Source organism: Terrabacter sp. 01T434 (assembly GCF_056398545.1).
Window position 1 is genome coordinate 1 of the sequence record NZ_JBFTPP010000007.1, and the last position, 57671, is coordinate 57671.

The following is a 57671-nucleotide window of genomic DNA, read 5'->3' on the forward strand; positions in this document are numbered from 1 at the left end:
CCACCCACTTGATTTGATATCTCCATAGAGTTTCGGCTGTCATAGCGAAGGGGAAACGCCCGGCTCCATTCCGAACCCGGAAGCTAAGCCCTTCAGCGCCGATGGTACTGCACTGGTGACGGTGTGGGAGAGTAGGACGCAGCCGGACACACTTTGTCAGAGCGCCCCGGACGGAACTTCATTGATCCGTCTGGGGCGCTCTTTCTTTTTTGTGCTCGATGACGCCAGAGGTGGCGCCGACCGTGGTCGGCGCGGAAGGATGCAGAACATGAGTGACCAGGACGGCAACGACAGCCGAGGCGACCGCCGCGACCGCGACGGCGGTCACCGAGGTCCCGCACGCAGCGGCGGGGCCGGACAGAGCTCGGGAGCGCCCAGGTCGGGTGCTCCCCGATCGTCGGCGCCGCGGCGAGATGACCGCGGGGGCTACCGCTCTGACGACCGACGCTCCAGCGGCGGCCGTGATGACCGCGGCGGTTACCGCTCTGATGACCGTCGCTCTGGTGGTGGCCGTGATGACCGGGGCGGCTACCGCCCGTCCAGCTCTGGCCGTGATGACCGCGGCGGTTACCGCTCTGATGACCGTCGCTCTGGTGGTGGCCGTGATGACCGGGGCGGCTACCGCCCGTCCAGCTCTGGCCGTGATGACCGGGGCGGTTACCGCTCTGATGACCGTCGCTCCAGCGGAGACCGTGACGACCGCGGCGGCTACCGCTCTGATGACCGTCGCTCTGGTGGCGGCCGTGATGACCGCGGTGGCTACCGCCCGTCCAGCTCTGGCCGTGACGACCGGGGCGGCTACCGCTCTGATGACCGTCGCTCTGGTGGTGGCCGTGATGACCGGGGCGGCTACCGCCCGTCCAGCTCTGGCCGTGATGACCGGGGCGGCTACCGCTCTGATGACCGTCGCTCCAGCGGCGGCCGTGATGACCGGGGTGGTTACCGCTCCGATGACCGTCGCTCCAGCGGCGGCCGTGATGACCGGGGTGGTTACCGCTCCGATGACCGTCGCTCCAGCGGCGGCCGGGATGACCGTGGTCCCCGACGATTCGACGACCGGCCCCGCGGCGGCGCCGGCCGCCCGCAGGACGACGACCGGCGCGGTGGTCCGCGCCTGACGCCCAAGTCGCCGCGCAAGCCCGAGCCGGCGATCCGCGAGGGCGTCACCGGCAACGAGGTCGATCGCGGCGTCAAGAACCAGCTGCGCACCCTGTCCAAGGAGAACGCGGAAGGCGTCGCCCAGCACCTCGTCATGGTGGCTGAGCTGCTCGACGTCGAGCCCGAGGCGGCCCTGGCCCACGCCGAGACCGCCGTGCGCCGCGCGGGACGTGTCCCTGCCGCGCGTGAGTCCCTGGGGTTGGTCGCCTACCGCCTCGGCGACTGGGCGCGGGCGCTCGGTGAGTTCCGCACGGTGCGCCGCCTGTCGGGGTCGAGCCACCTCCTGCCGCTCATGGTCGACTGCGAGCGCGCGCTCGGCCGTCACGACAAGGCGCTCGAGCTCGCGCAGTCGGACGAGGCCAACAACCTCGCCATCGACGACCGGGTCGAGCTCGCGATCGTCGTGTCCGGGATCCGTCGTGACCTCGGGCAGCTCGATGCCGCGGCCGCCGGTCTGAGCGACCTCGTGAAGCGGATCAACCCGAACCGTCCGTCGGCGGCTCGCCTGTTCTACGCCTATGCGGACGCCAAGCTCGCCGCGGGTGACGTCGAGGTGGCGCGTGACTGGTTCGCCAGGGCCGCGGATGCGGACCACGAGCTCACCACGGATGCTGCCGAGCGGCTCGAGGAGCTCGACGGCGTCGACGTCACCGACCTGCTGGGCGACGAAGAAGACGACGACGAGTTCGGCGACGCCGTCGTGTCCGACGAAAACGAGAACGACGACGACCAGCGCTGATCGCAGCCCGGTCAGGGTCCCAGCAACGGGTCCGATCGACAGGTCGGACCCGTGCCGGACCCGTACCGGACTCGACCAGCCGCTCCGCCGGTACGCCTTCGTCGTAGGGTCTTCTTCCGAGGAGGTGGCATGGACACCGTGAGCGCGGGCGAACCCCTGGTCGCGGGCTACGACGGGGTGGTGTGCGACCTCGACGGTGTCGTCTACCGCGGGTCGGACGCCGTGCCCGAGGCCGCGGAAGCCCTCCAGGAGCTCGTGGCCCGCGGCATGAAGGTCGTCTACGCCACGAACAACGCGTCGCGCGTGCCGGACGAGGTCGCAGCCCAGATCGCTGGCTTCGGCGCCCCGGCTACGCCCTCGGACGTCGTGACGAGCGCGCAGGCCGGTGCGGCGCAGCTTGCCGGCCAGCTCGAGCGGGGAGCAGCCGTTCTCGCCCTGGGTGGCGAGGGTGTCGTGGAGGCCCTGAAGGACGCCGGCCTCGTCCCCGTGTCCCCGGGCGGCGGTGCCGACGAGGTTGCCGGCGTCGCTGCCGTGCTCCAGGGATACGGCAAGCAGCTGCGCGTGAGCGACTTCGAGACGGCAGGGCGCGCGTTGACGACCGGGCTGCTCTGGGTCGCCACCAACGACGACGCGACCCTGCCCCTTCCGTGGGGGCAGTCGCCCGGGAACGGCGCCTATGTCGACCTGCTCGCCACCACTCTGGGGCGACGGCCGGCCGTCGTCGGCAAGCCGCACCCTCCGCTCTACCGCCTGGCGCTTGACCGCCTCGGGACGCGTCCGGACAGAACCCTCGCGGTCGGGGACCGGCTCGGCACCGACATCAGCGGCGCCGAGGCAGCAGGCATCGACTCGGCCTGGGTGCTGACCGGCGTCGACCGGCCGACCGACCTGGTGGCCGGCGACGCGTCCCCGACGTATGTCCTTGCCTCTCTCGACCAGCTCCTGCAGCCGTATGCCGCTCCCGTGCCGGACGCGGACGGGTGGCGGTGCGGCGCCGCCCGGGTGACCCACACCGACGACGGGCTGCACATCGAACGGGGGAGCGGGACGCCCATCGAGGTGGTGCGGGCGGGCCTGGCCGCACTGCTGCGCCTCCGGGCCGAGAGATCGGACCGCGACCAGCTCTGCCGGGACGCCGAGGCGCTCGACCGACTGCTCGACGACTCGCCAACGACCCCTCCCGCCACCGACCCGGTAGCGTGACCGCAGCGGACCAACCACCCGGCACGGAGGCAAAACATGTTTGGCGAGAGTGAGGCTCGACGCGACGACCTCGGGTCCGGCGAGCCGTCGGAGGTCGAGGGCAGCGCCGGGGAGGCCGTCACGGCACCCCGCCCGGCCGAGCCCGACCCGGACGAGACCCGCGACGTTCCGGAGCCGCCGGTGACGGGTGACGAAGCTGTGGACGAGGCGATGGCGCGCCTCGCCGAGGCGCAGCCCGGATCCTTCGCCGAACGCATCGAGGCGGGCGAGCACGCCCACCGCAGCCTGCAGAGCCGCCTCGGCGGTCTGGGTGGGGCGTGACGCGTCGCCTCGACGTCGAGCTCGTCACACGCGGACTCGCCAGGTCGCGCACCCAGGCGCGTGAGCTCGTCACCGCCGGAGTGGTGCGCGTCGACGGCAGGCCGGCGAGCAAGCCTGCTCTCCCGGTCGGCGATTCGTCGACCATCGAGCTGACCCGGGAGCCGGACCGCTGGGTGGGCCGCGCCGCCCTCAAGCTCCTGCACGCCCTGGACACCTGGCCCGTCCCCGTCGAGGGTCGGCGCTGCCTCGACGTCGGGGCGAGCACGGGTGGGTTCACCCAGGTGCTCCTCGAACGAGGGGCAGCTCACGTCACGGCGCTCGACGTCGGCCACGACCAGCTCGTCCAGTCCATCGCCACCGACCCGCGGGTGCGTGACCTGCCCGGTACCAACATCCGGGACGTCGACGCCGCGGGACTCGGTGGCGCCTTCGACCTCGTCGTCTCCGACCTCAGCTTCATCTCCCTCGCCATCGCCCTGCCCGCCATGCGCACCCTCGTCACCGACGACGGTGACCTGGTCGTGCTGGTCAAACCGCAGTTCGAGGTGGGTCGGGAGCGGCTCAGCCGATCCGGCGTGGTCAGTTCTCCGCACGAGCGCCGCCGCGTTCTCCGGAACGTGGCCGCCGTCGTCGCCGAGCAGGGACTGCACCTGCACGGGGCCACCGCCAGCCCGATAGCCGGCGGGGACGGCAACCGCGAGTTCCTCTTCTGGCTGGCTCCGAGACCCGTACCGGGCGCGTCCGTGACGGCGGTGGATGACATGCTGGAGGCCGTCGACCTGGAAGGACCCCCGTGACGCGCCGGATCCTGCTCGTGGCCCACCCGAGACGCCCCGAGGCGCTGACCGTCGCCAAGGGCGTCGTCGAACGCCTCACCCACCTCGGCATCGATGTGTCGCTGCAGGCCGACGAGGCCAAGGCCCTCGACCTCAAGGACAGCTCCCGCGTACACATCGCCTCCGCCGAGGAGCAGGTCGCGGAGGGGTGCGACCTCGTCGTGGTGCTCGGCGGTGACGGCACCATCCTGCGAGGCGCCGAGTTCGCCCGCAGCGTCGACGTGCCCCTGCTCGGCGTCAACCTCGGGCACGTCGGCTTCCTGGCCGAAGCGGAGCGCGACGACCTCGACGCCACGGTCGAGCACATCGCGAGCAGCAACTACGCCGTCGAGGAGCGCATGACGCTCCATGTCGACGCCAAGCTCCACGGCGACCTCATCGCGAGCAGCTGGGCGCTCAACGAGGTGAGCGTCGAGAAGGCGTCGCGCGAGCGAATGCTCGAGGTCACCGTCGAGGTCGACGGGCGACCCCTGTCGAGCTGGGGCTGCGACGGGGTCATCGTGTCGACGCCCACGGGCTCGACGGCCTACGCGTTCTCGGCCGGTGGGCCGGTCGTCTGGCCCCAGGTCGAGGCGATGCTCCTCGTCCCCAGCGCAGCTCACGCCCTCTTCGCCCGCCCACTCGTGCTCGGTCCCGACACGCATCTCGCGGTGGAGATCAAGGCCGCCACGGAGGGGGCCGGTGTCATGTGGTGCGACGGTCGACGGCACGTCGACCTCCCGCCCGGTGCGCGCATCGAGGTATGCCGTGGGGTGCGACCACTGCGACTCGCGCGCCTCACGAGCGCGCCCTTCACCGACCGCCTCGTGGCCAAGTTCAACCTGTCGGTGGCCGGCTGGCGCGGCAACGGCGACGGCGCGGCCGCCGTGGACGACGTGGACCTCAGTGAGGGTGCTCGGCCCTAAGGTGGTCCCGTGTTCAGCCAGATGAGGATCCGCGGCGTCGGCGTCATCGACGACGCCGTCCTCGACCTGAGCCCCGGGCTCAACGTGCTCACGGGTGAGACCGGGGCCGGTAAGACGATGGTCGTCTCGGGCCTCGGCCTGCTGCTCGGTGAGCGCGCCGACTCCGGGCTCGTCCGCACCGGCTCGTCGTCGGCCCTCGTCGAAGGCGTCGTGCAGCTGCCGCTCGACCACCCCGCCCTCATCCGGGCCGACGAGGCAGGTGCCGACCACGAGGACGGCGAGCTCGTCATCGCCCGCACGATCGCCGCGGCCGGCCGGTCTCGGGCCCACGTCGGTGGGCGCACGGCCCCCGTCGCGGTGCTCGCCGAGCTCGGACAGATGCTCGTGGCCGTGCACGGACAGGCCGACCAGTGGCGGCTCAAGCAGGGCGACGCCCACCGGGTGGTCCTCGACGACTTCGGCGGTCCCGCCCTCACCGCCCTTCGCGACCGGGTCGCCGAGCTCTACGACCGGTGGCGCGACTCCGCCCGCGAGCACGCCCGACTGGTCTCCGAGGCCCGTGAGCGCGCCCGCGAGATCGACTCGCTCACGGCCTCGCTCGAGGAGATCGAGGCGGTCGATCCCCAGCCCGGCGAGGACGCCGCGCTCCGCGCGGAGGACGAGCGGCTGGCGCACGCCGACACCCTCCGTCTTGCCGCCGCCCAGGCGCTCGCCGGCCTCAGCGGGGACGACTATGCCGCCGAACCGGCTCCGAACGTGCGCGACCTCATCGGGTCCGCGCGCGGCGCGCTCATGCCGGCGACCGCCCACGACCAGGCCCTCGCGGGGCTCGACGAGCGGCTGCACGAGGTCGGCACCCTCGTCACGGACCTCGCTGCTGACCTCACGGCATACCTCCAGGACGTCGACCTTGACCCCGAGCGACTCGGCTACGTGCAGGAGCGCAGGGCCGCCCTCGGGGTCCTGACGCGGAAGTACGGCGAGACGGTCGACGAGGTCCTCGAGTGGTCCGGGCGCAGCGCGGCCCGGCTCGACGAGCTCGTGACGGCCGACGACCGGGTCGAGCGTCTCGGCGCCGAGGTGGCCGAGCTCGAGGCCTCCCTCGGGGCCGCGGCGCTCGCCCTGTCCGACGCGCGCCGGGCGGCCGGTGACGACTTCGGCATCCGCGTGTCCCAGGAGCTGGCCCACCTGGCCATGGGCAAAGCCGTCGTCCACGTCGAGCTCCGCCGGCGGACCGACCCCGACGGCGTCGCGCTGCCCGACGGGGAGCGGGTCCGGCTCTCACGGCACGGGATCGACGACGTCGAGATCCTCCTCGCGGCCAACCCGGGTGCCACGCCACGCAGCGTCGCCCGCGCGGCCTCCGGCGGCGAGCTGTCGCGGGTCATGCTCGCGCTCGAGGTCGTGGGCTCGGCAAGCCCGTCGGGCGAGGCGCACGCTGGTCCGCCCACGTTCGTCTTCGACGAGGTCGACGCGGGAGTCGGCGGCCGGGCCGCGCTCGACGTCGGCGCGCGTCTCGCCGCCCTCGCCGAGCACGCCCAGGTCATCGTCGTCACCCACCTCGCACAGGTGGCGGCGTTCGCCGACCGGCACCTCGTCGTGCACAAGGCCGACGACGGACGCATCACCTCGAGCAGCGTCTCGGTCGTGGAGGGAGACGCCCGGTTGCGCGAGCTCTCGCGGATGATGGGCGGCGACCCCGACTCCGAGGCCGGTCTGGCGCATGCCGGTGACCTGCTCGAGCAGACCGGTGGCGCGCGGATCGGCCACCGGTAGGTCGCCCTCGGCGATGGGGCACGTGGCCGTCGACGTGGCCGCGGACCGATGGGCTCCTCAAATCCCGACGTGGCACGATTGAGGCCATCATGGCTCTTTCCATCCGCCGCCGTCCCCGTGCGCACGACCCCGGTCCCGGCGTCGTCGGCAGCGCGCGCGTCGATCGGCGGACCAAGACGCTGACCAAGCGCCTCCAGCCCGGCGACATCGCCGTCATCGACCACGCCGACCTCGACAAGGTCAGCGCCGACGCCCTCGTCGCGGTGCGTCCGGCAGCGGTGGTCAACGCCAGCGCCTCGATCAGTGGCCGCTACCCGAACCTCGGCCCGCAGATCCTCGTCGAGGCCGGCATCCCGCTCCTCGATGCCGCCGGCACGGAGGTCATGACCCTCTCGGACGGCCAGCCGCTGCGGCTCGACGGCGCCGACCTGTGGCAGGGCGAGACCAAGGTCGCCACGGGCACGGTGCTCGACGCCCAAGCCGTGCAGGCCCAGATGCACGAGGCGCGAGCCGGCCTCGCCGTGCAGATCGAGGCGTTCGCGACCAACACGATGGAGTACATCCGCAAGGAACGCGACCTCCTGCTCGACGGCGTCGGGGTGCCGGCGATCACGACCGAGCTCGACGGTCGTCACTGCCTCATCGTGGTGCGCGGCTACCACTACCGCGAGGACCTCGAGGCGCTGCGGCCCTACATCCGGGAGTACCGCCCCATCCTGATCGGGGTCGACGGCGGCGCTGACGCCATCCTCGAGTCCGGCCACAAGCCGGACCTCATCGTCGGCGACATGGACTCCGTCTCCGACAAGGCCCTGCGCTGCGGCGCCGAGATCGTCGTCCACGCCTACCGCGACGGCCGGGCCCCGGGACTCGCCCGCGTCGAGGCACTCGGGATCACCCCGGTCGTCTTCCCCGCCGCAGGCACGAGCGAGGACGTCGCGATGCTCCTCGCCGACGACTCCGGGGCCGAGCTCATCGTCGCCGTCGGCACCCACGTCACCCTGGTGGAGTTCCTCGACAAGGGTCGCGACGGCCAGGCCTCGACCTTTTTGACGCGCCTTCGCGTCGGCGGCAAGCTCGTGGACGCCAAGGGCGTCAGCCAGCTCTATCGGGCCCGGATCCCGGGGCGCCTGCTCGTGACCATGCTCCTCGTCGGCATGCTGGCCTTCATCGCCGCGCTGGCGTCGACTCCCGCCGGCCAGGTGTGGCTGCAGGTTCTCGCTGCCCGATGGGACGACCTCCGCACCGCCATCGTTGGGATCTTCACGTGATCGACTTCCGCTACCACCTCGTCTCGATCATCTCGGTGTTCCTCGCACTCGCGGTCGGTATCGTCCTCGGGGCCGGTCCTCTCCAGGGGAACCTCGGCGACCAGCTCAGTGAACAGGTCGCCGCGCTGCGCACCGAGAAGCAGGCCCTCAACGACAAACTCACGGTGAGTGAGAAGCTCGTCGAGGGCTCCGACGAGTACGCGGCGGCCGTTCAGCCCCGCATCGTCCGTGGCCGGCTCACCGGTCACCGTGCGGTCGTGGTCGTCATGCCGTCTGCCGACGGCACCATGGTGAGCAACCTCGAGGACGTCGTGACCCAGAGCGGCGCCGCCCTGGCCGGGACCGTCACGATCAGCCCCGACTGGTTCGACCCGAGCCAGTCGAGCGACCGGGCGAAGGCCGCTCATGACGCTGCGACCGCGCTCGGGCTCAGCACGTCCGCCACGGGTGACGCCCTGCTGCTCCAGGTCCTCGCCGACCTCACGGTCTCGACGGGCAGCACGGGCCCGTCGCCCCAGCGCTCCGCCGCCCTCAAGGTGCTCGTCGACGCGAACCTGCTCGACAGCACAGTCGCCGAGCTCGCGCCGTCGGACCTCGCCGTCGTCGTGTCCGGCGACTACGCCGGCACCGAACCGGTCGTCACGGCGCGGTCCGACGCCATCCGAGCCCTGGTCACCGCGCTCGCCGGGTCCTCCCATGCCACGGTCGTCGCCGGAGGCGACACCCTCGCTGCGGCGGGGCAGGCCGAGACGTCCAACGCGGTGCAGGCGGTCCGCGAGAAGTCGGAGACCGCCCAGATCGTCTCCACCGTGGACCACGCCCGCGCCGGCAGCGGCCCGGCGACCGTGGTGCTCGCCGTCGAGGGTGCGCTCGACCAGAGGATCGGCCACTACGGCATCGCCTCCGGCGCCACCGCCCGGGTCCCGCGGGTGCTCCCGTGACGCGGAGCCGTCGGCACGCGGGTTCGTCCGCCGTCGCATCGCTCGCTGCCGTCATCGGGTCTGCGGCGGTGTCCTGGTCGCTGCTGCGCACCGGCCGAGGCCTGCCGGCCGCAGTCCGCGACCCCTGGGCACGCACCAACCACGCCGGATCCACCGTCACCCTTCTCGAGGGGCCCGCCTGGGTCGGCGGCGCCGTGGCCGGTGCTGCGGCCGCGACCGCCGTCGGGGCAGTCGTCTCCCGCCTCGCGCCGGGAGCCGCCGGCCGGTCCGCCGGCCGGTCCGCCGGCGGCTCCGCCAGGGCGACGGCGATCGTCGCGTTGTCGGCCGGCGCCCTCGGCGCGCTCGACGACCTCGTCGGGGGCACCGCGGACAAGGGGCTCAAGGGCCACCTCCGCGCGCTCGGACGGGGCGAGGTCACGACGGGAGCCGTGAAGATCGTCGGGCTCGGCCTGACCGGGCTCCTCGGTGTGGCGCTCGTCGACTCCCGCGGACCCGGACGACCGGCCCGACCTGGACGACCGGGGCCGACGGGCGTGCTGTCCTCCCTGGTCGGCGGCGCGGTCGTGGCAGGAGCGGCCAACGCCGTCAACCTCTTCGACCTGCGGCCCGGACGCGCCCTCAAGGTCACCCTCGCCGCCGGGCTCCCGCTCGTCGGTGGCGTGGCCGCGGCCACGGCCGTCGGTTCCTCGCTCGGTGTCGTGCGCGACGACCTGAGGGCGTCGTCGATGCTCGGGGACACCGGGGCCAACGCGGCCGGCGCCCTCCTGGGTCTCGCTCTCGTCGAGCGCACCGGCCTCGTCGGCCGGGCAACCGCCCTCGCGGGCCTCGCCGCGTTGACCCTCGCCTCCGAACGGGTCAGCTTCACGCAGGTCATCGAGGCCAACCCGGTGCTGCGACGAGTCGACGAGTGGGGCCGTGAGCGCCGATGAGCGCTCCTGACGCGACGGCCGGCGGCCCGCCCTCCCATCGGGGGCTCCTGGCGACCGCAGGCACCATCGCCGTGATCACCCTCGTAGCGCGGGTCGTCGGCTTCGGACGATGGTTCGTCTTCTCGCACTCCGTCGGCGCCACCTGCGTCGGCAGCGTCTACCAGTCGGTCAACGCCGTGCCCAACGTGCTCTTCGAGATCGCGGCCGGGGGAGTGCTCGCCGCCGTTGCCGTCCCCCTCGTCGCGGGCGCACTCGCCCGCGGTGAACGGGCGGGCGCCGACGCCACCGCGTCGGCGCTGCTCACCTGGGCGGCTGTCGTGCTCGTGCCCCTCGGCGTCGTGGTCGCGCTCGCCGCGGGCCCGATCGCCGGCGCGCTGCTCGGGACGGGATGCGCCGGGGAGGTCGCGCTCGGCACGGACCTGCTGAGGATCTTCGCGGTCCAGGTCCCGCTCTACGGCGTGGCGATCGTCATGGCCGGGGTGCTGCAGGCGCACCACCGGTTCGTCGGCGCGGCTCTCGCGCCCCTGCTGTCGAGCCTCGTCGTCATCGCGACCTACCTCGCCTACCGCGCGCTCGCCGGCGACCCCGCGGCCCCCATCGACGAGGTCCCGCACGGCGCTCTCGTCGTGCTCGGCGTCGGCACGACGCTCGGCGTCGTGGCCCTCGCGCTGCCCCTGCTCGTCCCGGCGCGCCGGGCGGGCCTCCGGCTGCGTCCGCGGCTGCGCTTCCCCGACGGTGTGGCGAGCCGGGTCCGCGTGCTCGCGGTCTCGGGCCTCCTGGCCGTCGCGGGCCAGCAGATCGCGACGCTCGTCGTCATCCGCCTCGCCAACGACCGCGGAGGGGCGGGCACCCTGAACGTCTACACCTACGCCCAGGCCGTGACCCTGCTGCCGTATGCCGTCCTGGCCGTGCCGCTCGCGACGGCCGCCTTCCCGTCGCTGGCCGGCGCAGACGCCGGGCGTGGAGGAACCGTCGCGGCGCCGGGGGATCAGCCTGCGCACCGGGGGCATACGGCGCCTCCAGCGCATCGTGCGCAACCGGAGGCCCGGGACGTCGCGGCCGCGACGCTGCGCCGGGCCTGGCTCGCGACCCTGGTCGTGACGCTCCTCGGTGCGGCGACCCTCGTCGCGGTCGCGATCCCCGTCGGTGCCTTCTTCAGCGCCCTGGACGCCGGCTCCGGGTCCGAGGCGTCGCTCGAGACCCTGGCGACGATGGGCGACGCGGTGACGCTCTTCGCCCCGTCGGTGGTCGGCCTCGGCGTCATCGGTCTCCTCTCGAGAGCGTCCTACGTGCGCGGCTCGCCGCTCGCTGCCGGCGGCCTCGCCGCGGTGGGCTGGCTCGCCTCGGTCGTGCTGCCGCTCGTCGTGCTCGACGCCTCCGGTGCCGGCGGCCCGGAGACCCTGCGGGCGCTGGCAGCCGGCTCCAGCACCGGTCTCGCCCTCGGGGCGTCGCTGCTCGTCGTGCTCGTCGGGCGGACCTGGGGCTGGCGCGCGCTCTCGCTGCCGGCCCGACCCCTCGTGGCCACTCTGACCGCCGCCATCGTCGGCGCTGGGGTCGGACGTGGCGTCGCCTCGTGGCTGTCGGTGCGCGGTGTCGGGCAGTCGCTGGGCTCCAGCGTCGTCGTCGGAGTCGGTGTGGGCATCGTGGCCCTCCTCGTCATGGCGGGTCTCGCGGTCACGATCGACCGGTCCGTCCTCACCCGGGTGCGGCGCCCGCGACGTGACGCCGAGGCGGCGGACGTGGCCGCATGAGGATCCTCATGGTGCTCGGCCGGTCCACCGGCGGGGTCGGTGCTCACGTCGACACCCTCGTCGACGGGCTTCGCGACCTCGGCCACGACGTCGAGATCGTGACGGCGGAGGCCACGGCGCAGACCTTCGGCTGGCCCGACGCGCACCGGCTGTGGCCCGTCCACGGCGGCGCGCGCGCCCCACGCGGTCTCGTGGACTGGCACCGCATCATGCAGCTCGCCGGCACCGTCGACGTCGTGCACGCGCACGGTCACCAGGCCGCGGTCATCGCGGCCGTGGCGGTCGCACGCGCCCGGCCCCGGCCTCGCCTCGTCCTGTCCCTCCACAACGACCTGCCGCCGGTCCCGCGCTCCGCTCCTGCCCGCACGGGGGCGGGCGTCGCGCGCCGTCTCGTCGCGTGGTCGCTGCGCCGGGCCGACCTCGTCACCGGGGCGAGCGCCGACCTCGTCGAGCTCGCCGTCTCGCTGGGGGCGCGCCGAACCGAGCTGGCCACCGTGCCGTCGGCGGCCGTGGGGGCCCTCCTGCGGTCCGAGCCCCTCGCCCCGGCCGGGCGGGGTGCCCTACTCGCCGGGGCCGGCATCCGGCTCGACCAGCCGGTCGTGCTCACCGTCTCGCGCATCGCCCCGCAGAAGGACCTCCCGACGCTCGTGCAGGCCGCCCGGCTCTCCCGCGTCCCCGCGACCTGGGTCGTCGTCGGGGCCGGCGACGAGCGGCTGCGCGCCCGACTCGAGCAGGAGGCGGACGGCATACGCCAGCGGGAGGGGGAGGGTCCCGTCGTCCGGTTCGTGGGGGCTCGCACCGACGTGGGGGACTGGCTCCGGGCTGCGGACGCCTTCGTCCTCACGAGCCGGTGGGAGGCCCGCGCGCTCGTCGTCCAGGAGGCCATGGCGGCCGGTCTCGCCGTGGTGGTGACCAGGACCGGTGGCCTCCCCGACCTCGTCGGCGACGCGGGTTGCCTTGTCGCCGTGGGCGACCCGTCCGCAGTGGCCGCCCAGGTGGACCTCCTCCTCTCCGACCCGGAGAACCGGGCGCGTCGAGGTGCCGCCGCACGGGCCCGCGCCGCGACGTGGGCGACTCCCGACGCCGAGACGCGCCGGTGGGTGGACCGCTACGCAGCGGACCCCGTCGGCATGACGTAGACTCGAAGCCCGTGGTGGAAACGACGAAGCACATCTTTGTGACCGGGGGCGTTGCCTCCTCTCTCGGCAAGGGCCTGACAGCCTCGAGCCTCGGACGACTTCTCAGATCGCGGGGCCTACGGGTCACGATGCAGAAGCTCGACCCCTACATCAACGTCGATCCCGGGACGATGAACCCGTTCCAGCACGGCGAGGTCTTCGTGACCGACGACGGGGCGGAGACCGACCTCGACATCGGTCACTACGAACGCTTCCTCGACGTCAACCTCGTCGGCAGCGCCAACGTGACGACCGGACAGGTCTACAACCACGTCATCGCCAAGGAGCGTCGCGGCGAGTACCTCGGCGACACCGTCCAGGTCATCCCGCACATCACCAACGAGATCGTCGCCCGCATGCGCGCCCTCGCCACCGGAGGTCCGGACGCTCCGGACGTCATCATCACCGAGATCGGTGGCACGGTCGGCGACATCGAGTCGCTGCCCTTCCTCGAGGCGGCGCGCCAGGTGCGCCACCTCATCGGCCGCGACAACAGCTTCTTCCTCCACGTCTCGCTCGTGCCCTACCTCGCGCCGAGCGGCGAGCTCAAGACGAAGCCGACCCAGCACTCCGTCGCCGCGCTGCGGCAGGTCGGCATCCAGCCCGACGGGCTCGTGCTGCGGGCCGACCGTGACATCCCCGACCCGATCAAGCGCAAGATCTCGCTCATGTGCGACGTCGACGTCACGGCGGTCGCCGCCTGCGTCGATGCGCCGAGCATCTACGACATCCCCAAGGTGCTGCACCGCGAGGGGCTCGATGCGTACGTCATCCGGCGTCTCGGCCTGGGCTTCCGCGACGTCGACTGGACCGAGTGGGACCAGCTGCTCCAGCGCGTGCACGACCCGGAGCACGCCATCGAGATCGCCCTCGTCGGCAAGTACATCGACCTGCCCGACGCCTACCTCTCGGTCACCGAGGCGCTGCGCGCCGGTGGATTCCACCACGACGCGAAGGTCAGCATCCGCTGGGTCGCCAGCGACGAGTGCCAGACCCCGGCCGGTGCCCAGCGGGCTCTCGGCGGTGTCGACGCCGTCCTGGTCCCGGGCGGCTTCGGCGTGCGCGGCATCGAGGGCAAGCTCGGCGCGCTGACGTGGGCGCGCGAGAAGCAGGTGCCCACCCTCGGCATCTGTCTCGGGCTGCAGTGCATGGTCATCGAGTACGCCCGCACGGTCCTCGGCAACGAGGACGCGAGCTCGACGGAGTTCGACCCCGAGACGGCCCACCCGGTCATCGCGACCATGGAGGAGCAGAAGGCGTTCGTCGAGGGCGCCGGCGACCTCGGCGGCACGATGCGTCTCGGCTCCTACCCCGCCGCGCTCAAGGAGGGCAGCGTCACCCGCGCCGCCTACGGGCAGGCCGAGGTCCAGGAGCGCCACCGCCACCGCTACGAGGTGAACAACTCCTACCGCGACGACCTCGAGAAGGCGGGCCTCGTCTTCTCCGGCACGTCGCCCGACGGCATGCTCGTCGAGTTCGTCGAGCTGCCGCGTGAGGTTCACCCGTACTACGTGTCGACGCAGGCGCACCCGGAGTTCCTGTCGCGCCCCAACCGTGCGCACCCGCTCTTCGCGGGTCTCGTCGGCGCCGCCCTCGAGCGTCAGCGCAGTGAGCGGCTCGTGGAGGTCGAGCGCCACCGCGCCGCTGCCGACGCGGGCCGGGCGGAGCGCGACACGGACGAGTACGCCTCGGTGTCCGCGGCGGGCGCCTCCTCGGACGCCGGCTGAACCGCCGGTGAGCCTGGACGCACCGAGCGGCACGGGAGCCGACCTCGTCGAGGAGTGGACCGCCGAGCCCGTCCTCGAGTCGACGACGCCGTTCGAGGGGATCATCTTCGACGTCGTGCGCGAGCGCGTCGACCTCGGTGCGGGTGGCGTCGTGACGCGCGACTTCGTGACGCATCCCGGGGCCGTCGCCGTGCTCGCCCTGCGTGAGCGGGGCGGCGTCGACCAGGTGCTCATGATCCGGCAGTACCGACACGCGACCGGGGGTCACGTGTGGGAGCTGCCCGCGGGCCTGCTCGACGTCGACGGCGAGCCGCCGTGGGAGGCCGCCGCGCGCGAGCTCGCCGAGGAGGTCGACCTGACGGCCGGCGAGTGGCACGTGCTGGCCGACGACATCACGTCACCCGGCGCGTTCCCCGAGACGGTGCGGATCTTCCTGGCCCGCCGCCTGCAGGAGGTGGCGGCTGCCGACGCGCACCAGCGCACGGCGGAGGAGCTGAGCCTGCGACCGCTGTGGGTGTCACTCGACGACGCCGTCGACGCTGCTCTCGCAGGCCGCATCAGCAACTCCGCCACACTCGTCGGGCTGCTCTCCGCGGGCCTGTCCCGCGGCCGCGGCTGGTCTACGCTGCGGCCGCACGACGCCCCGTGGCCGGCCCGAGAAGCGCAACGCGCCCGGTCGTGAGCGGGGGAGCGTTCGGCGGCGCGCTGCTCCGTCCCTGTCCCTGTGGCGGCGGCCCTGACACGCTGGCGTATGCCGCTTGCTGCGGGCCGCTCCACGCCGGCGAAGGCTGGGCGACCACGGCGGAGGAGCTGATGCGCTCGCGCTACTCCGCCTTCGCGGTGGGCGATGACGCCTACCTCCTGCGCACGTGGCATCCGCGCACCCGGCCGGACCGGATCGACCTCGACCCGGCCACCCGGTGGGTCGGCCTGACGGTGCTGCGCACCCGGGCCGGGGCCGGCGGCGAGCCAACCGGCGTGGTCGAGTTCGTCGCGCGCTGGTCGCAGGGGACGTCTCGCACCGGGTCCGACCGCGGCACGCTGCACGAGGTGAGCCGCTTCGAGCGTGGCGCCGGGCGCTGGCTCTACGTCGACGGGCAACCCGGCTGAGGCCAGCGCCTCCACCTGCGTCACGAGCCGCAGCACGGGCGGCCCAGGGGTGGTCCACGGGCGGTCCACGGAGCGGGCTGGGTCGGCTGTCGAGATCAACCGGCGCTGGGGCTGTTGACGGGGCGGTCGCGCGAGCGGAGAGTCGACGCGGGGGGCTCTGCCAGGGGGCAGCGCCGCGGGTGTATCACGGCGCCGGTTCGCGGTCCTGATCCTGTGCACCGCCGAGCCGGCGGGCCTCAGGACACCACCTGCGCTTTGCACCTCAAAGGAGAATGCGATGACCGAGCAGCCGCCCACCACATCAGGGGCTGTGCGCCTGATCTTCGAGTACGACGGGGACACGGTGCGACTCATCTCGCAGACCCCGGTCGACGTCGACATCCCGCGCCCCGCGCCGACCGAAGAGCCGGCCGACCACTTCGTCGAGAGCAGGAGCGTCGCCGGGACCGTGCTGGCCAGGGTGCCGGTCCGCGGCGCCTTCCAGCAGAGTGCGGAGGTCTTCCCCGAGGACCACGAGGAGGCGATCACCCGCGTCGACGCTGCGGCGCAGGGCGCGTTCACCGTCGTGGTCCCCGCCGACGACGAGGCCGTGCGCGTGGCGGTCATGAGGGCGGGCAGGGCTCGCACCGACCGCGACCTCGCGCCGGGCCAGGGGGTCGGGGCGGACGACCTCGAGCTCGGCAGCTTCCCGCTCCACGGGAAGCGGTGACGATCATGACGACCTCAGACGGGACCGTCCAGGGCGCCACCCAGATCTCCGGCGCCGCCCCGCGCAACCGGGCCTTCTCGATCGTGCTGCTGGCCGACGGGTTCACCGCCGCCCAGCAGACCGACTTCAACAACGCGTGCGCCGCCTTCGTGACGGCCCTGCTCGCGACACCGCCCTACGACGCGCTCGTGCCGGCCATCAACATCTGGCGTGTCAACGTCGCCTCCACCGACTCGGGTGCCGACGACCCGGTCAGCGGCGGCGGGACCGGCGCCACGGCACGGACCTACTTCGACTCCAGCTTCGGCGGCAACGGCATCCGCCGGCTGTTGATCTGCAACAACACGACGGTGCTCGTCACAGCGGCTGCGCAGGTCCCCGAGTTCTCGGTGGCCATCGTGGTGGTGAACTCGACCATCTACGGCGGCAGCGGTGGCTCCGTCGGCACCTACTCGCTCGCGGGTGGGGCGACGGAGATCGCGATCCACGAGATCGGCCACACCGCATACGGGCTGGCCGACGAGTACCCCTACTACGCCGGCGGCGCCGAGACCGGTCACGACCACCACCCCGCGACCGAACCCACGGAGCCCAACGTCACGATCAACACGGACCGGGCCACCCTGAAGTGGGGCTGGGCCGTGGCTGCGACGACCGCGCTCCCGACGATGAGCAACCCCGACTGCAGCACGGTCGACTCCCGCCCGAGCCCCGTGCCCTCGGGGACCGTCGGCCTCTTCGAGGGGGCGCACTACTTCCACTGCGGAGCCTTCAGGCCCGAGTACAACTGCAAGATGCGCGCGCTCAGCGTCCCGTTCTGCGCCGTCTGCCGGCAGGTCATCCGCAACCGCATCGGACCGTTGATGACGGCCCCACCGGCGGTCGCGGACCCGACGGCGTACGCGTTCACGCACGAGGCTCGCAACCTGGCGGAGCAGCACAACCTGTTCCGCACGGGTGACGGTCACATCCACGCGTTGTGGTTCAACTTCGAGAGTGGTTGGCACCATGAGGATCGCACGGCGATGCTCGGGGCGCCCCCGTCGGTGGGTCAGGCCGGGGTGTACACCTTCACGCACGAGAGGCGGAACCTCGCGGAGCAGCACAACCTTTTCCGGACGGGTGATGGTCACATCCACGCGTTGTGGTTCAACTTCGAGAGTGGTTGGCACCATGAGGATCGCACGGCGATGGTGGGGGCCCCGGCCTCGGTCGGTGACCCGTTCGGCTACACGTTCACGCACGAGGGGCGCAACCTGGCGGAGCAGCACAACCTGTTCCGCACGGGTGATGGTCACATCCACGCGTTGTGGTTCAACTTCGAGAGTGGTTGGCACCACGAGGATCGCACGGCGATGCTCGGGGCACCTCCGGCGGTGAGTGACCCGTTCGGCTACACGTTCACGCACGAAGCCCGAAACCTGGCGGAGCAGCACAACCTGTTCCGCACGGGCGACGGTCACATCCACGCGTTGTGGTTCAACTTCGAGAGTGGTTGGCACCACGAGGATCGCACGGCGATGCTCGGGGCACCTCCGGCGGTGAGTGACCCGTTCGGCTACACCTTCACGAACGAAGCCCGAAACCTGGCGGAGCAGCACAACCTCTTCCGCACGGGCGACGGTCACATCCACGCGTTGTGGTTCAACTTCGAGAGTGGTTGGCACCATGAGGATCGCACGGCGATGCTCGGGGCACCTCCGGCCTCGGTCGGTGACCCGTTCGGCTACACGTTCACGCACGAAGCCCGAAACCTGGCGGAGCAGCACAACCTTTTCCGCACGGGTGACGGTCACACCCACGCGTTGTGGTTCAACTTCGAGAGTGGTTGGCACCATGAGGATCGCACGGCGATGCTGGGGGCCCCGGCCTCGGTCGGTGACCCGTTCGGCTACACGTTCACGCACGAGGGGCGCAACCTGGCCGAGCAGCACAACCTTTTCCGCACGGGCGACGGTCACATCCACGCGTTGTGGTTCAACTTCGAGAGTGGTTGGCACCACGAGGACCGCAGCCTCTGATCACGGAGGGACAGCGAGACCTCGGCCGCCGTCGAGGTCTCGCTGTGGGGTGGAGTGCGCAGGGCGAAGGGCCGAGGGGCGCAACCGGTCTAGGATTGGTCCTCGGTGCTCGCCGCCGCCCTGCGGCGCGGGTGCCGTGCTCGTCCACTGCTCAGCCCTGGTGGTGGCCGCCATGCCGCCCGAACCCTGTCCCGGAAGGACCCTCCGTGCTCCGCACTCACGAGGCCGGCACTCTCCGTGCCGACCACGCAGGCCAGACCGTCACCCTCACCGGTTGGGTGGCGCGGCGTCGAGACCACGGCGGGGTCGCCTTCCTCGACCTGCGCGACGCCTCGGGCGTCGCCCAGGTCGTCGCGCGCGACGAGGTGCTCGCCCAGGGTGGCGCCCACGACGTGCGCAACGAGTTCTGCGTCAAGGTCACCGGCGAGGTGCGCGAGCGCCCCGAGGGCAACGCCAACCCCGACCTGCCCACCGGCGAGATCGAGGTCATCGTCAGCGACCTCGAGGTCCTCAACCCCGCGGCGCCGCTGCCCTTCCAGATCGACGAGCGGGTCACCGTCGGCGAGGAGGCCCGCCTCAAGCACCGCTACCTCGACCTGCGTCGTCCCGGGGCGAGCTCGGCCGGTGCCGCGATCCGACTGCGCTCGCGCGTCAACGCCGCGGCCCGAGAGGTCCTCGGCGCCCGCGACTTCGTCGAGATCGAGACGCCGACGCTGACCCGCTCGACCCCGGAGGGCGCCCGCGACTTCCTCGTGCCGGCGCGCCTGGCGCCCGGGTCGTGGTACGCCCTGCCGCAGAGCCCGCAGCTGTTCAAGCAGCTGCTCATGGTGGCGGGCATGGAGCGCTACTACCAGATCGCCCGCTGCTACCGCGACGAGGACTTCCGCGCCGACCGCCAGCCGGAGTTCACGCAGCTCGACGTCGAGATGAGCTTCGTCGACCAGGACGACGTCATGGAGCTCGGCGAGGCGATCATCGCCGCGTTGTGGCGCCTCATCGGTGTCGAGCTCGAGGCGCCGTTCCTGCGGATGACCTACGCCGACGCGATGGCCCGCTACGGCTCCGACAAGCCCGACCTGCGCTTCGGCAACGAGCTCGTCGAGTGCACCGACTTCTTCAAGGACACCACCTTCCGCGTCTTCCAGTCCGACTACGTCGGCGCGGTCGTCATGCCCGGCGGCGCGAGCCAGCCCCGCAAGCAGCTCGACGCCTGGCAGGAGTGGGCCAAGCAGCGCGGCGCCCGCGGCCTCGCCTACGTCCTCGTCCAGGAGGACGGTGAGCTCGGCGGCCCGGTCGCCAAGAACCTCACCGACGCCGAGCGGGCCGGCCTCGCCGCGCACGTCGGCGCGAAGCCCGGCGACTGCATCTTCTTCGCCGCCGGTGCCGCAAAGGCGTCCCGGGCGCTGCTCGGCGCTGCCCGCCTCGAGATCGGCAAGCGCTGCGGTCTCATCGACGAGGACGCGTGGAGCTTCCTCTGGGTCCTCGACGCGCCGCTCTTCGAGCCGGCCGCCGACGCGACGGCCTCGGGCGACGTCGCCCTCGGCTACAGCGCCTGGACCGCCGTGCACCACGCCTTCACGTCGCCGAAGAAGGAGTTCGAGGACACCTTCGACAGCGACCCCGGCTCGGCGCTCGCGTACGCGTACGACATCGTCTGCAACGGCAACGAGATCGGCGGCGGCTCGATCCGAATCCACCGCCGCGACGTGCAGGAGCGGGTCTTCCGGGTCATGGGGATCTCGCAGGAGGAGGCCCAGGAGAAGTTCGGCTTCCTCCTCGAGGCCTTCGCCTTCGGCGCCCCGCCGCACGGCGGCATCGCCTTCGGCTGGGACCGCATCGTCTCTCTCCTCGCGCACACCGACTCGATCCGCGACGTCATCGCGTTCCCGAAGTCCGGTGGCGGCTACGACCCGCTGACCGCCGCTCCGGCGCCGATCACGCCCGAGCAGCGCAAGGAGGCCGGCGTCGACGCGAAGCCGGCCGGGTCGGCCCCCGCCCCACAGGGCGCACCCGAGGTCAGCCCGAAGCAGAGCTGAGCCCGAAGGCTCGTCAAGCCGTGTCTCGGGTCGGGTGACGCGCAGCCGAACCGCGCCACCACAACTCCGCCGGGGCGGGGATGTGGCGGTTCGGGCAGGCCGCGGGACCGTCACAAGTCCGCCGGGGCGGGGATGTGGCGGTTCGGGCAGGGCGCGGGACCGTCACAAGTCCGCCGGGGCGGGGATGTGGCGGTTCGGGAAGGCCGCGGGACCGTCACAAGTCCGCCGGGGCCGGGAAGGTATGCCGGGTGCGCGAGCCGGGCGGACGGCATACGCACGCTGGTGACCGGTCCACGACGGGGACCGCTCGGGCAGGATGGGGTCGTGGCGGAGCGAAGCGTGCGCGCACCGGACGACGTGCTCGTCCACCTGCGCCGTGCCCGCGACGTCGCAGACCGTGACTTCGCCCAGCCGCTCGACCTCGAGGCGCTCGCCGCCGAGGCCCGGCTGTCGAAGTTCCACTTCCTGCGCCTCTTCCGGGCGACGTACGGGGTCACGCCCGTCGAGTACGTGTCGACGCGGCGGATCGAGCGGGCGCAGGACCTGTTGCGCTCGACCAATCTCACCGTCACCGAGGTCTGTCACGCGGTCGGCTTCACGAGCCTCGGGTCGTTCAGCAGCCGCTTCCGTGCGGTCGTCGGGGAGAGCCCGAGCAGCTTCCAGGCCCGGTACGCCGAAACGGGGGCGCCCCACATCCCGGGTTGCGTCCTCTTCATGTGGGGTCTGGCCGAGCGCTCCGCAACGGAGGAGAAGCGGCCCGACCGGGACGCGCCCTAGCGTGGACCCATGATCACGAACATCTCCATCGTCAGCGTCTTCGTCAAGGACGTCGACGAGTCGAAGCGCTTCTACGTCGACGTCCTCGGGTTCGAGGAGAAGGACGACATCACCCTCGGCGACGGCTACCGCTGGTGCACCGTCGTCCACCCCAACCAGCCCGAGCTCCAGGTCAGCCTCGCGATCCCCGGGCCGCCGTTCCCGGACGAGCTCGTCACCGCGATGCGCCGGGCCCTCGACGCCGGCGGCCTCAACGGTCTCGGGCTCTCCGTCGACGACTGCGAGAAGACGTATGCCGAGCTGACCGCGAAGGGCGTCGAGTTCCTCCAGCCCCCCTCGGCCAGGCCCTACGGCACCGAGGCCGTGTGCCGCGACAACTCGGGTAACTGGGTGGTCCTGGTGCAGGAGGCCGACCGGAAGGTCGTGGCAGCGGACTTCGCCTGAGAGGCCCCGTCAGGCGGTGCCGGTCAGAGGTCGATGACGACCGGGCGGCTCGACCACGCGCAGAGCCGGTCATAGCCCAGCGAGAGGTAGAGGCTGCGGGCCACCTCGTTGTGCGAGTACATCCCGAGGGTGCAGACCCCGGCCTCGGCGACCGCGCGCCGCGTGACGGCGCCGACGATCGTGCGGCCGAGCCCCTGTCCGCGCAGCCGGGTGTCGACGGCGACCGACGACAGGTGCGGCGCGCCGCCGCGGGTGGTGCCCCAGGCGGCGACGGCGGACAGCGAGCCGTCTGGGTCCTCGACGGCGAACCAGCGCTCGCCCTGTCCCGGCTCGGTGTCGGCCGTGGGGGAGTGCGCCTCGAGGAACGCCCGCACCTCGGTGGCGCGGGCGACGTCGTCGAGGGCGAGCACCCTTTCGTGCGAAGGGTGCCGGGCTGGGGCCGTGGTGGTGTGGAACCACTCCCAGTCGCCGCCGTCCAGCACGCGGTAGCGCTCCCGCAGCCGGGGCTCCAGGTGCTGGGGCACGCTGACCGAGAACGCCCGGCGCCCGGGGGAGACGATCGCCGCGATCTCCGGCAGGTGGTCGAGCAGCTCCGTGACCCCGTCGTCGCCACCGAGGACGTTGACGGTGCGGCGCACCGCCTTGCGGGTGCGCTGGAACGCGACGGCGTCGGACGAGCTCCACCACGTCGCGGCGAGGTCGTCGGTCACCTCACACCGGACGAAGGGGTGCCGGCCGGTGGCCGCCAGCAGGTCGTCGAGTCCGTGCCCGGTGACGACCTGCGTCACTCGGTGATCCCGAACCGGTCGTGGAGGCGCCGCAGCGGCGCCGGCGCCCACCAGTTCCAGCGACCGAGCACGGTCATCGTCGCCGGGACCAGCAGCATGCGGACCAGCGTCGCGTCGATGGCGACGGCGGCCACGAGCGCCAGGCCCATCTCCTTGATGATGAGGATGTCGCCGGCGACGAAACCCGCGAAGACGATGATGATGAGCAGAGCCGCCGAGGTGATGATGCGACCCGTGCGCTGGAGACCGAGGGAGACCGCGCGGTCGCTCTCGGCGCCGTGCCGGTGGAACTCGACGATCCGCGAGAGCAGGAAGACCTCGTAGTCCATCGACAGGCCGAAACCGAAGGCCAGCACGAGGAAGGGGACCAGTGACTCGACGGCCCCGACCGACGTGAACCCCAGCAGCCCCTGGAGATGGCCGTCCTGGAAGATCCACACGACGACGCCGAGGGCGGCCCCGAGAGAGATGACGTTGAGCAGCAGGGCCTTGACCGGCAGGATGACCGAGCCGGTCATCAGGAAGAGCAGGACGAACGTGCCGAGCACGACGAGGGCCACGGCATACGGCGCCCGGGCCGACATGGAGTCGAGGAAGTCGATCTGGCCCGCCGCCTGCCCGGTGGTCAGGGTCTCGAAGGGCGCGTTCGTGGCGCGGATCGCCGTCACGAGGTCCTGGGCCTCGTCCGAGGTCGGTCCTCCGGCGACGCGGATGTTGACCCGCTGGTGGTCGGCGCCGAGGGGCTGGACGTCGATTCCCTCGACTCCCGGGCGGTTTCGGAACTGCTGGGCCCACGCGGTGACGGGGGCAGTGTCCGCCGAGCCGGCGACGACGGTCACCTCGGGGGCGGAGAGCGCGGGGTAGTCCCGCGCGAGCTGCTCGAAGAAGACGCGCTGCGGCGCGTCCTTCGGGAGCAGCTCGGTGCCCGAGGACGTCAGCTTCATCGACAGGGTCGGCAGGGCCAGCGTCACGAGCACGGCCACGACCGCGAGGATGACGGATACCGGCCGGCGCTGCACCCCGGCGGCAAGGCTGGAGAACAGACCGACGTCAGCGGTTTGCTCGACCGCCTTGCGGGACAAGCGTTTTGCGCCGATGACGCAGAGGGCCGGCACGAGGGTGATGGCGACGACCATCGCGACGAGGACGACGCTGACGCCGGCCACGCCGATGGCACGCATGATGGAGGCCTGGAAGACGAGCAGGCCACCCAGGGCGATCGCGACCGTGAGCCCGGAGAAGAGTACGGTGCGGCCCGCCGTGGCCACGGTCCGCTCGGCGGCGTGGGCGATCTCCTCGCGGGTGGGCACCCGGTGCTGCCGGTGGCCGAGCTCCTCGCGGAACCGGCTCACCGTGAGCAAGCCGTAGTCGATCGAGAGCCCCAGGCCGAGCAGGGTCACGATGTTGACGACGGTCGCGTCGAGCTCGACCGCGTGCGAGAAACCGAAGAGCGACAGCAGGGCTCCGCCGATGGCCACGACCGCCCCGACGATCGGCATACCCGCCGCGACGAAGCCGCCGAAGACGAAGAACATCACGAGAAAGGTGAGCGGCAGGGCGATGCCCTCACCGCGCAGCAGGTCCCGTTCGACGGTGCTCGTGATCGCCTTGACCACCTTGCTCGAGCTGCCGACCGAGCCCTGGGCGCCCATGGCCGAGGGGACCGCGAGCATCCGCTGCTCGGCCTGCGACTCGGCGTCGGTCTGGGCGGCCTTGGAGAGACCGGGCTCGAAGTCGACGACCGTGACGAACCCTCCCGCGGCCGGGCTCCCACCCTTGAGGAGCGGCGCGACCGACGGGCCCGAGAGACCACGCGGCGACAGCAGTGGTGACCGCACGTTCTTGACTCCCGGCACGCGGGCGATCTCGCGTGTCGCCGCCGCGGCCTTGTCCACCGCCGCCGTATCCGTGAGGTCGGCACCGGTCACCTGCATCGTCAGCGTCTCGAGGGCGGGCTGACTCTGGGCGATGACGTCCTGGGCGCGCGAGGACTCCGACTCGACGGTCGGGGCGCCGGAGTGCAGTCGCTCGAAGAGGGACTCGCCGGTGACCCCGCCGACCGCGACGGCGAAGCAGGCGATCGCGACGATGGCCCAGGCCGCCACCCAGCGGCGCGGGTGGCGCGCGATGAGACCGCCGAGCCGGGCCAGACGGGTACGCGGCGCCGGGCCCGCGGGTGAGGGGTTATGCACGCGGATAGCCTTCCACAGTGATGTCGAACAGTACGGAGGACCTCTTCGGTGCTGCCTCCGCAGCCGACCGCGGTGAACAGCCGGCCTCGGCCGGAGTCGCCCCGCTCGCCGTTCGCATGCGCCCGCGTTCCCTCGACGAGGTGCGTGGGCAGGCGAAGGTGCTGCGACCCGGGAGCCCGTTGCGGCGCCTCATCGAGGGATCGGGCGGCGCGGCCGGCCCCCTGTCCGCCATCCTCTGGGGACCGCCCGGCACCGGCAAGACGACGCTCGCCCACCTCGTCGCGACAGCGGCGGAACGCCGTTTCGTCGAGCTGTCCGCCGTCACGGCCGGGGTCAAGGACGTCCGCTCGGTGATGGACTCGGCCGTCCGTGAGCGCGACCTCTACTCGCGCCAGACCGTGCTCTTCCTCGACGAGATCCACCGGTTCACCAAGGCCCAGCAGGACGCCCTGCTCCCGGGCGTCGAGAACCGGACCGTCATCCTCGTCGCGGCCACGACCGAGAACCCGTCCTTCAGCATCATCTCCCCGCTGCTCTCGCGCTCGGTGCTCGTCACACTGGAGTCCTTGTCCGACAACGAGATCGGCGAGCTGCTGGCCGCCGCCCTCACGGACGAACGGGGCTTCGACGGCGAGCACACCCTGGCCGCCGACGCCACCGAGCACCTCGTCCGCATCGCCGGTGGTGACGCCCGGCGCGCCCTGACCTCGCTCGAGGCCGCCGCGGGTGTCGCGCTCGACGCCCAGCCCGCGGGACGTCTCTCCGACGACCCCGTCGCGATCACGCTGGCCCACGTCGAGCAGGCCGTGGCCCAGGCCGCCGTCCGCTACGACCGCGCCGGCGACCAGCACTACGACGTCGCGAGTGCGCTCATCAAGTCGATGCGCGGCAGCGACGTCGACGCCGCCCTGCACTACCTCGCCAGGATGCTCGAGGCGGGGGAGGACCCTCGCTTCATCGCGCGCCGCATCGTCATCTCCGCGAGCGAGGACGTCGGGATGGGCGACCCCACGGCGCTGCAGACGGCGGTGGCCGCGATGCACGCCGTCGCCCAGATCGGCATGCCGGAGGCGCGGATCATCCTTGCGCAGGCGGTCGTGCACAACGCCATGGCACCCAAGTCCAACGCGGCATACCTGGGGATCAACGAGGCGATCGCCGACGTCCGCGCAGGTCGCGGCGGCGTCGTCCCGGCCCACCTGCGGGGGAGCGGTTACGCCGGGGCCGAGCGCCTCGGCCACGGCAAGGGCTACGTCTACGCCCACGACGAGCCCGACGGGGTCGCCGCGCAGCAGTACCTGCCGGACGACCTGCACGACGCCGTCAGCTACTACCGGCCGACGAACCGCGGCTTCGAGGAACGTCTCCGAGCACGCTGGGAGTGGCTCGCCGGACGGCTGGGACGCACGCCCCGGCCTTGACGGGGCAAGGCGCTCGCGGCCGGAGGGCCGGGGATTGTTGCGGGCTTGTCAAGCATGGACGGACGTTGTGCGGCGTCGCGAGCGGTCGGTAACGATTTGTCATCCATGCACGTCTCGATGCTTGGACAGCGCGGATCCGTGTGGCAGGCTCACGTCGTCCCGGCAGGGCTGCACCCGGATCATCTGGTGCGGCCCCCGAGGATGTCCCGGTGACGCAACCCCGGGTCGGATGTGATCCCACAAGGATGGAGACAACGCGTTGAACGCTATGCCGGAGCCCTCAGCCGCAGTGCTGACCGAGGAATCCGAGGGGGAGCCTTCGACGCCAGTTCGTAAGCACGTGGATGTGCGCACCGGACGCTCGCCCGGTCAGGTGGCCTGGGCCCGGCTCAAGAAGGACAAGGTCGCCATCATCTGCTTCGCGATCATCCTCTTCTTCATCCTGGTGGCGATCTTCGCGCCGTTCCTCTACTCCCTCCAGGCGGTCGACCCGATCACGGGCGCCAAGGCCGACCCGTACACGACGCACACCGAGCTCGTCGACCTCAACGGGCTGCCGACGGTGGGCATGAGCGCGTCGCACTGGCTCGGGGTCGAGCCGCGCCTGGGACGCGACCTCTTCGCGCGCTGGGCCATCGGCGCCCGTCCCTCGCTCATCATCGGCTTCATGGCTGCGGCCGCCTCGACGATCATCGGCGTGACCCTCGGTCTCGTCGCCGGTTACCTCGGTGGCGTCGCAGACAAGATCGTCTCGTGGGTCATCGACTTCTTCCTGTCGCTGCCCATCCTGCTGCTCGTGCTCGCCATCGTCCCGATCATGGAGAAGAGCCTGGCGGTTGGCGGCGACCTCACTGCCGACGAGACGTCACGCATCCGGTTCATCGTGCTCATCGTCATCCTCTTCGTCTTCGGCTGGATGGGCCTGGCGCGCCTAGTGCGCGGTGAGGTCAAGAGCCTGCGCGAGCGGGAGTTCGTCCAGGCCGCACGCGCCATCGGCGTCCCGACCCGCTCGATCCTCTTCCGGGAGATCCTGCCCAACCTCGTCGGCCCGATCATCGTCTCCGCCTCGATCGCGGTTCCCGCCTACATCACCTACGAGGCCACGCTGAGCTACCTCGGCGCCGGTCTGGTCGAGCCGACGGCCTCCTGGGGCCGCACCATCGCCGACGCGCAGAACCTCTTCTCGACGTATCCGCTGTGGCTCTGGCCCTCGGTCATCGGCCTGTCGCTGCTCGTGCTGGCCCTCAGCCTGCTCGGCGACTCGATCCGCGACGCGTTCGACCCCACCAGCCGCCGCTGACCCCACCGGGTCGCGGTCACCAGATGTTCCCGGCAAAACGTCGGGACAAGCACAAGGGAGCAAACAACATATGCGCTGGACCAAAGTCCTGACCGTGGGAGCCGCGGCTTCCCTCGGCTTCGTCGCGGCCTGTGGTGCACCGGCCGCCAACAACGGCACGTCCGGTGGCGCCAACGGCAACGGCGGCAAGGTCGACACGGCCGGTGCGGCCCTCGACCCGAACGCCAAGGGCCCCGCCCCGGAGATCCCCGGTGCGAAGAAGGGTGGCATCCTCACGGTGCCCTACACCTCGACGCCGGCCAACATGGACCCGAGCGACCAGTTCTACCAGGACACGGCCGTCATCTTCTCGCTGACGCACCGGGCCCTGACGACGTACGTCTCGCGCGACGGCAAGCAGGTGCTCGTCCCGGACCTCGCGACCGACCTCGGCAAGGCCTCCTCGGACGGCCTGACGTGGACCTTCACGCTCAAGGACGGGATCAAGTACGAGGACGGCACCCCGGTCAAGGCCGCGGACATCGTCTTCGCCGCCAAGCGCTCGTTCGACCCCGACCTCGCCGCGAACGGCCCGACGTACCAGCGTGAGTTCTTCAAGGGTGGCGCCGACTACCAGGGCCCCTACAAGGGTGACAAGAACTGGAAGGGTGTCGAGGCCCCCGACGACAAGACCGTCGTCTTCCACCTCGAGAAGCGCTTCGAGACGCTGCCCTACTTCGTCTCCTTCAACCAGTTCACGCCGATCCCCGAGGCGAAGGACAAGAAGGCCGACTACCAGCTGCACCCGCTCGCCACCGGCCCGTACATGTTCGACAAGTACACCCCCGGCACCGAGCTCGTCCTCAAGCGCAACCCCAACTGGGACCCGGCCACGGACCCGGCGCGCCACAACTACCCGGACGGCTTCCACTTCAAGTGGGGCGTCGACACCATCAAGACGCAGACGGCCATCCTCGCCTCCAACGGCGACGACGCCACGAGCCTCAACTGGGACCCGATCGACTCCTCGCTCATCCCGCAGATCGAGGGCGAGAAGAAGGCCCAGTTCGAGGAGGGCCCGTCCTCGTGCGTGCTCATGGTCAACCTCGACGCGACCAAGATCCCGCTGCCGATCCGCAAGGCGATCGCCGTGGCGTGGCCGTTCGACTCCATCCACAAGGCCGGCGGTGAGACGACGCACTCGTTCTCGCCCGCCAGCACGATCATCCCGCCGCAGATCCCCGGCCACCTCGACTACACGGCCGAGGCCGCTCCCGGCGTCAAGATGAACGGCCAGGGCGACGGCAACCCGGAGATGGCCAAGAAGATGCTGGCCGACGCCGGCTACGGCGCGAGCAAGCCCTTCGAGCTCACCTACTACTACACGAACGACGACGACACCGCGCAGAAGGTGAACCAGGTCCGCAAGCAGGCGCTCGAGAAGGCCGGCTTCAAGGTCACGGACCTCGGTGTGCCGAACAAGGAGCGCCGCAAGCTCATCGGCAAGCCCAACGGCAAGTACAACATGCTCCAGTCGCCGCGTGGGTGGTGCTTCGACTGGCCGTCCGCCGACTCCATCATCCCGCCCACCTTCGGCACCATCGCGCTGTCGCAGGGCGGCACGACCTTCGGCAACTTCTCCGACGCCAAGATCGACGCCGAGATCAAGCGCATCCAGCAGCTCTCGATCACCGATCAGGGGCCGGAGTGGGGCAAGATGGACAAGTGGCTCACGGAGACCTACCTCCTGGCCATCCCCGACAACAACGACAAGGGCAACTCGGTCTTCGGCACGAAGGTCCACAACGTCCACAACAACCCGAACAAGGGCATGCCCGACCTCAACGACGTCTGGCTCGACCAGTAACTCGGCAGTGACAGCCCTCCTCCCGGAGGGCAGGATCTGATCGACAGCCGTGGTGGGTGGCCCGGGACTCCCGGGCCGCCCACCACCGGCGCCCACCCCGTTTGGAAGGCAAACCGTGCTCACCTACATCCTCAGGCGGTTGGCTCTCGCCCTGAGCGTCATCCTGGCCACCCTCGTCTCGACGTTCCTGATCTTCTTCGCAGGCCCGTCCGACCCGGCGCTGGCCATGTGCCCCGAAAGCCACTGCAACGCGGACCGGCTCGCGGCCATCACGGCGAGCCTCGGGCTCGACAAGCCGCTGACGCAGCAGTTCTTCGACTACTTCAAGGGCCTGTTCGTCGGGCGCGAGTTCGTCTATGCGGGCGACACGGTCCAGTGCAACGCGCCCTGCCTGGGGTTCTCCTTCGTGACTCGTCGTTCCGTCAACGACGAGCTCTTCTCACGCTTCCCGAACACCGTGGTCCTCGCGCTGATGGCCGCGGTCGTCTTTGTCATCATCGGGGTGACGGTCGGGATCTTCGCCGCCGTGCGGCGTGGCTCCTCGACGGACCGCTCCGTCGTCGGCGCCTCGCAGGTGCTCGGCGCCATCCCGTACTACGTCCTCGCGCTTCTCGTCGCGCTCTACCCGGTCATCCTGTGGAACATCCTGCCGCAGTACTCGGCGATGTCGGCGGGGGTGGGCCCCTACTTCATGGGGATGCTCGCGCCGGCCCTGATCCTCGGCTTCGTGACGTCCGCCTCGTACGTGCGCTACACGCGCAACTCGATGATCGAGACGCTGTCGATGGACTACATCCGTACCGCCCGGTCCAAGGGCATCAGTGAGCGCACCGTCCTGTTCAAGCACGGCTTCCGCGCCGCGATGAGCCCGATCGCGACGATCCTGGGCCTCGACATCGCCGCGCTGCTGACCGGCACGCTCATCACCGAGCAGATCTTCGGCGTCGACGGGATCGGCCGCCGTGGTCTCGCCGCGCTCCGGGCCGACGACCTCCCGGTCATCATGGGGACGGTTCTCATCGGCGCCGTGGTCGTGGTCATCATGAACCTCGTCGTCGACATCGCATACTCCTTCATCGACCCGCGAGTGAGGCTTTCGTGACCGTCACCGCCAGCACCGTCTCCACCCAGGGCGCCGAGGCTCGCAACCCGGACGACGTCGTCCTCGAGGTCAGCGACCTGTCGGTGGCCTTCCCGACGGAGGAGGGCGTCGTCCGGGCCGTCTCCAACCTGAGCTACCAGGCCCGCCTCGGGCGCACCCTGGCCATCGTCGGTGAGTCCGGCTCCGGCAAGTCCGTGAGCAGCATGGCTGTGCTCGGGCTGCACAACCCGAAGCGGACGCAGATCACCGGCAGCATCAAGCTCGACGGCCTGGAGCTCGTCGGCGCGCCCGCCTCCACCTTCCAGAAGATCCGCAGCACCAAGGCGGCCATGGTCTTCCAGGACCCGCAGAGCTCGCTGCACCCGTTCCACAAGGTCGGCAACCAGATCGCGGAGGCCTACCGCGCCCACCACCAGGTGAGCAAGCAGGTCGCGCTCAAGCGGGCCGTCGAGATGCTCGACCTCGTCGGCATCCCCAACCCGAAGCGCCGGGCCAGCCAGTACCCGCACGAGTTCTCGGGCGGCATGCGCCAGCGCGCCATGATCGCCCTCGGCCTGGTCAACAACCCCAAGCTGCTCATCGCCGACGAGCCGACGACCGCGCTCGACGTCACCGTGCAGGCGCAGATCCTCGACCTCGTCAACGACCTCCAGAAGGAGTTCGGGTCCGCGGTCATCCTCATCACGCACGACCTCGCGGTCGTGGCCGAGACCGCCGATGACATCCTCGTGATGTATGCCGGTCGCGGGGTCGAGAAGGGCGACGCCAAGAGCGTGCTCGCCCAGCCGTCGATGCCCTACACCTACGGCCTGCTCCAGTCGATGCCCTCGCACAGCGAGGACCTCGCCGAGCTCAAGGCCATCAAGGGCACGCCGCCCAGCCTGCTCAACCTGCCCTCGGGCTGCTCGTTCAACCCCCGGTGCGAGTTCAAGACGCAGGTCGAGGGCGACCGTTGCTTCACCGAGCTGCCCGAGTGGCGGCCGACCCCGGGGCTGGTCAACCGCGAGCTCCGTTGCCACCTGACCGATCCCGTGGCCACGCTGCAGAACGACGAGGGAGTCCGATGAGCGACCAGACGCTGCTCAAGGTCACCGACCTCCAGCGCCACTTCCCCTTCCGCGAGGTCCAGGGCCTCAGGATGGTCCGGGCGACGGTCAAGGCCGTCGACGGCATCAGCTTCAGCATCAAGCAGGGCCAGACGCTCGGCCTCGTCGGGGAGTCGGGGTGCGGCAAGTCGACGACGTCCCGGCTGGTGACGCGTCTCGACGAGCCCACCGGTGGCACCATCGAGTTCGAGGGTCGCGACATCTCGCACCTGAAGGAGCACGAGCTGCGCGGCATCCGTCGTGACGTGCAGATGATCTTCCAGGACCCGTACTCCTCCCTCAACCCGCGCCACACGGTGGGCTCGATCCTGAGCACGCCGCTGCGCGTGCACGGCCTGCACAAGGGCAAGGAGAAGGCCCGGGTGCAGGAGCTGCTCGAGCTCGTGGGCCTCAACCCGGAGCACATCAACCGCTACCCGTCGGAGTTCTCGGGTGGGCAGCGCCAGCGCATCGGCATCGCCCGGGCGCTCGCCGTGGAGCCGAAGCTCATCGTGGCGGACGAGCCGGTCTCGGCCCTCGATGTCTCCATCCAGGCGCAGGTGATGAACCTCCTCGCCAAGCTGCGCAACGAGCTCGACCTCGCCTTCGTCTTCGTCGCCCACGACCTCGGCGTCGTGCGCCACTTCTGCGACCAGGTCGCGGTCATGTACCTCGGCAAGATCGTCGAGTACGGCGACAAGAAGAAGATCTACGAGGCCCCTGAGCACCCGTACACGCAGGCCCTGCTCTCGGCGGCGCCCGACATCAACGTCGCTCGCGGCATCGCCCCCAAGGAGCGCATCCGCCTCGTCGGCGACGTGCCGAGCCCGATCGACCCGCCGAGCGGTTGCCGCTTCCGCACCCGGTGCTGGAAGGCGCAGGACATCTGCGCCACCCAGGAACCGGCGCTCGTCTCCGCCACCGCCGACGTGGCGACCCGGACCTTCCGCGAGGGCGGCGTGCACCTGCAGGCCTGCCACTTCCCGGAGGTCAAGACCGACCTCGTCGCCGAGGTCCCGGCCTGACAGCGACAGCACGTCGCCGACGGTCGTCGTAGCCAGACGACGTATGCCGTAGGGCCGGCTCCCGCACGGGAGCCGGCCCTACGGCATACGCGGGTGAGCGGTCTGGCGTTGGGACGAGGTTCACGCGGTCCGTTAGGGTTGAAGAACCTCGGCGCGAGCGTGCGCCGACGACCGAAGGACGATGAACGTGGCCCAGAAGGGACCCAGGCCGACCTGTGTCGGCCTGCAGCCGGCGAGGCGAGCTCCCCGGGGGTCAGCCGCGCCCACTGACGCGCTGGGCTGACCCCGCCCCGCCTGCCCGTCCGCCCGCGCACAGCCGCACCTGGGACGGGCTCCCGCAGACCACACCCGTCGACCCCAAGGACACATCATGGAAACCGCTGAGATCAGGCGTCGCTGGCTCTCCTACTTCGGCAGCCGCGGCCACACCGTCGTGCCGAGCGCGCCGCTCGTGCACGAGGACCCGAACCTGCTGTTCGTCAACGCCGGCATGGTCCCGTTCAAGCCGTACTTCCTCGGTCAGGAGACCCCGCAGTTCTCGCGCGCCACGAGCGTGCAGAAGTGCGTGCGGACCCTCGACATCGAGGAGGTCGGCAAGACGACCCGCCACGGCACGTTCTTCCAGATGAACGGCAACTTCAGCTTCGGCGACTACTTCAAGGAAGGCGCCATCCAGCTCGCCTGGGAGCTCATCACGCGCAGCCAGTCCGAGGGCGGACTCGGCTTCGACGAGAAGGACCTCTACGCGTCCGTCTACCACGAGGACGACGAGGCGATCGCGATCTGGAAGAAGGTCGCGGGCCTGTCCGACGACCGCATCGTCCGGCTCGGGCGCAAGGACAACTACTGGAACATGGGCGTCGCCGGTCCCGGCGGTCCCTGTTCCGAGATCCTGCTCGACCGTGGGCGCGAGTTCGGCGCCGACGGCGACTGGGAGGCGGGCGACCGCTACCTCGAGTTCTGGAACCTCGTCTTCATGCAGTACGAGCTCGAGAACGTCCGCTCCAAGGAGGACTTCGACATCGTCGGGGACCTCCCCAAGCGCAACATCGACACCGGCATGGGACTCGAGCGCGTCGCGTTCCTGCTCCAGGGCGTCGACAACATCTACGAGACCGACGAGGTCTTCCCCGTCATCGCGGCCGCGGAGGACCTGAGTGGTCGCCGCTACGGTTCCGACCACGAGGACGACGTCCGCTTCCGCGTGGTCGCCGACCACGTGCGCTCCTCGCTCATGCTCATCGGCGACGGCGTGACGCCGGGCAACGAGGGCCGTGGCTACGTGCTGCGCCGCCTCCTGCGCCGCGCGGTGCGCTCGATGCGCCTGCTCGGCGTCGACGCGCCGACCCTCGACCACCTGCTGCCGGTCAGCATGGAGCGGATGAAGGCGTCCTACCCCGAGCTCGAGACCGACTTCAGCCGGATCAGCCAGGTCGCGTATGCCGAGGAGGAGGCGTTCCGGCGCACGCTCAGCTCGGGCACCACCATCCTCGACACCGCGGTCGCGCGGGCCAAGTCGTCCGGCGCGACGACGCTCGGCGGGGCCGAGGCGTTCGCGCTGCACGACACCTACGGCTTCCCGATCGACCTGACCCTCGAGATGGCGGCGGAGCAGGGCCTGCAGGTCGACGAGTCCGGGTTCCGCCGGCTCATGGGCGAGCAGCGCGACCGCGCCAAGGCCGACGCCAGGGCGAAGAGGTCGGCGCACGGTGACACGAGCGTCTACCGGCAGCTGTCCGACACCCTGGGTCGCGATGTCGAGTTCACCGGCTACGACCAGATCGAGACCGACACCCGCATCCGCGGACTGATCCGGGACGGCGTCGTCGTCGACCACGTGGGGCCCGGCGACGAGATCGAGATCGTCCTCGACCGCACGCCGCTCTACGCGGAGTCCGGCGGCCAGCAGGCCGACCACGGGCGCATCCGCCTCGCGAACGGGGCACTGATCGAGGTCACCGACGTCCAGCGGCCCATCACCGGCCTCGTCGTGCACCGCGCCACGGTGCTCGAGGGCGAGGCGGGCGTCGGTGACGACGCCGAGGCCGAGGTCGACGTCGCGCGCCGCCGGTCCATCTCGCGCGCCCACACGGCGACCCACATGGTTCACCAGGCCCTGCGCGACGAGCTCGGCGACACCGCGACCCAGGCGGGTTCGGAGAACTCGCCCGGCCGGCTCCGCTTCGACTTCAAGTCGCTGCAGGCCGTTCCGGCCGCGGCGATGGGCGAGATCGAGGGCCGGATCAACGCCGTGCTCCTCGACGACCTGCCGGTGACCGCCGACATCATGAACATCGACGCTGCCAAGAAGCTCGGCGCCATGGCGCTCTTCGGCGAGAAGTACGGCGAGCGCGTGCGCGTCGTCTCCATCGGCGAGTGGTCGCGGGAGCTGTGCGTCGGCACCCACACGCCCCGCGTCGGGCAGATCGGCGTCGTCAAGCTGCTCGGTGAGAGCTCGATCGGCTCGGGCGTGCGGCGCGTCGAGGCGCTCGTGGGCGCCGACGCGTACTCCCACCTCGCGCGCGAGGCCACCATCGTCAGCCAGCTGACCGACACCCTCGGGGTGCGCCGCGACGAGCTGCCCGACCGCATCGCGACGATCCTCGGTCGTCTGCGCGATGCGGAGAAGGAGATCGCGGCGGTGCGTCAGAGCCAGGTGCTCGGCGCCGCTGCCGGTCTCGTCCAGTCGGCGCGAGACATCAACGGCGTGACCTTCGTCAGCCACGACGCGGGCGACGGTGTGACGGGCGACGACCTGCGCAAGCTCGTCACCGACGTCCGTGGCCGCCTCGGCAACGACCGGCCGGTCCTCGTCTCGATGGCGTCCGTCGCGGGCGGGCGTCCGGTCGTGATCGTCGCGACGAACGAGCGGGCGAGGGAGGCCGGTCTCAAGGCCGGCGCGTTCGTCAAGGTCGCGGCCCAGGCACTCGGCGGTGGGGGCGGCGGTAAGGACGACCTGGCCCAGGGCGGCGGCACCGACTCGACGCGCGTCTCGTCGGCGCTCGGCACCGTCGAGAACCAGCTGCACAGCCGGGGCGCCTGACCTTGACCGATCCTCGCTCCCGAACCGGGGCACGCGTCGGCGTCGACGTGGGCAACGCCCGCGTCGGCGTCGCGGCGTCGGACGCCTCAGGGGTCTTCGCCCACCCGGTGCGCACCCTGCCCCGTGACCTCGAGGCCGACAGCGACGTCGAGGCGATCGTCGCGCTCGTGGACGAGCTCGCCGCGATCGAGGTCGTCGTGGGGTTGCCGCGCCTGCTGTCCGGCGAGGAGGGTGAGGCTGCGCGTGCCGCACGCGACTACGCCGGTCGTCTCGCGGCGCGACTGGGTACGGTAGGAGTGCGGATGGTCGATGAACGCTTGACCACCGTGGACGCGCACCGCAGACTACGCGACAGCGGCGTCCCGGGCCGAGGGCAACGGGCCGTCGTCGACCAGGCTGCCGCGGTGCTCATCCTGCAGTCGGCTCTCGACACGGAGTCGCTGTCGGGCCGTCCGCCCGGAGAGACCGTCACGCCAGGGGGCAAACGGAAGAAGGAACGTCGTCGATGAAGGACCATCTCGAAGCATCCATCTTCGGCGACCACGAGGACCTCGACCACGAGGACCTCGACCACGGTGTCGACGACGCGGCCTCCCTCGAGACGCACGACCCCGCCGTCGGCACGGCTGCAGCCCCTCCCTCGAGCCGGCGTGACCTCCGTGCGCAGGAGCTCGCGGGCCGCCGCCGCAAGGGCCGTCGTGCCGGACGAGCGGCATCCGCTGGCGTGCCGCGCGGCCGACCCTCAGTCCTGCGCCGTCTCGTGGTGATCGTCCTCGCCCTCGCCGTCATCGGCGGCGGTGTCGGCGTCGCGTACAAGGTCCTGCGCCCCGTCGTCGAGGGGTTCCTCGCGTCCAACGACTACCCGGGCCCCGGCACCGGAGAGGTCCGCGTGACCATCGACGCGGGATCCAACGGCACGGCGATCGCCCAGGCTCTCGCCGACAAGGACGTCGTCAAGTCGAGCAAGGCGTTCGTCGACGCTGCGGGCAGCGATCCCAGGAGCGCGGGCATCCAGCCGGGCATCTACACGATGAAGAAGCAGATGAAGGCGTCCGACGCCCTGGCGCTCCTCGTCGACCCCAAGAACCGCCTGGTCACCCGCGTGGTCATCCCCGAGGGTCTCTGGGCGAGTGAGATCTACGCCAAGCTGTCGGCGGCCTCCGGGATCCCTGTCTCCGAGTACGTCCAGGCGGCCAAGCAGGTCGACCAGCTCGGGCTGCCGCCGTCCGCCAAGGGCAACATCGAGGGTTACCTCTTCCCGGCCAGCTACGAGTTCGGCTCCACGTCGACGGCCCTCGACCAGCTCAAGCAGATGGTCGCCGAGTCGACGAAGCGGCTCGAGGCGCTCGGGATCTCACCCGACCGCATGGAGCGCGTCGTCACGGTCGCGAGCCTCGTCGAGGGGGAGGCCAAGATCGAGGCCGACCGCTCGAAGGTCGCCCGCGTCGTCGAGAACCGACTCGCGGCCAAGATGTCGCTCGGGTTCGACTCGACGGTCAACTACATCTTCAGGAAGCGTGGCGTGCCGACCCAGGCCATGCTCGACAGCAAGAGCCCGTACAACACGCGCCGTTTCCCCGGACTGCCACCCGGCCCCATCTCCAACCCGGGCGAGAGCGCGCTGCGCGCGGCCGCCAAGCCGGTGGCCGGCCCGTGGCTCTACTTCGTGACCGTCAACCTCGACACCGGTGAGACGAAGTTCGCCGCGACCTACGAGGCGCACCAGGCCAACGTCGCGCAGTTCCAGAAGTGGTGCACCGACAACAAGGGCAAGTGCTGAGCGAGGGGCGCGGCGGCGCCCGGCACTGTGCGGTGTGGGGCAGTCCGATCAGGCACTCGCTCTCGCCCGTGCTGCACCGTGCGGCCCATGCGGCCCTCGGCCTGGGTGACTGGTCCTACGACCGGCGTGAGGTCGACGCGGCCGGGTTCGCCGACGCCTTCGCAGGACTCGACGAGACGTGGGTCGGGCTGTCGCTGACGATGCCGCTCAAGGAGGTCGGGCTGCGGGCTGCGGGCACGGTGAGCGACATCGCCGCGGCGACGGGCGCCGCCAACACGCTCGTCCGCGACGTCGACGCCGCAGCCGGCTGGACCGCGCACAACACCGACGTCCACGGCATCACGATGGCCTTTCGGCTGGCCGGTTGCGCCGACCCCGCGAGCGTGCTCGTCGTCGGTTCCGGCGCCACCGCCCGCTCTGCGGTCGCGGCCCTGACCGGACCGCACACCACGATCGTGTTCATGGTCCGCGAGGGGGTCCGTCCCGAGACGCTCGCGCAGGTCGAGGCGGCCGGTGCGGCCGTGCACGTCGTCGGCATGGGGGACTGGTCCGCGGCGGCCGATGTCGATGCGGTCATCAGCACGGTGCCGCCCGCGTCTGTGCCGGGGCTGGAGACCCTTCCCGGCGCAGCGGGTCGCGTGCGTCGACCCGCCGTCCTCGACGTGGTCTACGGGTCGGGCGTGACGCCCCTGCAGCGGGCTGCCCGTGAGTGCGGCTGGAGCGTGGCGGAGGGCACCGACATGCTCCTGCACCAGGCAGCCGAGCAGGTGCGCCTCATGACCGGTCAGCCGGCTCCGCTCGAGGCGATGTCGCAGGCCCTGCGGGCCGCCCTCCAGGCGGGCCAGGCGTCGGGCCACGACACCTCCGACGACCGGTGATCGCGCCGATGACGTGGGCCGGGGCCTCCGGGGCGCCCTGGTGGTTCGTCGGGCTGCTGGCCGTGGCAGGCTGGCTCGTCGGAGAGGTGCTCCGGCGTCGGCTCGCGACGGCTGGCTACCGCCTCGACGACGAGACCGGGCCGCTCCCTCGGGTGTCGTCGCGGATCGTGCCGGTCGCGCTGGCGCTGCTCTGGGCGTTGCTGGCGTGGCGCTTCGGGCCCCTGTCGGAGTGGGCACTGAGCCCTGCCTACCTCGCGTTCGCTTTCGTGGCGCTGGCCCTGACCTGGATCGACGCGGACGTGCACCGCCTGCCCCGAGGATTGACGCGGCCGGCCTACCCGCTGCTCGTCGCACAGCTCGCTCTGGCGTCGCTCGCCTCGGGCGACTGGGCGGCGCTGCGCAGGGCGGCGATCGCCGGCGCCGTGCTGTGGCTCATCTACTTCGTGCTGGCGCTCGTGGCAGCACTGCTGGGCAGCGGCTTCGGCTTCGGCGACGTCACGCTCGCCGGCCTGGTCGGTCTGGCGACGGGCTACGTCAGCGTCTCGACGACGCTCGTCGCGTCCTACGCCGCGTTCATTCTCGCGGGGCTCTACGGGCTCGCGCGCCTCGTCCTGCGCCGCGGCTCGCGCAAGGACGACATCGCCTTCGGTCCGTGGATGCTGCTCGGCCTGCTCATCTCCCTCGTCGTGCAGGTGCGCCCGCTGCTCTGACGGAGACCGCCTGCCGCGACCGAGGCCGGCGGTCCCGCGGAGCGGGCGGGTCGGGGCAGGGTCGGACCGCGTGGGAGGATCGGGGCATGTTGCGTTGGTTGACGGCCGGTGAGTCGCACGGGCCCGCACTCGTCGCCATGATCGAGGGCCTCCCCGCGGGGGTCGAGGTCGGCGCGAAGGACCTGCAGGCCGCCCTGTCCCGCCGGCGCCTGGGCTATGGCCGCGGTGCGCGGATGAAGTTCGAGCAGGACGAGGTTGAGTTCCTCGGCGGTCTGCGTCACGGGCTGACCCTGGGGTCGCCCGTCGCGGTGCGCATCGGCAACAGCGAGTGGCCGAAGTGGACCACCGTGATGAGCCCCGAGGCCGTCAGCGACGAGGCGTATGCCGCATCCGACGACGTCAACGCGGAGAAGGAGGTCGCGCGCAACAAGCCGCTGACCCGTCCGCGACCGGGCCATGCCGACCTCGTCGGCATGCAGAAGTACGGCCACGAGGACGCGCGCCCGGTGCTCGAGCGCGCCTCCGCGCGTGAGACCGCGGCCCGGGTCGCCCTGGGCGAGATCGCGGCCCGCTTCCTGGAGCAGTCCTACGGCATCCGCCTCGTCTCGCACACCGTCTCCATCGGTACCGCCCGCGTGCCCGAGGGCGCCGCCCTCCCGACCCCCGACGACGTCGAGCGCCTCGACGCCGACCCGGTGCGCGCCTTCGACCCCACGGGCTCGGCCGCGATGATGGCCGAGGTCGACGCGGCCCGCAAGGACGGTGACACCCTCGGCGGCGTCGTCGAGGTGCTCGCCTACGGCCTCCCGCCCGGCCTCGGTTCGCACGTGCACTGGGATCGCAAGCTCGACGGCCAGCTGGCCCAGGCCCTGATGAGCATCCAGGCGATCAAGGGTGTCGAGGTTGGCGACGGCTTCGAGACCGCCCGCCGCCGCGGCTCCGAGGCGCACGACGAGATGGAGCTCGTCGACGGCGTCATCACCCGCCGCACCGGGCGCGCCGGTGGGACCGAGGGCGGCATGTCGACCGGTCAGGTGCTCCGCGTCCGGGCCGCGATGAAGCCGATCAGCACGGTGCCTCGCGCACTGTCGACGGTCGACGTCGCGACCGGCGAGGCAGCCACGGCGATCCACCAGCGCTCCGACGTGTGCGCCGTGCCCGCCGCCGGCGTCGTCGCAGAGGCCATGGTCGCGCTCGTCCTCGCCGCCTCGTGCCTGGAGAAGTTCGGCGGCGACTCCGTCGCGGAGACGGCACGCAACCACACGGCATACCTCGACGGCATCCGGAAGGGGCTGCGCACGTGGTGAACGAAACCTCCCGCGGTCCGGTGGCCGTCGTCGTCGGCCCTCCCGGCGCGGGCAAGACCACGGTCGGGCAAGCCCTCGCGACACGTCTCGGGGTGGCGTTCCACGACGTGGACGCCGCGATCGAGGCGGCGCAGGGTCGCTCGATCTCCGACATCTTCGTCGACGACGGCGAGTCCGTCTTCCGCGAGCTCGAGCGGGCCGAGGTGGCCCGCGCGCTCGCAGAGGAGCCTGGCGTCGTCTCGCTCGGCGGGGGAGCGGTCATGGACCCGTCGACCGAGGTCGCCCTCGCGGGTCACGCGGTCGTCTTCCTCGACGTCGCCATCGCCGACGCGAGCAAGCGCATCGGCTTCGACCGCTCTCGTCCGCTGCTGTCGGTCAACCCGCGTGCGTCGTGGGTGCGGATGATGAACGAACGGCGCCCCACCTACGAGCGCGTGGCGACCGTGCGCGTCGACACGGCGGGCCGCACGCCCGACGAGGTCGTCGACGTCGTCGTCGCCGAGCTCGAGGCGGCCCGCGCGTGACCGCAGACAGTCCGACCACCATCTCAGTGGGCGGCGACTACGACGTCGTCATCGGGTCGGGCGTGCTGGAGCGCGTCGGTGACCTGCTCGGCGCCGACGTCGAGCGCGTGCTCGTCGTCCACCCGCCGACGCTGCCAGAGCTCGCGTCGCGCGTGACCGCAGCTCTGAAGGAGCGGGGGTATGCCGTCCACGTCGCCGAGGTGCCCGACGCCGAGGCTGCGAAGACGTCCACTGTGGCGGCCGACCTGTGGTCGCTGCTGGGACAGGCCGGCTTCACCCGGACCGACGCCGTCGTCGGGATCGGCGGTGGCACGGTGACCGATCTTGCCGGCTTCGTCGCCGCGTCATGGCTGCGCGGCGTCCGCGTCGTGCAGGTGCCGACGACCCTGCTCGGCATGGTCGACGCTGCCGTCGGCGGCAAGACCGGCATCAACACCGCCGAGGGCAAGAACCTCGTCGGGGCCTTCCATCCGCCGGCCGGGGTGCTGTGCGACGTCGACGTGCTTCTGACGCTCCCCGAGGCCGACCTCGTGGCCGGGCTCGCCGAGGTGGTCAAGTGCGGCTTCATCGCCGACCCCGTCATCCTCGACCTCGTCGAGGCAGCGGTGACCGCCGGCTCCGCCGTCGCGCGCAGCGCCGCCAACCCGCACCTGCGCGAGCTCATCGAGCGGGCCGTCCGGGTCAAGGCCGAGGTCGTCGCCGCCGACCTGCGGGAGAGCTCGCTGCGCGAGATCCTCAACTACGGCCACACGTTCGGCCACGCCATCGAGCAGGTCGAGCACTACACGTGGCGGCACGGTGAGGCGATCAGCGTCGGGATGGTCTACGTCGCCGAGCTCGCCCGCCTGGCCGGGCATCTCGTCGGCCCCGAGGGCGATGCGCTCGTGGCGCGCCACCGATCGGTCCTCGAGTCGCTCGGGCTGCCGACCACGTATGCCGGGGGACGCTGGGACGACCTGCTGACCGCGATGCGCCGCGACAAGAAGTCCCGCGGCTCGACGCTGCGCTTCGTCGTGCTCGACGGCCTGGCCCGGCCGAACCGCCTGGCCGGCCCCGACGACGCCCTGCTGCAGGCGGCATACGGCCTCGTGTCGCGCCGCGCCAACGCGTCCGCTCACTAGACTCCCCGGCATGACGGCACCCACGGTCTTCGTCCTGTCGGGCCCCAACCTCAATCGCCTCGGCACCCGCGAGCCGGAGGTCTACGGCTCCGACACGCTCGACGACGTCCACGCCGCGGTGCAGCGCGAGGCTCACGACCTCGGTCTCGTCGCGGACTGTCGCCAGACCAACCACGAGGGCGAGCTCATCGACTGGCTGCACGAGGCCGTCGACATGGGCGCCGACGTCGTGCTCAACCCGGGAGCCTTCACGCACTACTCGTATGCCGTCCGCGACGCGTGCGCCATCCTGACGACGAGCGGGCGCAGCCTCGTCGAGGTGCACCTGAGCAACCCGGCGTCACGCGAGGAGTTCCGGCACACGTCGGTCGTGGCAGGGGTCGCCACGGGTACCGTCGCCGGGTTCGGCTTGCAGTCCTACCTGCTCGCGCTGCGCGCCCTGGTCTAGGCGCACGTCCGACAGGTCGGTCACCCGCGGGCGATGACCTGGTGGAGGTGCCAGCGCTTCGGGCCGGAGGAGGTCGGTCCGTCTCGCTCGTCCTCGCTGAGAGTGACGACGTCCAGGGCCGGAGTCCCACCCGTGGTTGTCCACACGCGGGCCGGCAACCGGCGGGGCCATGGACGGGGGACCTACGTCACTGCCCCTCCCCGTGGAGCAGTGACGTAGCGGCTGGGGGTGGTCACCTGGCGGGTGGTGGGGGTGCGGCGGCTACGTCAGTGCTCCGGTGGGTGGAGCAGTGACGTAGCGGCTGGGGGTGGTGACCCAGCGTCTGGTGGGGGTGTGGCGGCTTCGTCAGCGCTCCGGTGGGTGGGGCACTGACGTAGCGGCTCGGCATGTCACCTGGCGCCTGGGGACGAATGGCAGAGCGACGCGGGCCAGGAGCACGTCGCAGTCGCGGATCCTCTCGATGTCGTGGAGCCTGTCTGTCGGTGGACCAGGTCCCGGTTGACCGCCAACGCCTCCATCCGGGGCACGAGGGTGGGGTCGCCGTCGAAGGTTTGAACGCGCCAGCCAGCCTATTGGGTCTGGATCAGAGATATCGTCCCCATGCATGGACATGCTCAAGGGCGAGCGGATCGCCGAGGCCAAGTTGACCGACTGGCGCAAGCTGGCCCAAGGACTGCACGCCCGCTACGTGGTCGACGACTTCGGCACGGGCGCGCGGTTCATCACTGCGGTGGGTGAGGCGGGCGACGCGCTCGGTCACCACCCACGCGTGTCGATCGGCAGTCGGCACGTGGATCTCGAGCTGGTCAGTGACGACGCCATCTACCGCGACGGGGAGGGCACCGAACACGTCGTCGAATGGGTGACCCAGCGGGACGTCGACCTCGCGCGACGGATCAGTGAGATCGCCGCCGACCGCGAGATCGAAGCTGACCCCCACTCGGTCAGCGAGGTCGAGCTCGGCCTCGACACCGCGCGCTCCGCGACCATCGCCCCGGTGTGGGCCGCCCTGCTGACCGGGAGCGCCGAGTCCCAGGGCCGCGGGACACCCAGCGACGAGGTCCGGGACGCGACGGCCCGGGTACCGAACCTGTGGTTCGGTGACGTCGACGAGCAGGAGAACCAGCGTCAGCCGTTCCACATCGAGGTCTACGTGGCGCCCGATGTGGTCGAGCAACGGATCGCCGCCGTCCTCGCCGCGGGTGGGACCGTCGTCGATGACAGCAACTCACCTTCGCTCACCGTGATCGCCGACCAGGACGGCAACAGGGGCGTCCTGTGCGCGGACGTGTCTGCTGCCACGACGGATTGAGACGCACCGGCCCGTGATCTGTCACGATCGAATCCATGGTGAGATCGCGGGGGTCCGCGGAGTACGTGGAGGCGTCGGGGTGGCGCGCGCGCCATCCTCGCCGGTCGTGGCTCCGGACGGCGCGGCTCAACGTCGTCGGGTGGTCGGCGCTTCTCGGGACGTGCCTCGTGGCTTCCGCGGCGGGCGTCGCAGCGATGACGACCCTTGGCCGGCCGGGCTCGTACGGCGCCGCGTGCGCGGTGGTTCCACTGGCCGCGGTGGTCCTCGTCGATCGCAGGCGATGGGGGCGGATGAGGTCGAGTCTTGGCTGGGGTGGATCGGCGGAGGATGTCGCCCGCATCGTCGCTGTGCTGGAGGCCCGCGGGATTCAGACGCGGGTCCTCATCGACGTCGTCACGAATGCGTGGGGCGAGCCTGCGCGTCCCGGGGATGACGGGTCGACGCCCACGACTGCGTCCCTCGAGTACCTCAACCGCGACGGTGCCGCGGTGGCAGAGCTCCTGCGCGCTCGCGGCATCCGGCCCTGACACGTCTTCCGTGCTGCGGGAGGACTGAAAGCCGACCACGCCCGGGCGGCCCCGCCCGTGGCAGTCTGCTGGGGTGAGTGCAGACGCAGAGCTCGTCGTCAGCGCGATGGCGATCAACGTGACCATCCCGGAGACGCTGCGGTGGACGGACACCCGCCGCGGCCAGACCTTCCGGCTCGACACCCTCAACGTGCGGATGCTGCCGAGCGGGCACCTCGCAGCCAAGGCGTACGGCCGCCCGGTCGACGGCGGTCGCGGGGCGTACGTGTCCTTCGCCGTGCCCGACCGCCCGGAGCTGGCGGCCCTCATCGACGCCGCGGCCGACCGGGCAGGGACGATGTGGGCAGCCCACCACGGGCTCCAGTGACGCGTCAGTTCGCGCCGAGGGCCTCAGGCAGAGGCTCGGTGTGCACGATGGTGAGCTCCGACACGGCGCGGGTCAGCACGACATAGAGCCGCCGCAGCCCGGTGCGCTCGTCGGGCTCGGCCGCCGCGATCGCAGCGGGCTCGAGGACGACGGTCCGGTCGAACTCGAGGCCCTTGGCGACGCTCGCCGGAACCACCTCGACCTGGTGGTCCTCGTCGTCACCGTGGTCGCGGTCGAGCCGCCCGTGTCCAACGCCAGCCGCCGCAAGCGCCGCCGACACCGAGTCGACGTCCCGGTCGGGGGCGATGACGCCGACCGAGCCGGGCACCGCAGCGGCGCGTGTGACAGCGGCGACGACCTCGGCCGCGAGCCCATCCGTCTCGGCCGGCCGGATCTCGAGCCGGCCGGGGTTGTCGCGCACCGACACCGGTGCACCCAGCCCGGGCGCCATCAGGGGCAGCAGGCGCGCGGCGTACTCGATGACCACGGCGGGCACACGGAAGCCGCGGTCGAGGACGACGAGGTCGTGGTCGTCCTTGCCGAGGTGACGCATCGCCTCCTCCCACGACCCGGTGGCCCACGGCGTCGTGCCCTGGGCGATGTCGCCGAGCACCGTAACCGACCCGGTCGAGCAGCGCCGTCCGACGGCCCGCAGCTGCATGGGGGAGAGGTCCTGGGCCTCGTCGAGCACGACGTGACCGAGGCTCGGCTCGCGCCGCAGCAGGTCCTCGATCTCGTCGAGGAGGGCCATGTCGGCGCGCGACCAGCGGGCCGCACCCTTGGTGCGAGCGGGCTTGTCCCACAGCAGGATCGACTGCTCCTCGGCAGTGAGGTCGTCGCCGGCGGCCGTCCTCAGGGCGTCGCCGTCGGACCACAGCCGGTGCAGCACCGACTGCGGGTCGAGCGCCGGCCACGCCGACGCGACGTACTTCTTCACGGTTGCGGACCTCGCGACGGCGTCCTGGACGCGGTCGTCCGGGGCGTCACCGGCCCGTTCCATCTCGAGGAGGATGTGGTGCGCGAGCCGCTGGGGGAGCAGGTCGCGCGCGGCTGAGTAGCGCACCCCGCGTGCTGCCAGCTCGTCGATGATCTCCGCCACCTCGTATGCCGGCACGCGCCACTTGCGCACGCCGCGCGGCACCACGAGCGCCTCCGTCGGGCGCTCCAGCCGCGACCAGACGGCACGGCGGAGTACCGTCGCGAGCCGGGCGTCGCCCTTGAGGGTGGCGACGTCGACGGGCTCCTCGGCCCGGACCGCGCCGTGGGCGAGGAGGGACTCGATCGTCGCGTGCCCGACCCGGACCTCGCCGAGCGACGGCAGGACGGCACCGATGTGGTCGAGGAAGGCGCGGTTGGGTCCGACGACGAGGACCCCGGAGCGGTCGAGGCGCTCGCGGAACGAGTAGAGCAGCCAGGCAGCACGGTGCAGTCCAACCGCCGTCTTGCCGGTGCCCGGGGCCCCCTGCACGCAGACGCTGACGGCGACGTCGCTGCGGACGATCTCGTCCTGCTCCGGCTGGATCGTCGAGACGATGTCACGCATCGGGCCGGTGCGTGGACGCTCGATCTCGGCGGCGAGGATGGAGCCCGCCGACCCGTCCGGCTGCGCCGGCCCGCGCAGGTGCTCGTCCTCGAACGCGGTCAGGCGCCCGCGATCGACGCCGAACCGGCGCCGCAGCACGACGTCCATCGGCTCGAGGGGCGACGCCCGGTAGAAGGCGGTCGAGATCGGGGCCCGCCAGTCCACGACGACCGGGTCGCCCGCCTCGTCGGAGACGTGGCGCCGTCCGATGTGGAACTGTTCGGCGGGCCCGCCTGCGGGGTCGACGTCGATGCGGCCGAAGAAGAGCGTCGTGCGCGGGTCGTCCTGGAGCGACGCGATGCGCCGCGTGAGCACCCAGCCGAGCACCTCGCCCGAGATGGCGTCACTCGCCTTCGACGCGTCGAGGGACTCGGCCAGCCGGCGCATCCGGGACAGCTGCTCGCGCGCGTCGTCGAGGTACGCCTGCTCCCGGGCCAGCTCGTCGGCGAGCCCGGGGGCCGGTGCCCCGACGGCGCGGTCGGCGGGGTCGGCGCGCGGGGACGGGGGCATGACGAAGCCGCCTTTCGTGGGCCGGGGGTCCGAGGGGGAGGAGTGAGCCTACACCGGGGATCGCCCCGGCGGCCGTGACGATTCCGCGATCAGGTGGCCTCCCGGCTAGACTCGTGCGGCAACTCCCCAAGTCAGTGAACGTCCGGGGCTCAGGCGTGCCGAGCGGCACCCGAACGGGCCGGCCGGCATACGAAAGTGGTTTGTGACGATGGCTTCGACCAACGACCTGAAGAACGGCATGGTGCTCAACATCGAGGGACAGCTCTGGTCCGTCGTCGAGTTCCAGCACGTGAAGCCCGGCAAGGGCCCGGCGTTCGTGCGCACCAAGCTCAAGGCAGTCCTGTCCGGCAAGGTCGTGGACAAGACGTTCAACGCCGGCACCAAGGTCGAGACGAGCAACGTCGACAAGCGCACGATGCAGTACCTCTACAAGGACGGCACCGACTTCGTCTTCATGGACACCGACACCTACGACCAGATCCAGGTGTCCGAGGCCGTCGTCGGCGACGCCGCCAACTACCTCCTCGAGAACCAGAACGCGATCGTCGCCACCAACGAGGGCCTGCCGCTCTACGTCGAGCTGCCCGCGTCGGTCGTCCTCGAGATCACCCACACCGAGCCGGGCCTGCAGGGCGACCGCTCGACCGGCGGCACCAAGCCGGCCACCCTCGAGACCGGCGCCCAGATCAACGTGCCGCTCTTCCTCGAGTCCGGCACCCGCGTCAAGGTCGACACCCGCGACGGGTCGTACCTCGGCCGCGTCAACGACTGAGCGGACGCGAACTCCCTTGGCAGCACGCAGCAAAGCTCGTACCCGGGCCCTCGACATCCTCTTCGAGGCGGACCAGCGCGGCCTCAACGCCGAGACGCTCCTCGACGAGCGCCTCGCCGACCGCGAGTCGCGCGCGGCGAACAACCCCTACACGTCGGAGCTCGTGCGCGGGGTGGTCGCCAAGTGGAACGACATCAACGCGGCGCTGACCGACTACAGCCAGGGCTGGACGCTCGAGCGGATGCCTGCCGTCGACCGCGCGATCCTGCGGCTCGGTGCGTGGGAGGTCCTCTGGAACGACGAGATCCCCGACGGGGTCGCGATCTCCGAGGCCGTGGCCCTCGCCACGGACCTGTCGACCGACGAGTCGCCGGCGTTCGTCAACGGTCTGCTGGCGCGTCTGGCCGAGGTCAAGGCGACCATCGTCTGACACCCCACACGTCCGCCACGAAGCCGTCCGTTCGCGGGCGGCTTCGGGCGTTCTCGGGCGCAGGCGTATGCGTGGATGGCTTCCGAGAGGGCACTGCACCGACGGACCGCCACGACACGGCGTCGGCGTCGGGTCCCAGCACGGGCGGCCGTGTTCGTGGCGGTCGGTCGGTTCGCGGCAGGCGACGTGCCGAGGTCTGGACCGGTGTCGGGGGCTCGCTGCGCCCGGGTTAGACTCCCTCGCGGAACATCCTTTAACCACCGTCCTGTGAGGCGGGGAAGGAGGTCCGGCGGCGATGGCTTGCCCTGACCTGAGTGCACCCGACCATTCACCGACAGATCGCTCGAGCATCCCCGACGACGCTCGCGACGTCATGACCGAGGGCGACATCTCCCGGGCGCTGCGGCGCATCGGTCACGAGATCCTCGAGCGCAACAAGGGCAGCGAGGGACTCGTTCTTCTGGGCATCCCCTCGCGCGGGGTCCCGCTGGCGCGCCGACTCGCAGCCGCCATCGAGCAGGTCGAGGGGTCTCCGGTCCCCGTCGGCGAGCTCGACATCACGCTGCACCGCGACGACCTGCGCCGCAACCCGGTGCGCACTGCGCACCGGTCGCGCATCCCGGCAGGCGGCATCGACGACCAGGTGGTCGTCCTCGTCGACGACGTCCTCTACTCCGGCCGCACGATCCGCGCCGCCCTCGACGCGCTGTCCGAGCTCGGCCGGCCCCGCGCCGTGCGCCTCGCGGTCCTCGTCGACCGTGGCCACCGCGAGCTGCCGATCCGCGCCGACCACGTGGGCAAGAACCTCCCCACCTCCCGGGACGAGCGGGTGCACGTCCGGGTCGCCGAGGTCGACGGCCTCGACGTCGTGCGGATCAGCGGGGGTGACGCCCGGTGACCAAGCACCTGATCTCCTCGGCCGACCTCAGCCGCGCCGAGGTCGAGGACATCCTCGAGACCGCGTCGTCGATGCACGACCTCCAGCGCCGCGAGGTCAAGAAGGTGCCGACCCTGCGCGGGCGCACCGTCATCAACTTCTTCTTCGAGGACTCGACGCGCACCCGCAGCTCCTTCGAGATCGCGGGCAAGTGGATGTCGGCCGACACCATCAACCTCTCGGCCAAGGGCTCCTCGACGAGCAAGGGCGAGAGCCTGCGCGACACCGCCATGACGGTGGATGCGATGGCCGTCGACGCCCTCGTCATCCGCCACAACGCGTCCGGCGCCTGCCACCAGGTCGCGCAGTGGGTGCGCTGCAGCGTCATCAACGCGGGGGACGGCACCCACGAGCACCCCACGCAGGCCCTGCTCGACGCATACACCCTCCGCACGCGTCTGGGTGACCTCGACGGCAAGCACGTCGTCATCGTCGGGGACCTCACGCACTCCCGCGTCTTCCGCAGCAACGTCATCACGCTCAAGACGCTCGGGGCGCGCGTCACGGTCGTCGCCCCACCCACCCTGATGCCCAGTGGCATCGCGGCGTGGAGCGCAGCCGACGGGTTCGCGACGAGCTGGGACCTCGACCCCGTCCTCGACGGAGACAGCGAGCACGGTCCCGTCGACGCCGTCATGATGCTCCGCGTCCAGCGCGAACGGATGAGCGGCGGCTTCTTCCCGACAGCCCGCGAGTACACCGTCGGCTACGGCCTGACCCGCGACCGGCTCGAGCGTCTCGTCGCCCGCAACGACGACGTGCTCGTGCTCCACCCCGGCCCGATGAACCGAGGCCTCGAGATCGCGCCCGAGGCGGCCGACTCGCCGCAGTCCGTCGTGCTCGACCAGGTCTCCGCCGGTGTCGCGGTCCGGATGGCCGTGCTCTACCACCTGCTCGCGGGCGACGACACGCCCCCGGTCGTCGCCGGAGCCGTCCCCGCCACCGAAGGAGCCGTCCGATGACCCGCCTCGTGATCCGCGGCGCCCGACTCCTGGGGGCCCAGGCCGCCGACCTGCTCGTCGAGGACGGCGTCATCACCGAGGCCGGCTCGGTGTCCGCCCCGGCCGACGCCGAGGTGCTCGACGCCGACGGCCTCGTGGCCCTGCCCGGCCTCGTCGACCTCCACGTGCACCTGCGCGAGCCGGGCCGCGAGGACGCCGAGACCATCGCCACCGGCTCAGCGGCCGCGGCAGCCGGCGGCTTCACGGCCGTCTTCGCCATGGCCAACACGAGCCCCGTCACGGACACCGCCGAGGCGGCCGAACGCGTCCTCGACCTCGGCCGCGCCTGCGGCCTCACCGAGGTGGTCCCCGTCGGTGCCGTGACGAAGGGGCTCGAGGGCGCCGAGCTCGCCGAGCTCGGCCTCATGGCCCGGTCGCGCGCGAAGGTCCGCGTCTTCAGCGACGACGGCCACTGCGTCCACGACGCGCGCATCATGCGGCGCGCCCTCGAGTACGTCAAACCCTTCGATGGCGTCATCAGCCAGCACGCCCAGGACCCGCGCCTCGCCGGCCGCGAGGCCTGCTGCCACGAGGGCGAGGTGTCCGGTCGTCTCGGTCTGCCCGGCTGGCCGGGCATCGCCGAGGAGTCGATCGTCGCGCGCGACGTCATGCTCGCCCGGCACACCGGCTCACGCGTCCACGTCGCCCACGTCTCCTCCGCGGGCACCGTGGAGGTCATCCGGTGGGCCAAGGCCCAGGGCATCGCGGTCACGGCCGAGGTCACGCCGCACCACCTGGCCCTGACCACCGACCTGCTCGTCGGGTACGACCCCGTCTTCAAGGTCAACCCGCCGCTGCGTGCGACGGAGGACGTCGAGGCGCTGCGCGCGGCCCTCGCGGACGGCACCATCGACGCCGTCGCGACCGACCACGCGCCGCACGCGCGCCACGACAAGGAGCACGCCTTCGTCGACGCGGCGTTCGGCATGCTCGGCCTCGAGACGGCCCTCTCGGTCGTCAGCGACGTCATGGTCCGCTCGGGCCTGCTCGGCTGGGCCGACGTCGCCCGGGTCATGTCGAGCGCGCCCGCCCGTATCGGCGGACTTGCCCACCAGGGAAGGGAGCTCGCCGTCGGCAGCCCTGCCCACATCACCCTCGTCGACCCCGACCGCAAGGTCACGGTCGACGCCGCCGCGAGCCGCAGTCGCTCGCGCAACAACCCGTGGCACGGGCGCACCCTGCGTGGAGCCGTCCTGGCGACGGTCCACGCCGGCCGCGTCACCCACGACGTCCGCAACGGGGCGGACACCCGACGAGAACTGACGAACGCAACGACCACGGGAGCTGACCTGTGACCACCCAGACACCGCTGACCGTGCCGAGCCGCGACAGCCGGCCTCGGCGTGCGCGAGTGGGGGCGACGCTCGTCCTCGAGGACGGGCGCACGTTCCGGGGGGCGTCCTACGGCGCCCTCGGCGAGACCGTCGGGGAGGCGGTCTTCTCCACCGGCATGACCGGCTACCAGGAGACCCTCACCGACCCGAGCTACCACCGCCAGGTCATCGTCATGACGTCGCCGCACGTCGGCAACACCGGCGTCAACACCGAGGACGACGAGAGCACCCGCATCTGGGTCGCCGGCTACGTCGTGCGCGACCCTGCGATCCGCTCCTCGAACTGGCGCGCCACGCGTGAGCTCGAGGACGAGCTCGTCGACCAGGGCGTCGTCGGGATCTGCGACCTCGACACGCGGGCCCTGACCCGCCACCTGCGCGAACGCGGAGCGATGCGGGTCGGCATCTTCAGCGGCGACGCCGCCGACCGTCCCGACGCCGAGCTGCTCGACGCGGTGCGCACGAGCCCCCAGATGGCCGGGGCCGCCCTCGCCGCGGAGGTCACGACCGCCGAGCCGTATGCCGTCCCTCCCGTCGGCGAGAAGCGCTTCACCGTCGCCGCCATCGACCTCGGCATCAAGGCGATGACGCCCGCGCTCATGGCCCGGCGCGGCATCGAGGTGCACGTGCTGCCCGCGACCGCGACGATCGACGACGTCCTCGCCGTGGGGGAGTCCGGCCCGGACGGGGTCTTCTTCTCCAACGGCCCCGGCGACCCGGCCACCGCCGAGCACGAGGTGGCGCTGCTGCGCGAGGTCCTCGACCGCGGCATCCCCTTCTTCGGGATCTGCTTCGGCAACCAGCTCCTCGGCCGGGCCCTCGGCTTCGGCACGTACAAGTTGAAGTACGGCCACCGCGGCATCAACCAGCCGGTCATGGACCGCACGACCGGCAAGGTCGAGGTCACCGCGCACAACCACGGCTTCGCCGTGGACGCCCCGCTCGACAAGGACAGCGACACGGCATACGGCCGCGTGCGCGTCTCACACGTGTGCCTCAACGACGACGTCGTCGAGGGGCTGGAATGCCTTGACCTGCCTGCCTACTCGGTGCAGTACCACCCGGAGGCCGCAGCGGGCCCGCACGACGCGGCCTACCTCTTCGACCGCTTCGTGGAGCTCATGACCACCAGACAGACCGACCACCAGAAGCAGGGAGCGAGCGCCTGATGCCCAAGCGCGACGACATCACGAGCGTCCTCGTCATCGGGTCCGGCCCGATCGTCATCGGCCAGGCCTGCGAGTTCGACTACTCCGGCACCCAGGCGTGCCGGGTGCTGCGCGAGGAGGGCATCCGCGTCATCCTCGTCAACAGCAACCCGGCGACGATCATGACCGACCCCGAGTTCGCGGACGCGACCTACGTCGAGCCGATCACCCCCGAGGTCGTCGAGGCGATCATCGCCAAGGAACGCCCCGACGCGGTGCTCGCGACCCTCGGCGGCCAGACGGCGCTCAACTGCGCGATCGCCTTGCACGACAACGGAGTTCTCGAGAAGTACGGCTGCCCACTCATCGGCGCCAACGTCGACGCGATCAACCTCGGCGAGGACCGCGAGAAGTTCAAGGGCGTCGTCGAGCGCTGCGGCGCCGAGTCGGCCCGCTCGATCATCTGCCACACGATGGACGAGCTGCTCGCCGCCGCAGAGGATCTCAGCTACCCCGTCGTCGTCCGGCCGTCCTTCACCATGGGTGGCCTCGGGTCGGGTTTCGCCTACGACGAGGCGGACCTGCGACGCATCGGCGGGCAGGGCCTGCAGTACTCCCCGACGACGGAGGTGCTCCTCGAGGAGTCGATCCTCGGCTGGAAGGAGTACGAGCTCGAGGTCATGCGCGACCACGCCGACAACGTCGTCGTCGTCTGCTCGATCGAGAACCTCGATCCCATGGGCGTGCACACGGGCGACTCCATCACCGTCGCTCCCGCGCTCACGCTGACCGACCGTGAGTACCAGCGGCTCCGGGACATCGGCATCGCCATCATCCGCGAGGTCGGCGTCGACACCGGCGGCTGCAACATCCAGTTCGCCGTCAACCCGCGTGACGGGCGCATCATCGTCATCGAGATGAACCCCCGCGTCTCGCGGTCGTCGGCACTGGCCTCCAAGGCGACCGGCTTCCCGATCGCCAAGATCGCCGCGAAGATGGCCATCGGCTACACGCTCGACGAGGTGCCCAACGACATCACGCGCGAGACGCCGGCGAGCTTCGAGCCGACGCTCGACTACGTCGTCGTCAAGGTGCCCCGCTTCGCCTTCGAGAAGTTCCCGGCCGCCGACCCGACGCTGACCACGACGATGAAGTCGGTCGGCGAGGCCATGGCGATCGGGCGCAACTTCACCGAGGCGCTGCAGAAGGCCCTGCGCTCCCTCGAGAAGCGCGACGCGACCTTCCACTGGCACGGTGAGGTCACCAAGGTGGCGGCCGAGCGCGCCCTGGAGGAGGCGAAGGTCCCCACCGACGGGCGAATCGTCTTGGTGCAGCAAGCGCTCCGCGGCGGATGCACCGTCGAGGAGGTCCACGAGGCCACCGGCATCGACCCGTGGTTCCTCGACCAGATCGCTCTGATCAACGACGTCGCGGCGATGCTCGCCGAGGCCGGGCAGCTGACGCCCGACCTGCTCCGGCTCGTCAAGCGCCACGGCTTCAGCGACGCGCAGGTCGCCTCCATCCGGCGTATGCCGGAGGCCGTGGTCCGTGGCGTGCGCCACGCCCTCGGGGTGCGCCCGGTCTACAAGACCGTCGACACGTGCGCGGCCGAGTTCGCGGCCACGACGCCGTACCACTACAGCTCCTACGACGAGGAGACCGAGGTCGAGCCGCGGGAGCGTCCGGCCGTCATCATCCTCGGCTCGGGCCCGAACCGCATCGGACAGGGCGTCGAGTTCGACTACTCCTGCGTCCACGCGTCGTTCTCCTTGCGCGACAAGGGATTCGACACCGTCATGGTCAACTGCAACCCCGAGACCGTGTCAACCGACTACGACACGAGCAGCCGCCTCTACTTCGAGCCGCTGACGCTCGAGGACGTCCTCGAGGTCATCCACGCCGAGGCCCAGGCCGGCCCGATCGCCGGCGTCATCGTGCAGCTCGGTGGCCAGACGCCGCTCGGTCTGGCGCAGGCCCTCGAGGACGAGGGGGTGCCGATCGTCGGCACGTCCCCGAGCGCCATCCACCTCGCCGAGGACCGTGGTGCCTTCGGCCAGGTGCTCGCGAAGGCGGGCCTGACGGCCCCGAAGCACGGGACGGCATACAGCTCCGACGAGGCGCTCGTCATCGCCCGCGAGATCGGCTACCCCGTCCTCGTGCGCCCGTCCTACGTCCTCGGCGGCCGCGGCATGGTCATCGTCTACGACGACGACTCGCTCGTCACCTACGTCGAGAAGGCCACCGAGGCCTCACCCGACCACCCGATCCTCGTCGACCGCTTCCTCGACGACGCGATCGAGATCGACGTCGACGCCCTCTTCGACGGCGAGGACATGTATCTCGGCGGCATCATGGAGCACGTCGAGGAGGCCGGCATCCACTCGGGCGACAGCTCGTGCACGCTGCCGCCCGCGACGCTCGGGGACGGTGAGCTCGAGCGTGTCCGTGTCGCCACGCGCCGGCTCGCCGAAGGCATCGGCGTCCGTGGCCTCATGAACGTCCAGTTCGCCCTGGCGCAGGACATCCTCTACGTCATCGAGGCCAACCCCCGAGCGTCGCGCACCGTGCCGTTCGTCGCCAAGGCGACGGGCGTGCCGATCGCGAGCGCCGCGGCCCGCGTCATGCTCGGCGCGACGATCAAGGAGCTGCGGGAGGAGGGCATGCTGCCCCCGACCGGAGACGGCGGCCGGATGCCCGACCACGCCCCCGTCTCGTGCAAGGAGGCGGTCCTGCCGTTCAAGCGCTTCCGCACCAAGGAGGGCGTCGCGGTCGACTCGCTGCTCGGCCCCGAGATGCGGTCGACCGGCGAGGTCATGGGCATCGACGTCGACTTCGGGTCGGCCTTCTCCAAGGCCCAGCAGGGCGGTGGCTCGGCGCTGCCGCGCTCCGGCGCGATCTTCGTGTCGGTCGCCAACCGCGACAAGCGCGCGATGCTCTTCCCGGTCAAGCGCCTCGTCGACCTCGGCTTCACCATCCTCGCCACGAGGGGTACGGCTGCGGTGCTCAAGCGCAACGGCATCGAGGCCACCCTCGTCCGGAAGATCACCGAGCGTGACGGAGAGGCGCCGGGAGAGAAGTCGATCGTCGACCTCATCCTCGACGGCACGGTGCAGATGGTCGTCAACACGCCCTCGGGACAGGATGCGCGGGCCGACGGCTACGCCATCCGTGCCGCGACGACGAGTGCCGACAAGCCCATCATCACGACCATCGCGACGCTCGCCGCGGCCGTGCTCGGGATCGAGGCCGGACTGACCGAGGAGATCCGCGTCAAGTCCCTCCAGGACCACGCGCGCGACCTCGACCTCTACGGGCGGCGCGAGACCGTCGCCGCCACCGCGGGAGTCGGCGCATGAGCGAGCGCCAGCTGCGCGCCCGTGTCACCCAGGAGGTCGCGGAGGTCATCGCGACCCGTCGGGTCGGGGCCTACCAGCACCTCACCCTCGTGGCGCCAGGCGTCGCCGAGCTCGCCCGCCCGGGCCAGTTCGTCGCCCTGGCCGTCGGCGGCGAGACCTCCGGGACGCTGTTGCGCCGGTCGTTCTCGATCCACAAGGTCAGCCCCAGCGGCACCTACGGCGGCACTGTCGAGATCGTCGTGTCCGCCGTCGGCGTCGGCACCCGGTGGATCGTCGAGCGCGCCCCGCACGACACGATCGACGTCGTCGGACCGCTCGGCAAGGCGTTCCCGCTGCCCACCGCCCCGGTCGCCTGCGTCCTCGTCGGTGGCGGCTACGGCAGCGCCCCGCTCTTCTGGCTCGCAGCAGAGCTGCGCGAACGTGGCTGTCACGTCGAGATGGTCCTCGGCGCGGCCAGTGAGGACCGGCTCTTCGGCGTCGTCGAGGCCCGACGCAGCTGCGACGGGGTCACCGTGACGACCGACGACGGCTCGGCCGGACAGCGGGGCTGGGTCAGCGACCCGCTCCCCGAGATCATCGGCCGCACCGGGGCGGGCGTCGTCTACGGCTGCGGACCCATGGGGATGCTCGAGTCGGTCACGCGGGTCGCGCAAGCGCACGGCGCCGTGGCCCAGGTCGCCGTCGAGGAGTCGATGGCCTGTGGCGTCGGTGTCTGCATGACCTGCGTCATGCCGGTCGTCGGCCCGGACGGGAAGACCCGGATGGTGCGGTCGTGCGTCGAGGGACCCGTCTTCCGCGGTGACCGCGTCCGCTGGGACGCCTTCGACGGAGGTCATGCCCGCGTGCCGGACGACGCCGTCGGCGCACCGAAGGTGGGTGGCCACTGATGGTGGACCTCTCCGTCGACCTCGGGGGCGGGCACCGCCTCCCCAACCCGCTCATGACGGCCTCGGGCTGCGCTGCGAACGGCAAGGAGCTGCACCGCTTCTTCGACGTCGCCGACCTCGGGGCGTTCGTGACCAAGTCCGTCATGGCCGACCCTCGATCGGGTCGCGGCACCCCGCGGATGGCCGAGACACCCTCCGGGATGCTCAACTCGATCGGCCTGCAGGGGCCCGGCATCGAGGCGTTCGTCGACGAGGACCTGCCGTGGCTCGAGTCCGTGGGCGCCCGCGTGCTGCCCTCGATCGCCGGCAGCTCGAGCACCGAGTACGCCCATGTCGCGGCCACCCTGCGCGCGAGTCGTGCCTTCGACGCCGTCGTCGGTGTCGAGGTCAACATCTCGTGCCCCAACGTCGCCAACCGCGGTCTCGTCTTCGCCTGTGACCCCCTGGCCTCGGCCAAGGTCATCGCGCTCGTGCGCGAGCAGCTCCCGCGACACATCCCGGTCTTCGCGAAGCTGAGCCCGGACGTCACCGACATCGCGGCCATCGCAGCAGCCTGCGTCAAGGCCGGCGCCGACGGCCTGACGATGATCAACACGCTGCTCGGCATGGTCATCGACACCGACCGGATGCGGCCGCAGCTCGGCGGCATCACCGGCGGTCTCTCGGGCCCGGGCATCCGTCCCGTCGCGGTGCGCGCCATCTGGCAGGTGCGCCAGGCGATGTTCGAGGGACGCATCAGGACGGTGCCGATCATCGGGGTCGGGGGAGTGCGCACGGGGCGCGACGCCCTCGAGCTCGTCGCGGCCGGAGCGAGCGCGATCCAGGTGGGCACGGCCGTCTTCAACGACCCCTCGGCCCCGGTCCGGGTCCTGCGCGAGCTGTGCGAGCTGCTCGAGGCCAAGGGCTTCGAGCGGTTCACCGACGCCGTCGGCGTCGCGCACGCCGCTGACGAGCCCCGACCCGGGCCACCGAGCCCCACCACTCGACAACGAACGGAGACCGACGAATGAGCAAGGCCTTCGGGGCCCGCCTCCACGAGGCCATGGCCACGCACGGCCCGCTGTGCGCCGGGATCGACCCCCACCGCGCGCTGGTCGAGGCGTGGG

Annotated in this window: 51 protein-coding genes and 1 rRNA gene (1 of these 52 running past the window's edge); 49 read left to right on the plus strand and 3 right to left on the minus strand. The window is 71.4% G+C overall.

Annotated elements, in window-relative coordinates; genetic code table 11:
• Window positions 1–31: 31 nt before the first annotated feature.
• The 21 genes from rrf (at window position 32) to AC1DIW_RS15355 (ending at window position 21832) form a co-directional block, all read left to right on the plus strand.
• A 5S ribosomal RNA gene (rrf, locus tag AC1DIW_RS15255) occupies window positions 32–148 on the plus strand.
• A gap of 313 nt (window positions 149–461) precedes the next feature.
• Window positions 462–1118, plus strand: a complete 657-nt coding sequence (locus AC1DIW_RS15260; RefSeq protein WP_478109204.1) for a hypothetical protein — start codon at window positions 462–464, stop codon at window positions 1116–1118.
• A gap of 134 nt (window positions 1119–1252) precedes the next feature.
• Window positions 1253–1897: a tetratricopeptide repeat protein gene (locus AC1DIW_RS15265; protein ID WP_442277939.1), complete on the plus strand. Its 645-nt coding sequence runs from the start codon at window positions 1253–1255 to the stop codon at window positions 1895–1897.
• Window positions 1898–2026: 129 nt separating this feature from the next.
• Entirely contained in the window at window positions 2027–3100 is a 1074-nt protein-coding gene (locus AC1DIW_RS15270) for an HAD-IIA family hydrolase (RefSeq protein ID WP_478109206.1), read from the plus strand.
• 36 nt (window positions 3101–3136) lie between these two features.
• A complete protein-coding gene (locus tag AC1DIW_RS15275; protein ID WP_478109208.1) occupies window positions 3137–3421 on the plus strand; it encodes a hypothetical protein in 285 nt (94 codons plus the stop codon).
• The gene (locus AC1DIW_RS15280) at window positions 3418–4218 is read left to right on the plus strand and encodes a TlyA family RNA methyltransferase (RefSeq protein ID WP_478109210.1); all 801 of its coding nucleotides are present in this window, start codon (window positions 3418–3420) and stop codon (window positions 4216–4218) included. Before AC1DIW_RS15275 ends, AC1DIW_RS15280 begins: the two co-directional genes overlap by 4 nt.
• The gene (locus AC1DIW_RS15285; protein WP_442277943.1) at window positions 4215–5162 is read left to right on the plus strand and encodes an NAD kinase; all 948 of its coding nucleotides are present in this window, start codon (window positions 4215–4217) and stop codon (window positions 5160–5162) included. The genes AC1DIW_RS15280 and AC1DIW_RS15285 overlap by 4 nt, the downstream gene beginning before the upstream one ends.
• 9 nt (window positions 5163–5171) lie before the next feature.
• Window positions 5172–6938, plus strand: a complete 1767-nt coding sequence (gene recN, locus AC1DIW_RS15290) for a DNA repair protein RecN (RefSeq protein ID WP_478109212.1) — start codon at window positions 5172–5174, stop codon at window positions 6936–6938.
• An 89-nt stretch (window positions 6939–7027) separates the two neighbouring features.
• Window positions 7028–8209: a putative cytokinetic ring protein SteA gene (gene steA, locus AC1DIW_RS15295; RefSeq protein WP_442277945.1), complete on the plus strand. Its 1182-nt coding sequence runs from the start codon at window positions 7028–7030 to the stop codon at window positions 8207–8209.
• Window positions 8206–9150, plus strand: a complete 945-nt coding sequence (locus tag AC1DIW_RS15300; RefSeq protein WP_478109214.1) for a copper transporter — start codon at window positions 8206–8208, stop codon at window positions 9148–9150. The genes steA and AC1DIW_RS15300 overlap by 4 nt, the downstream gene beginning before the upstream one ends.
• Window positions 9147–10079, plus strand: coding sequence for a hypothetical protein (locus AC1DIW_RS15305; RefSeq protein ID WP_478109216.1), 933 nt, complete (start codon window positions 9147–9149; stop codon window positions 10077–10079). The genes AC1DIW_RS15300 and AC1DIW_RS15305 overlap by 4 nt, the downstream gene beginning before the upstream one ends.
• Window positions 10076–11830 carry a murein biosynthesis integral membrane protein MurJ gene (gene murJ, locus AC1DIW_RS15310; RefSeq protein WP_478109218.1) on the plus strand — a complete coding sequence of 585 codons (1755 nt, stop codon included), beginning with the start codon at window positions 10076–10078 and terminating at the stop codon, window positions 11828–11830. The genes AC1DIW_RS15305 and murJ overlap by 4 nt, the downstream gene beginning before the upstream one ends.
• The gene (locus AC1DIW_RS15315; protein ID WP_478109220.1) at window positions 11827–12969 is read left to right on the plus strand and encodes a glycosyltransferase family 4 protein; all 1143 of its coding nucleotides are present in this window, start codon (window positions 11827–11829) and stop codon (window positions 12967–12969) included. The genes murJ and AC1DIW_RS15315 overlap by 4 nt, the downstream gene beginning before the upstream one ends.
• Before the next feature lie 11 nt (window positions 12970–12980).
• A complete protein-coding gene (locus AC1DIW_RS15320; protein WP_442277950.1) occupies window positions 12981–14735 on the plus strand; it encodes a CTP synthase in 1755 nt (584 codons plus the stop codon).
• A 7-nt stretch (window positions 14736–14742) separates the two neighbouring features.
• Window positions 14743–15417, plus strand: coding sequence for an NUDIX domain-containing protein (locus tag AC1DIW_RS15325; RefSeq protein WP_442277951.1), 675 nt, complete (start codon window positions 14743–14745; stop codon window positions 15415–15417).
• On the plus strand, window positions 15414–15845 hold the full coding sequence (locus AC1DIW_RS15330) for a YchJ family protein (RefSeq protein ID WP_478109222.1): 432 nt from the start codon (window positions 15414–15416) through the stop codon (window positions 15843–15845). The genes AC1DIW_RS15325 and AC1DIW_RS15330 overlap by 4 nt, the downstream gene beginning before the upstream one ends.
• Before the next feature lie 277 nt (window positions 15846–16122).
• Window positions 16123–16554, plus strand: a complete 432-nt coding sequence (locus AC1DIW_RS15335) for a hypothetical protein (protein WP_442277953.1) — start codon at window positions 16123–16125, stop codon at window positions 16552–16554.
• Between the two features lie 5 nt (window positions 16555–16559).
• Window positions 16560–18575: a M64 family metallopeptidase gene (locus tag AC1DIW_RS15340; protein ID WP_478109224.1), complete on the plus strand. Its 2016-nt coding sequence runs from the start codon at window positions 16560–16562 to the stop codon at window positions 18573–18575.
• Window positions 18576–18781: 206 nt separating this feature from the next.
• Window positions 18782–20611, plus strand: a complete 1830-nt coding sequence (gene aspS / locus AC1DIW_RS15345) for an aspartate--tRNA ligase (RefSeq protein ID WP_478109226.1) — start codon at window positions 18782–18784, stop codon at window positions 20609–20611.
• A gap of 324 nt (window positions 20612–20935) precedes the next feature.
• Window positions 20936–21388: a helix-turn-helix transcriptional regulator gene (locus tag AC1DIW_RS15350; RefSeq protein ID WP_478109228.1), complete on the plus strand. Its 453-nt coding sequence runs from the start codon at window positions 20936–20938 to the stop codon at window positions 21386–21388.
• A gap of 9 nt (window positions 21389–21397) precedes the next feature.
• Window positions 21398–21832, plus strand: a complete 435-nt coding sequence (locus tag AC1DIW_RS15355) for a VOC family protein (protein WP_478088750.1) — start codon at window positions 21398–21400, stop codon at window positions 21830–21832.
• Between the two features lie 23 nt (window positions 21833–21855).
• Here AC1DIW_RS15355 and AC1DIW_RS15360 read toward each other — a convergent pair whose 3' ends face one another.
• Window positions 21856–22620, minus strand: a complete 765-nt coding sequence (locus AC1DIW_RS15360; RefSeq protein WP_478109230.1) for a GNAT family N-acetyltransferase — start codon at window positions 22618–22620, stop codon at window positions 21856–21858.
• Window positions 22617–24812 (minus strand): MMPL family transporter, encoded by a 2196-nt coding sequence (locus AC1DIW_RS15365; RefSeq protein ID WP_478109231.1) that lies wholly within the window; start codon window positions 24810–24812, stop codon window positions 22617–22619. The genes AC1DIW_RS15360 and AC1DIW_RS15365 overlap by 4 nt, the downstream gene beginning before the upstream one ends.
• A gap of 20 nt (window positions 24813–24832) precedes the next feature.
• Here AC1DIW_RS15365 and AC1DIW_RS15370 point away from each other — a divergent pair, with 20 nt between their 5' ends.
• The 18 genes from AC1DIW_RS15370 to AC1DIW_RS15455 all read left to right on the plus strand — a co-directional run bounded on the left by AC1DIW_RS15370 (window position 24833) and on the right by AC1DIW_RS15455 (window position 44608).
• Window positions 24833–26233 (plus strand): replication-associated recombination protein A, encoded by a 1401-nt coding sequence (locus AC1DIW_RS15370; protein ID WP_478109233.1) that lies wholly within the window; start codon window positions 24833–24835, stop codon window positions 26231–26233.
• Between the two features lie 346 nt (window positions 26234–26579).
• Window positions 26580–27533 carry an ABC transporter permease gene (locus AC1DIW_RS15375; RefSeq protein ID WP_442277961.1) on the plus strand — a complete coding sequence of 318 codons (954 nt, stop codon included), beginning with the start codon at window positions 26580–26582 and terminating at the stop codon, window positions 27531–27533.
• A 94-nt stretch (window positions 27534–27627) separates the two neighbouring features.
• Window positions 27628–29379: an ABC transporter substrate-binding protein gene (locus AC1DIW_RS15380; RefSeq protein ID WP_442277962.1), complete on the plus strand. Its 1752-nt coding sequence runs from the start codon at window positions 27628–27630 to the stop codon at window positions 29377–29379.
• Window positions 29380–29494: 115 nt separating this feature from the next.
• Window positions 29495–30481 (plus strand): ABC transporter permease, encoded by a 987-nt coding sequence (locus AC1DIW_RS15385; RefSeq protein WP_478109235.1) that lies wholly within the window; start codon window positions 29495–29497, stop codon window positions 30479–30481.
• Window positions 30478–31548 (plus strand): ABC transporter ATP-binding protein, encoded by a 1071-nt coding sequence (locus AC1DIW_RS15390; RefSeq protein ID WP_478109237.1) that lies wholly within the window; start codon window positions 30478–30480, stop codon window positions 31546–31548. The genes AC1DIW_RS15385 and AC1DIW_RS15390 overlap by 4 nt, the downstream gene beginning before the upstream one ends.
• On the plus strand, window positions 31545–32591 hold the full coding sequence (locus AC1DIW_RS15395; RefSeq protein WP_442277965.1) for an ABC transporter ATP-binding protein: 1047 nt from the start codon (window positions 31545–31547) through the stop codon (window positions 32589–32591). The genes AC1DIW_RS15390 and AC1DIW_RS15395 overlap by 4 nt, the downstream gene beginning before the upstream one ends.
• A 370-nt stretch (window positions 32592–32961) precedes the next feature.
• Window positions 32962–35634, plus strand: a complete 2673-nt coding sequence (gene alaS / locus AC1DIW_RS15400; RefSeq protein ID WP_478109239.1) for an alanine--tRNA ligase — start codon at window positions 32962–32964, stop codon at window positions 35632–35634.
• 2 nt (window positions 35635–35636) lie between these two features.
• Complete coding sequence (ruvX, locus tag AC1DIW_RS15405; RefSeq protein ID WP_442277967.1) at window positions 35637–36143, plus strand: Holliday junction resolvase RuvX; 507 nt, start codon at window positions 35637–35639, stop codon at window positions 36141–36143.
• Entirely contained in the window at window positions 36140–37414 is a 1275-nt protein-coding gene (gene mltG / locus AC1DIW_RS15410; RefSeq protein ID WP_478109241.1) for an endolytic transglycosylase MltG, read from the plus strand. The genes ruvX and mltG overlap by 4 nt, the downstream gene beginning before the upstream one ends.
• Entirely contained in the window at window positions 37408–38292 is an 885-nt protein-coding gene (locus AC1DIW_RS15415; protein WP_478109243.1) for a shikimate dehydrogenase, read from the plus strand. The genes mltG and AC1DIW_RS15415 overlap by 7 nt, the downstream gene beginning before the upstream one ends.
• Before the next feature lie 8 nt (window positions 38293–38300).
• Window positions 38301–39002 (plus strand): prepilin peptidase, encoded by a 702-nt coding sequence (locus AC1DIW_RS15420; protein WP_478109245.1) that lies wholly within the window; start codon window positions 38301–38303, stop codon window positions 39000–39002.
• An 86-nt stretch (window positions 39003–39088) separates the two neighbouring features.
• Window positions 39089–40309 (plus strand): chorismate synthase, encoded by a 1221-nt coding sequence (gene aroC / locus AC1DIW_RS15425; protein WP_478109246.1) that lies wholly within the window; start codon window positions 39089–39091, stop codon window positions 40307–40309.
• Window positions 40303–40833 (plus strand): shikimate kinase, encoded by a 531-nt coding sequence (locus AC1DIW_RS15430; RefSeq protein WP_478109248.1) that lies wholly within the window; start codon window positions 40303–40305, stop codon window positions 40831–40833. Before aroC ends, AC1DIW_RS15430 begins: the two co-directional genes overlap by 7 nt.
• On the plus strand, window positions 40830–41954 hold the full coding sequence (aroB, locus tag AC1DIW_RS15435) for a 3-dehydroquinate synthase (RefSeq protein ID WP_478109250.1): 1125 nt from the start codon (window positions 40830–40832) through the stop codon (window positions 41952–41954). Before AC1DIW_RS15430 ends, aroB begins: the two co-directional genes overlap by 4 nt.
• A gap of 10 nt (window positions 41955–41964) precedes the next feature.
• Window positions 41965–42402 (plus strand): type II 3-dehydroquinate dehydratase, encoded by a 438-nt coding sequence (gene aroQ, locus AC1DIW_RS15440; protein ID WP_478109252.1) that lies wholly within the window; start codon window positions 41965–41967, stop codon window positions 42400–42402.
• A 604-nt stretch (window positions 42403–43006) separates the two neighbouring features.
• Entirely contained in the window at window positions 43007–43714 is a 708-nt protein-coding gene (locus AC1DIW_RS15445) for a VOC family protein (RefSeq protein WP_478109253.1), read from the plus strand.
• Between the two features lie 290 nt (window positions 43715–44004).
• The gene (locus AC1DIW_RS15450; protein ID WP_478109254.1) at window positions 44005–44241 is read left to right on the plus strand and encodes a hypothetical protein; all 237 of its coding nucleotides are present in this window, start codon (window positions 44005–44007) and stop codon (window positions 44239–44241) included.
• 73 nt (window positions 44242–44314) lie between these two features.
• On the plus strand, window positions 44315–44608 hold the full coding sequence (locus AC1DIW_RS15455) for a hypothetical protein (protein ID WP_442277977.1): 294 nt from the start codon (window positions 44315–44317) through the stop codon (window positions 44606–44608).
• Between the two features lie 4 nt (window positions 44609–44612).
• Here AC1DIW_RS15455 and AC1DIW_RS15460 read toward each other — a convergent pair whose 3' ends face one another.
• The gene (locus tag AC1DIW_RS15460; RefSeq protein WP_478109256.1) at window positions 44613–46700 is read right to left on the minus strand and encodes a HelD family protein; all 2088 of its coding nucleotides are present in this window, start codon (window positions 46698–46700) and stop codon (window positions 44613–44615) included.
• Between the two features lie 208 nt (window positions 46701–46908).
• On the opposite strand from AC1DIW_RS15460, the gene efp reads away from it, so the two are divergent.
• From efp to pyrF, 10 genes are all read left to right on the plus strand, one after another.
• Window positions 46909–47472 carry an elongation factor P gene (efp, locus tag AC1DIW_RS15465; protein WP_442277979.1) on the plus strand — a complete coding sequence of 188 codons (564 nt, stop codon included), beginning with the start codon at window positions 46909–46911 and terminating at the stop codon, window positions 47470–47472.
• A 16-nt stretch (window positions 47473–47488) separates the two neighbouring features.
• Window positions 47489–47902, plus strand: a complete 414-nt coding sequence (nusB, locus tag AC1DIW_RS15470) for a transcription antitermination factor NusB (RefSeq protein WP_478109258.1) — start codon at window positions 47489–47491, stop codon at window positions 47900–47902.
• A 295-nt stretch (window positions 47903–48197) separates the two neighbouring features.
• Window positions 48198–48800: a bifunctional pyr operon transcriptional regulator/uracil phosphoribosyltransferase PyrR gene (pyrR, locus tag AC1DIW_RS15475; protein ID WP_442277981.1), complete on the plus strand. Its 603-nt coding sequence runs from the start codon at window positions 48198–48200 to the stop codon at window positions 48798–48800.
• Window positions 48797–49801, plus strand: coding sequence for an aspartate carbamoyltransferase catalytic subunit (locus AC1DIW_RS15480; RefSeq protein ID WP_478109260.1), 1005 nt, complete (start codon window positions 48797–48799; stop codon window positions 49799–49801). Before pyrR ends, AC1DIW_RS15480 begins: the two co-directional genes overlap by 4 nt.
• Entirely contained in the window at window positions 49798–51135 is a 1338-nt protein-coding gene (locus AC1DIW_RS15485) for a dihydroorotase (protein ID WP_478109262.1), read from the plus strand. The genes AC1DIW_RS15480 and AC1DIW_RS15485 overlap by 4 nt, the downstream gene beginning before the upstream one ends.
• Window positions 51132–52343, plus strand: coding sequence for a glutamine-hydrolyzing carbamoyl-phosphate synthase small subunit (carA, locus tag AC1DIW_RS15490; RefSeq protein ID WP_478109264.1), 1212 nt, complete (start codon window positions 51132–51134; stop codon window positions 52341–52343). Before AC1DIW_RS15485 ends, carA begins: the two co-directional genes overlap by 4 nt.
• The gene (gene carB, locus AC1DIW_RS15495) at window positions 52343–55678 is read left to right on the plus strand and encodes a carbamoyl-phosphate synthase large subunit (protein WP_478109265.1); all 3336 of its coding nucleotides are present in this window, start codon (window positions 52343–52345) and stop codon (window positions 55676–55678) included. The genes carA and carB overlap by 1 nt, the downstream gene beginning before the upstream one ends.
• The gene (locus AC1DIW_RS15500; RefSeq protein WP_478109267.1) at window positions 55675–56565 is read left to right on the plus strand and encodes a dihydroorotate dehydrogenase electron transfer subunit; all 891 of its coding nucleotides are present in this window, start codon (window positions 55675–55677) and stop codon (window positions 56563–56565) included. Before carB ends, AC1DIW_RS15500 begins: the two co-directional genes overlap by 4 nt.
• Entirely contained in the window at window positions 56565–57575 is a 1011-nt protein-coding gene (locus AC1DIW_RS15505; RefSeq protein ID WP_478109269.1) for a dihydroorotate dehydrogenase, read from the plus strand. Before AC1DIW_RS15500 ends, AC1DIW_RS15505 begins: the two co-directional genes overlap by 1 nt.
• Window positions 57572–57671, plus strand: partial view of an orotidine-5'-phosphate decarboxylase gene (gene pyrF / locus AC1DIW_RS15510; RefSeq protein WP_478109271.1) — the 5' end (the start) only. 743 nt of this gene lie beyond the right edge of the window; 100 of the gene's 843 nt are visible here — the first part of the coding sequence; it begins with the start codon at window positions 57572–57574; its stop codon lies beyond the right edge, outside the window. Before AC1DIW_RS15505 ends, pyrF begins: the two co-directional genes overlap by 4 nt.

What these genes read in the sequence shown, in the direction of transcription:
- AC1DIW_RS15450 (WP_478109254.1), top strand. Translation starts at nt 44,005, where the DNA reads ATGAGGTCGAGTCTTGGCTGGGGTGGATCGGCGGAGGATGTCGCCCGC.
- AC1DIW_RS15485 (WP_478109262.1), top strand. Translation starts at nt 49,798, where the DNA reads ATGACCCGCCTCGTGATCCGCGGCGCCCGACTCCTGGGGGCCCAGGCC.
- AC1DIW_RS15265 (WP_442277939.1), top strand. Translation starts at nt 1,253, where the DNA reads ATGGTGGCTGAGCTGCTCGACGTCGAGCCCGAGGCGGCCCTGGCCCAC.
- AC1DIW_RS15340 (WP_478109224.1), top strand. Translation starts at nt 16,560, where the DNA reads ATGACGACCTCAGACGGGACCGTCCAGGGCGCCACCCAGATCTCCGGC.
- aroQ (WP_478109252.1), top strand. Translation starts at nt 41,965, where the DNA reads ATGACGGCACCCACGGTCTTCGTCCTGTCGGGCCCCAACCTCAATCGC.
- AC1DIW_RS15505 (WP_478109269.1), top strand. Translation starts at nt 56,565, where the DNA reads ATGGTGGACCTCTCCGTCGACCTCGGGGGCGGGCACCGCCTCCCCAAC.
- AC1DIW_RS15445 (WP_478109253.1), top strand. Translation starts at nt 43,007, where the DNA reads ATGGACATGCTCAAGGGCGAGCGGATCGCCGAGGCCAAGTTGACCGAC.
- AC1DIW_RS15270 (WP_478109206.1), top strand. Translation starts at nt 2,027, where the DNA reads ATGGACACCGTGAGCGCGGGCGAACCCCTGGTCGCGGGCTACGACGGG.
- AC1DIW_RS15355 (WP_478088750.1), top strand. Translation starts at nt 21,398, where the DNA reads ATGATCACGAACATCTCCATCGTCAGCGTCTTCGTCAAGGACGTCGAC.
- alaS (WP_478109239.1), top strand. Translation starts at nt 32,962, where the DNA reads ATGGAAACCGCTGAGATCAGGCGTCGCTGGCTCTCCTACTTCGGCAGC.
- pyrR (WP_442277981.1), top strand. Translation starts at nt 48,198, where the DNA reads ATGGCTTGCCCTGACCTGAGTGCACCCGACCATTCACCGACAGATCGC.
- AC1DIW_RS15370 (WP_478109233.1), top strand. Translation starts at nt 24,833, where the DNA reads ATGTCGAACAGTACGGAGGACCTCTTCGGTGCTGCCTCCGCAGCCGAC.
- aroC (WP_478109246.1), top strand. Translation starts at nt 39,089, where the DNA reads ATGTTGCGTTGGTTGACGGCCGGTGAGTCGCACGGGCCCGCACTCGTC.
- murJ (WP_478109218.1), top strand. Translation starts at nt 10,076, where the DNA reads ATGAGCGCTCCTGACGCGACGGCCGGCGGCCCGCCCTCCCATCGGGGG.
- AC1DIW_RS15420 (WP_478109245.1), top strand. Translation starts at nt 38,301, where the DNA reads ATGACGTGGGCCGGGGCCTCCGGGGCGCCCTGGTGGTTCGTCGGGCTG.
- efp (WP_442277979.1), top strand. Translation starts at nt 46,909, where the DNA reads ATGGCTTCGACCAACGACCTGAAGAACGGCATGGTGCTCAACATCGAG.
- AC1DIW_RS15275 (WP_478109208.1), top strand. Translation starts at nt 3,137, where the DNA reads ATGTTTGGCGAGAGTGAGGCTCGACGCGACGACCTCGGGTCCGGCGAG.
- mltG (WP_478109241.1), top strand. Translation starts at nt 36,140, where the DNA reads ATGAAGGACCATCTCGAAGCATCCATCTTCGGCGACCACGAGGACCTC.
- AC1DIW_RS15315 (WP_478109220.1), top strand. Translation starts at nt 11,827, where the DNA reads ATGAGGATCCTCATGGTGCTCGGCCGGTCCACCGGCGGGGTCGGTGCT.
- AC1DIW_RS15395 (WP_442277965.1), top strand. Translation starts at nt 31,545, where the DNA reads ATGAGCGACCAGACGCTGCTCAAGGTCACCGACCTCCAGCGCCACTTC.
- carB (WP_478109265.1), top strand. Translation starts at nt 52,343, where the DNA reads ATGCCCAAGCGCGACGACATCACGAGCGTCCTCGTCATCGGGTCCGGC.
- AC1DIW_RS15335 (WP_442277953.1), top strand. Translation starts at nt 16,123, where the DNA reads ATGACCGAGCAGCCGCCCACCACATCAGGGGCTGTGCGCCTGATCTTC.
- steA (WP_442277945.1), top strand. Translation starts at nt 7,028, where the DNA reads ATGGCTCTTTCCATCCGCCGCCGTCCCCGTGCGCACGACCCCGGTCCC.
- AC1DIW_RS15500 (WP_478109267.1), top strand. Translation starts at nt 55,675, where the DNA reads ATGAGCGAGCGCCAGCTGCGCGCCCGTGTCACCCAGGAGGTCGCGGAG.
- AC1DIW_RS15460 (WP_478109256.1), bottom strand. Translation starts at nt 46,700, where the DNA reads ATGCCCCCGTCCCCGCGCGCCGACCCCGCCGACCGCGCCGTCGGGGCA.